Annotated in this window: 41 protein-coding genes (1 of these 41 running past the window's edge); 30 read left to right on the top strand and 11 right to left on the bottom strand. The window is 41.8% G+C overall.

Translation table 11 applies throughout. From position 1 onward, the window contains the following. From lepA to recO, 6 genes are all read left to right on the top strand, one after another. Positions 1 to 1,024, top strand: partial view of a translation elongation factor 4 gene (gene lepA, locus ACYQ2C_RS01845; protein ID WP_460099751.1) — the 3' portion only. Its footprint begins 776 nt before the window's first position; 1,024 of the gene's 1,800 nt are visible here — the last part of the coding sequence; the start codon falls outside the window, past its left edge; the stop codon is at positions 1,022 to 1,024. 132 nt (positions 1,025 to 1,156) lie between these two features. Further along, a complete protein-coding gene (gene lepB, locus ACYQ2C_RS01840; protein ID WP_460099754.1) occupies positions 1,157 to 1,999 on the top strand; it encodes a signal peptidase I in 843 nt (280 codons plus the stop codon). Positions 2,000 to 2,070: 71 nt separating this feature from the next. Next, positions 2,071 to 2,508, top strand: a complete 438-nt coding sequence (locus tag ACYQ2C_RS01835) for a DUF4845 domain-containing protein (protein WP_460048640.1) — start codon at positions 2,071 to 2,073, stop codon at positions 2,506 to 2,508. Beyond that, positions 2,501 to 3,181, top strand: coding sequence for a ribonuclease III (rnc, locus tag ACYQ2C_RS01830; RefSeq protein WP_460048639.1), 681 nt, complete (start codon positions 2,501 to 2,503; stop codon positions 3,179 to 3,181). The genes ACYQ2C_RS01835 and rnc overlap by 8 nt, the downstream gene beginning before the upstream one ends. Next, the gene (gene era / locus ACYQ2C_RS01825) at positions 3,178 to 4,098 is read left to right on the top strand and encodes a GTPase Era (RefSeq protein ID WP_460048637.1); all 921 of its coding nucleotides are present in this window, start codon (positions 3,178 to 3,180) and stop codon (positions 4,096 to 4,098) included. Before rnc ends, era begins: the two co-directional genes overlap by 4 nt. Before the next feature lie 18 nt (positions 4,099 to 4,116). Further along, entirely contained in the window at positions 4,117 to 4,881 is a 765-nt protein-coding gene (gene recO, locus ACYQ2C_RS01820) for a DNA repair protein RecO (protein WP_460099759.1), read from the top strand. Here the strand turns inward: recO and ACYQ2C_RS01815 are convergent, their stop codons facing one another. Continuing rightward, positions 4,882 to 7,848 carry a response regulator gene (locus ACYQ2C_RS01815; protein ID WP_460115620.1) on the bottom strand — a complete coding sequence of 989 codons (2,967 nt, stop codon included), beginning with the start codon at positions 7,846 to 7,848 and terminating at the stop codon, positions 4,882 to 4,884. Between the two features lie 341 nt (positions 7,849 to 8,189). Between ACYQ2C_RS01815 and cysM the strand changes: the two genes are divergently transcribed. The 4 genes from cysM (at position 8,190) to mazG (ending at position 14,022) form a co-directional block, all read left to right on the top strand. Continuing rightward, complete coding sequence (gene cysM / locus ACYQ2C_RS01810) at positions 8,190 to 9,083, top strand: cysteine synthase CysM (protein ID WP_460048935.1); 894 nt, start codon at positions 8,190 to 8,192, stop codon at positions 9,081 to 9,083. 68 nt (positions 9,084 to 9,151) lie between these two features. Next, positions 9,152 to 10,528, top strand: a complete 1,377-nt coding sequence (gene rlmD, locus ACYQ2C_RS01805; protein WP_460115619.1) for a 23S rRNA (uracil(1939)-C(5))-methyltransferase RlmD — start codon at positions 9,152 to 9,154, stop codon at positions 10,526 to 10,528. Between the two features lie 179 nt (positions 10,529 to 10,707). Then, positions 10,708 to 12,960 carry a GTP diphosphokinase gene (relA, locus tag ACYQ2C_RS01800; RefSeq protein WP_460099768.1) on the top strand — a complete coding sequence of 751 codons (2,253 nt, stop codon included), beginning with the start codon at positions 10,708 to 10,710 and terminating at the stop codon, positions 12,958 to 12,960. A 228-nt stretch (positions 12,961 to 13,188) separates the two neighbouring features. Continuing rightward, positions 13,189 to 14,022: a nucleoside triphosphate pyrophosphohydrolase gene (mazG, locus tag ACYQ2C_RS01795; protein ID WP_460099770.1), complete on the top strand. Its 834-nt coding sequence runs from the start codon at positions 13,189 to 13,191 to the stop codon at positions 14,020 to 14,022. A gap of 185 nt (positions 14,023 to 14,207) precedes the next feature. Here the strand turns inward: mazG and ACYQ2C_RS01790 are convergent, their stop codons facing one another. Then, complete coding sequence (locus tag ACYQ2C_RS01790; RefSeq protein WP_460099772.1) at positions 14,208 to 14,972, bottom strand: SDR family NAD(P)-dependent oxidoreductase; 765 nt, start codon at positions 14,970 to 14,972, stop codon at positions 14,208 to 14,210. Positions 14,973 to 15,087: 115 nt separating this feature from the next. Here ACYQ2C_RS01790 and ACYQ2C_RS01785 point away from each other — a divergent pair, with 115 nt between their 5' ends. The 9 genes from ACYQ2C_RS01785 (at position 15,088) to ACYQ2C_RS01745 (ending at position 26,108) form a co-directional block, all read left to right on the top strand. Beyond that, positions 15,088 to 15,996 (top strand): LysR family transcriptional regulator, encoded by a 909-nt coding sequence (locus tag ACYQ2C_RS01785; protein ID WP_460099775.1) that lies wholly within the window; start codon positions 15,088 to 15,090, stop codon positions 15,994 to 15,996. Positions 15,997 to 16,403: 407 nt separating this feature from the next. Then, on the top strand, positions 16,404 to 17,057 hold the full coding sequence (gene adk, locus ACYQ2C_RS01780; RefSeq protein ID WP_460048626.1) for an adenylate kinase: 654 nt from the start codon (positions 16,404 to 16,406) through the stop codon (positions 17,055 to 17,057). Between the two features lie 328 nt (positions 17,058 to 17,385). After that, positions 17,386 to 18,075 (top strand): tRNA (adenosine(37)-N6)-threonylcarbamoyltransferase complex dimerization subunit type 1 TsaB, encoded by a 690-nt coding sequence (gene tsaB / locus ACYQ2C_RS01775; RefSeq protein ID WP_460099778.1) that lies wholly within the window; start codon positions 17,386 to 17,388, stop codon positions 18,073 to 18,075. 64 nt (positions 18,076 to 18,139) lie between these two features. Next, positions 18,140 to 18,934, top strand: a complete 795-nt coding sequence (locus ACYQ2C_RS01770; protein ID WP_460099781.1) for an undecaprenyl-diphosphate phosphatase — start codon at positions 18,140 to 18,142, stop codon at positions 18,932 to 18,934. A gap of 279 nt (positions 18,935 to 19,213) precedes the next feature. Further along, positions 19,214 to 20,314, top strand: a complete 1,101-nt coding sequence (locus ACYQ2C_RS01765) for a cyclic nucleotide-binding domain-containing protein (RefSeq protein WP_460048622.1) — start codon at positions 19,214 to 19,216, stop codon at positions 20,312 to 20,314. A gap of 171 nt (positions 20,315 to 20,485) precedes the next feature. After that, positions 20,486 to 21,634, top strand: coding sequence for a tRNA-queuosine alpha-mannosyltransferase domain-containing protein (locus ACYQ2C_RS01760; protein WP_460099785.1), 1,149 nt, complete (start codon positions 20,486 to 20,488; stop codon positions 21,632 to 21,634). 127 nt (positions 21,635 to 21,761) lie between these two features. Next, positions 21,762 to 22,769 (top strand): tryptophan--tRNA ligase, encoded by a 1,008-nt coding sequence (locus ACYQ2C_RS01755; protein WP_460099788.1) that lies wholly within the window; start codon positions 21,762 to 21,764, stop codon positions 22,767 to 22,769. Positions 22,770 to 23,864: 1,095 nt separating this feature from the next. Beyond that, positions 23,865 to 24,725 carry an alpha/beta fold hydrolase gene (locus ACYQ2C_RS01750; protein ID WP_460048618.1) on the top strand — a complete coding sequence of 287 codons (861 nt, stop codon included), beginning with the start codon at positions 23,865 to 23,867 and terminating at the stop codon, positions 24,723 to 24,725. A 498-nt stretch (positions 24,726 to 25,223) separates the two neighbouring features. Further along, positions 25,224 to 26,108, top strand: coding sequence for a DUF4892 domain-containing protein (locus ACYQ2C_RS01745; protein WP_460099792.1), 885 nt, complete (start codon positions 25,224 to 25,226; stop codon positions 26,106 to 26,108). Between the two features lie 62 nt (positions 26,109 to 26,170). Here ACYQ2C_RS01745 and folE read toward each other — a convergent pair whose 3' ends face one another. Beyond that, entirely contained in the window at positions 26,171 to 26,737 is a 567-nt protein-coding gene (gene folE / locus ACYQ2C_RS01740; RefSeq protein ID WP_460048933.1) for a GTP cyclohydrolase I FolE, read from the bottom strand. A gap of 227 nt (positions 26,738 to 26,964) precedes the next feature. Between folE and prmB the strand changes: the two genes are divergently transcribed. From prmB to ACYQ2C_RS01725, 3 genes are all read left to right on the top strand, one after another. Next, entirely contained in the window at positions 26,965 to 27,888 is a 924-nt protein-coding gene (gene prmB / locus ACYQ2C_RS01735; RefSeq protein WP_460099794.1) for a 50S ribosomal protein L3 N(5)-glutamine methyltransferase, read from the top strand. Positions 27,889 to 27,933: 45 nt separating this feature from the next. Then, entirely contained in the window at positions 27,934 to 29,025 is a 1,092-nt protein-coding gene (gene aroC, locus ACYQ2C_RS01730; RefSeq protein WP_460048615.1) for a chorismate synthase, read from the top strand. Between the two features lie 284 nt (positions 29,026 to 29,309). Next, on the top strand, positions 29,310 to 29,837 hold the full coding sequence (locus tag ACYQ2C_RS01725) for a hypothetical protein (protein ID WP_460099797.1): 528 nt from the start codon (positions 29,310 to 29,312) through the stop codon (positions 29,835 to 29,837). 80 nt (positions 29,838 to 29,917) lie between these two features. Here ACYQ2C_RS01725 and ACYQ2C_RS01720 read toward each other — a convergent pair whose 3' ends face one another. From ACYQ2C_RS01720 to ACYQ2C_RS01705, 4 genes are all read right to left on the bottom strand, one after another. Further along, complete coding sequence (locus ACYQ2C_RS01720; RefSeq protein ID WP_460099800.1) at positions 29,918 to 30,451, bottom strand: DUF2271 domain-containing protein; 534 nt, start codon at positions 30,449 to 30,451, stop codon at positions 29,918 to 29,920. Positions 30,452 to 30,483: 32 nt separating this feature from the next. Then, the gene (locus ACYQ2C_RS01715; protein ID WP_460099803.1) at positions 30,484 to 31,128 is read right to left on the bottom strand and encodes a PepSY-associated TM helix domain-containing protein; all 645 of its coding nucleotides are present in this window, start codon (positions 31,126 to 31,128) and stop codon (positions 30,484 to 30,486) included. Between the two features lie 674 nt (positions 31,129 to 31,802). After that, positions 31,803 to 32,939 (bottom strand): nucleoside hydrolase, encoded by a 1,137-nt coding sequence (locus tag ACYQ2C_RS01710; RefSeq protein ID WP_460052588.1) that lies wholly within the window; start codon positions 32,937 to 32,939, stop codon positions 31,803 to 31,805. Between the two features lie 307 nt (positions 32,940 to 33,246). After that, positions 33,247 to 35,529: a TonB-dependent receptor gene (locus ACYQ2C_RS01705; RefSeq protein WP_460052590.1), complete on the bottom strand. Its 2,283-nt coding sequence runs from the start codon at positions 35,527 to 35,529 to the stop codon at positions 33,247 to 33,249. A 2,487-nt stretch (positions 35,530 to 38,016) separates the two neighbouring features. Between ACYQ2C_RS01705 and ACYQ2C_RS01700 the strand changes: the two genes are divergently transcribed. Both ACYQ2C_RS01700 and ACYQ2C_RS01695 read left to right on the top strand, forming a co-directional pair. After that, entirely contained in the window at positions 38,017 to 39,633 is a 1,617-nt protein-coding gene (locus ACYQ2C_RS01700) for a vanadium-dependent haloperoxidase (protein WP_460099807.1), read from the top strand. Positions 39,634 to 39,815: 182 nt separating this feature from the next. Continuing rightward, the gene (locus ACYQ2C_RS01695) at positions 39,816 to 40,316 is read left to right on the top strand and encodes a hypothetical protein (RefSeq protein WP_460099810.1); all 501 of its coding nucleotides are present in this window, start codon (positions 39,816 to 39,818) and stop codon (positions 40,314 to 40,316) included. Positions 40,317 to 40,617: 301 nt separating this feature from the next. Here the strand turns inward: ACYQ2C_RS01695 and chrA are convergent, their stop codons facing one another. The 3 genes from chrA to ACYQ2C_RS01680 form a co-directional block, all read right to left on the bottom strand. Then, positions 40,618 to 41,778, bottom strand: coding sequence for a chromate efflux transporter (gene chrA / locus ACYQ2C_RS01690; protein ID WP_460099813.1), 1,161 nt, complete (start codon positions 41,776 to 41,778; stop codon positions 40,618 to 40,620). A gap of 784 nt (positions 41,779 to 42,562) precedes the next feature. Next, positions 42,563 to 45,016 carry a TonB-dependent siderophore receptor gene (locus ACYQ2C_RS01685; RefSeq protein ID WP_460099815.1) on the bottom strand — a complete coding sequence of 818 codons (2,454 nt, stop codon included), beginning with the start codon at positions 45,014 to 45,016 and terminating at the stop codon, positions 42,563 to 42,565. Positions 45,017 to 45,880: 864 nt separating this feature from the next. Further along, positions 45,881 to 47,242, bottom strand: a complete 1,362-nt coding sequence (locus ACYQ2C_RS01680) for a nucleobase:cation symporter-2 family protein (RefSeq protein ID WP_460099818.1) — start codon at positions 47,240 to 47,242, stop codon at positions 45,881 to 45,883. A 2,098-nt stretch (positions 47,243 to 49,340) separates the two neighbouring features. On the opposite strand from ACYQ2C_RS01680, the gene ACYQ2C_RS01675 reads away from it, so the two are divergent. From ACYQ2C_RS01675 to ACYQ2C_RS01655, 5 genes are all read left to right on the top strand, one after another. Then, positions 49,341 to 50,276 carry a hypothetical protein gene (locus tag ACYQ2C_RS01675; RefSeq protein ID WP_460051944.1) on the top strand — a complete coding sequence of 312 codons (936 nt, stop codon included), beginning with the start codon at positions 49,341 to 49,343 and terminating at the stop codon, positions 50,274 to 50,276. Between the two features lie 115 nt (positions 50,277 to 50,391). Next, the gene (locus ACYQ2C_RS01670; protein WP_460099822.1) at positions 50,392 to 51,264 is read left to right on the top strand and encodes an HAD-IIB family hydrolase; all 873 of its coding nucleotides are present in this window, start codon (positions 50,392 to 50,394) and stop codon (positions 51,262 to 51,264) included. A 17-nt stretch (positions 51,265 to 51,281) separates the two neighbouring features. Then, the gene (locus ACYQ2C_RS01665; RefSeq protein ID WP_460051947.1) at positions 51,282 to 52,505 is read left to right on the top strand and encodes a glycosyltransferase family protein; all 1,224 of its coding nucleotides are present in this window, start codon (positions 51,282 to 51,284) and stop codon (positions 52,503 to 52,505) included. Positions 52,506 to 52,827: 322 nt separating this feature from the next. Then, positions 52,828 to 54,573, top strand: coding sequence for a sugar phosphorylase (locus ACYQ2C_RS01660; protein WP_460099825.1), 1,746 nt, complete (start codon positions 52,828 to 52,830; stop codon positions 54,571 to 54,573). A gap of 242 nt (positions 54,574 to 54,815) precedes the next feature. Then, positions 54,816 to 55,502 (top strand): hypothetical protein, encoded by a 687-nt coding sequence (locus tag ACYQ2C_RS01655; RefSeq protein WP_460051950.1) that lies wholly within the window; start codon positions 54,816 to 54,818, stop codon positions 55,500 to 55,502. A 152-nt stretch (positions 55,503 to 55,654) separates the two neighbouring features. On the opposite strand, the gene ACYQ2C_RS01650 is transcribed toward ACYQ2C_RS01655, so the two are convergent. Continuing rightward, positions 55,655 to 56,416, bottom strand: coding sequence for an SDR family NAD(P)-dependent oxidoreductase (locus ACYQ2C_RS01650; RefSeq protein WP_460099829.1), 762 nt, complete (start codon positions 56,414 to 56,416; stop codon positions 55,655 to 55,657). Positions 56,417 to 56,518: 102 nt separating this feature from the next. On the opposite strand from ACYQ2C_RS01650, the gene ACYQ2C_RS01645 reads away from it, so the two are divergent. Further along, positions 56,519 to 57,400: a LysR family transcriptional regulator gene (locus tag ACYQ2C_RS01645; RefSeq protein ID WP_460099832.1), complete on the top strand. Its 882-nt coding sequence runs from the start codon at positions 56,519 to 56,521 to the stop codon at positions 57,398 to 57,400. Positions 57,401 to 57,671 lie beyond the last annotated feature (271 nt).

The following is a 57,671-nucleotide window of genomic DNA, read 5'->3' as shown; positions in this document are numbered from 1 at the left end:
TTTTGTGGTCGCGGGAATCAAAGATATTCATGGCGCACCTGTTGGCGATACCCTAACTCACAGTCAAACCAGCGATACACCCGCGTTACCCGGTTTTAAAAAGGTAAAGCCACAGGTTTACGCGGGCATGTTCCCAATCACATCGGACGAATATGAATCGTTCCGCGATGCACTTTCTAAACTAACACTTAACGATGCTTCATTGTTTTTTGAACCTGAAAGTTCCGACGCTTTAGGCTTCGGTTTCCGTTGTGGTTTCCTTGGCATGTTGCACATGGAGATCGTTCAAGAGCGTCTTGAGCGTGAATACGATCTTGATTTGATCACCACGGCTCCTACCGTTATTTATCAAGTTGAAAAGAACGACGGTGAAGTTGTTTACGTAGATAATCCTTCGAAGTTACCTGATAACAGTTATATCAAGGAAATGCGTGAACCAATTTGCGAAGCCAATATCTTAGTTCCTAATGAGCATTTGGGTAGTGTAATCACTCTTTGCATTGAAAAGCGTGGTGTTCAAAAAGACCTACAATTTGTGGGTGGTCAGGTCGCTGTGCGTTATGAGCTACCCATGAACGAAGTTGTGATGGACTTCTTTGACCGCTTGAAGTCGGTCAGTCGTGGTTTTGCAAGCCTCGATTACAGCTTTAGCCGTTTTGAACCCGCGAATCTAGTGCGTCTAGATATTCTTATCAACTCTGAAAAAGTTGATGCCCTGGCGATTATTGTTCATCGCGACAACGCCCAATACAAAGGTCGAGCGTTGGCCGACAAAATGAAAGAGCTTATTCCAAGACAGATGTTTGACGTGGCCATTCAGGCTGCAATTGGTGGTCAAGTTATTGCGCGTACCACAGTAAAAGCTCTGCGTAAGAACGTGACTGCTAAATGTTACGGTGGTGACGTGACGCGTAAAAAGAAACTGCTTGAAAAGCAAAAGGCCGGTAAAAAACGCATGAAACAGGTTGGTAGCGTTGAGATTCCTCAAGAGGCCTTCTTGGCGGTTTTGAAAGTAGATTCTTAAAAACACGTTCTTAAAAATAGAGTGCTGCGCAACAAGTTGCTGAAATTAAACAGTAAATTGTTATTTGGGTTATTTGAGTGAGGTCGGATCAACAATGGCCTCCAATATGGAAATCAAAAAAGTTAGCTTGTTATGGATTTTATTAATTTTCCTCTTATATTAATGGTGCTGGTAACAGTCACCGGTTTACTGTGGCTTTTTGACATCATTGCCTTAGCGCCAAAGCGCAAGCTGCAAGTGGCTGCGGTTGATGATCAGTTCAAGAGCTCCAATCTAGAAGACGAAAACATAAAGCAGCAGCATTCTTTGGCGATTTCCGCTGTAAAAAAAGAACCCGTTCTAATTGAGTATTCCAAATCCTTTTTCCCGGTTCTAGCGCTTGTATTTGTGCTTCGGTCGTTTTTGTACGAACCCTTTCAAATACCTTCAGAATCCATGGTTCCAACCCTTGAGGTTGGCGATTTTATCTTAGTGAACAAATACACCTACGGCATTCGTATGCCAGTGTTTCGCAATAAGTTAATCTCTATTAATGAGCCTAAACGCGGCGATGTTATGGTGTTCTTTAAGCCTGGTGAGCAGGTTTATTACATCAAACGAGTCATAGGCTTACCTGGCGACAAAATAGCAATGAAGAACAATGTTCTTTACGTTAATGGCAAACGCCAAGCATTAGAGTTCGTTGAGACCACGTCAGATGAACACTTTGACTACCGCGTTTATGAAGAAAATCTAGAGGGTTTTGCTCATAAAATGCGCAATATCTCTTCGGGTCGTATTGCCTTCCAAGATAGAGAATGGACGGTTGAAGAGGGTCATTATTTTATGATGGGTGACAACCGTGATAACAGTAGTGATAGCCGAGTTTGGGGTACAGTGCCAGCGGAAAACATTGTCGGTAAAGCCGAGTATATTTGGATGCACTGGGAATCCTTTGGAATACCCTCGTTTTCAAATGTGGGAAGTATTCAATAGTTTTACTCGGAAATCGGTATAATCACATCCAAATTGATAAGAAAAACAATCTTGATAATTTAGGATCTACTATGGCTGTTGTTTTCCGTAATCTTCAAAAACAACCTTGTGGCAAAAATAGCCAGCTGGGTTTGGGTATGGCTGGTTGGCTGGTGGTTATTCTGCTGATTGGCCTAGCTGCATCGCAAGTTTTTAAATTAGCACCAAGTTATATCGATAATTACACCATTCGATCAGAACTGAAAAAGCTCGCCTTAGCGCCTGGTGGAGTAGAGTCTTTGAGTCTGCAAGAAATTCGCTCTTCAATTAATAACAGTTTTTTAGTGAATGGTATTCGTGGCGATATTCCTCAAGCGCTGGACGTTAAAAAATCAGATGGTCGCACCATAATCAACATCAATTATGAAAAAAGAATCAAGATGTTCTATAACATAGATGCGGTGATGACATTCAATAACCAGCTAGATAGTAAATTTCCTAATAAGTGCTGTGACCCTATCGGTGAATAATCCCATATTGTTAGAACGCCTACAGAACCGTATCGGCTATCATTTTCAAAAATCTGCATTACTTACCCAAGCATTAACGCACAGAAGCTTCGGCGCAAACAATAATGAGCGGCTGGAGTTTTTGGGTGATTCATTGTTGGGCATGTACATTGGTGAGTACCTTTTTCACAAGTTTCCAGAAGCTACAGAAGGACAGCTCACCCAACTTAGAACGTCACTGGTAAAAGGCGAGACACTTGCCGACATTGGTCGTGAATTAGAGTTGGGTGATTGCTTAATTATGGGCGAGGGTGAACTAAAAAGTGGCGGTTTCAAACGTGATTCAATTTTAGCGAACGCTGTTGAATCCATCATTGCTGGTATTTACTTAGAATCTGGATTAGATATCAGTCGTAACTGCGTACTGTTGTGGTTTAAAACTCGGTTAGAGTTACTTCAGCTAGAATTGGTATTAAAAGATCCCAAAACACAGCTACAAGAGCTTTTGCAGTCTCAAGGTAAACCCCTGCCAAAATACTCCATAGAGTCTTTTGAGGGTGAGGCACACAGTCAAGTAATTACAGTAAGTTGTACGATAATAGGTCGCGATGAACCTTTTATCGCATCGGCTAAAAACAAGAAATTAGCCGAGAAGAAAGCGGCACAAATGGCTTTAGTTGAGTTGCAGTCATGACTACAGATGTTTCTGAAAATAACGGCAAAACCTACTGTGGGTATGTAGCGATTGTTGGTCGTCCGAATGTAGGCAAATCTACCTTACTGAATCATTTGCTTGGCCAAAAGCTCAGCATTACATCCCGTAAACCCCAAACAACGCGCCATAACATGCTCGGAATAAAAACTGAGAATAATGTACAGGCTATTTTTGTTGATACTCCTGGGATTCATTTAGGTCACTCCAAAGCTTTAAATCGCTTCATGAATAAATCGGCGACCAATGCTTTTAAAGACGTTGATTTAATTATTTTTGTTGTTGATAAGCTTCAATGGACCGAAGAAGACGAATGGGTTGCGACCCAAATCGCCAGCAGCGGTACGCCAATTATTATTGCCGTTAATAAAATTGATCAAATTGAAGATAAAGAAACTCTGTTACCGCATTTGTCGATGTTGACAGAAACCTTATCTCCCGATCATATTATTCCCATCTCGGCATTGCGATCGAGTAATCTTGATCGCTTAGAAAAACTTATTCAGTCGTATTTACCCGAAAGTGAGTTTTTCTTCCCAGAAGATCAAATTACTGATCGTAGCAGTCGTTTTATTGCCGCGGAAATTGTTCGCGAAAAAATTACTCGTCAATTAGGTGATGAATTACCCTATCAAATGACCGTTGAAATTGAAGAGTTTTCTCACAATGGTTCTTTGTTAACGATCAGCGCCTTGATTCTTGTTGAACGCAAAGGTCAAAAGAAGATATTAATTGGCGATGGTGGCAGTCGAATAAAACTCATTGGTAGTGAAGCTCGTGTAGATCTGCAAAATTTGTTCGACGTACAAGTTATGTTGAATTTATGGGTCAAGGTTAAATCGGGCTGGTCCGATGATGAACGTGCGTTAAGAAGCTTGGGGTATCACGATTTTGAGTAAAGCGATTGTGGCGCTCAGATGGCTGTTAATTTTTTAAATCCTGCCTTTATTTTACGAACTCAAAAATACCGAGAAACCGGACTCATACTGGATTTTTTTTGCCCTAACTATGGAAAGGTTTCTGCGGTCGCCAAAAAAGCGTTAAGCTTTAAAGGTTATCTTTCTTTGTATCAGCCCTTTATGCCGTTGAGTATTTCTTGGCAAGGGCAGTCTGAATTGAAACAATTGATTTCAATTGAATCCAGCGGAAATTCAGTTCACCTTAAAGGGCTTATTTTTTACAGTGCCTGTTATCTCAACGAATTATTATTAAAACTATTACCTGTTGCTGAAAACTCCATTGAATTGTTTGGTCAGTATCTTCTTACCATAAATACTCTTGGACAAAACCCTTCACGTTCTGAGGAAGAAATTGTACTCAGAAGTTTTGAGTCGGCATTGATAAAACATCTTGGGTACGAGATTGGTTTTACGACCACCGATCACTCCGAATGTATTTTCAATATTGATACAAATTACGTACTTTTGCCCGAGCGTGGTTTTATTACGGAAGACGATTTTCTATCAGAAAGTACTTTCAGAAATCGACAAGCTGGGGGCCAGTCTCTATTGTTTTCGGGCCCTCATCTTGTCGAGCTATCTAAATTCGGTCTGCAAAGAGAAGGTACCAGAAAAACCGCGAAAATTATTAATCGAATAATGATCGATTATCTTCTTGGTGATAAGCCTTTAAACAGTCGAAAAATCTACGGGCAAATGCTCGGTCGATTACAAAATAAGTAATTATTCTTCAAACATTACATCTAAGTCGTATTCTTCTTGCCAATCGATAAGTTCGTCGATGGCGAATAATAATGATTTAGAAAATTCGGGTACTTGTTCGGTTTCTCCATTCACTAAAGCCTTATCAAATTCGGTGCTGATATGTTTTAGTTTGTGTACGCCGGTGTAGCTCGTGCCGCCCCGAAGTTTATGCACAATCTCTTGCAGTGCGTCATAATCTTCTGATTCTAATGCTTTTAAAATGGCCGATTTATTATCGTCTAAAGAATTTAATAATAGTGCCAACATATCTTTGGCGAGACGTGTGTTGTTGTTACATAAAGCAATGCACTGATCTATGTCGACGGGCTTTTCGAGTACTTTTTTGCCCAGATTTTTTGTTACGGGTAATGGCTCTTGAGCTGAGATTTTCTCGGCGGATTTTAATTTAGAAACTTCAACGGGAATAATGCCGTCATCGCCAACGTTTTGTTTTGCTATGCGCTTGGTAGCATCTGTTATGGGGGTAACTGTGCCTGTTTTTAGTGGTTCTTGGACTTTTAAATCGGCGTGTTGACACCAGCGTTGAATTACGTGCGAAAGCTGTTCTTGAGTAATAGGTTTACTTAAATAATCGTCCAGTCCAGCTAGTAATAATTCAGATTTGCGATCATTCACCGCATGTGCCGTTAATGCAACAATGGGTGTTCGTTGTCCACTTGGTTGTTTTTCTCTGATTTTTTGCGTTGCGGTAATGCCATCAATTTTAGGCATTTGTATGTCCATAAAAATCAGGTCAAAATTTTTGCTGCCGCAAGCATCAATAGCATCTTGTCCTGTATCGGCTGTGCTTACATCTACTCCCATGTTGGTTAGGAATTCTTTCACCAACATAAGGTTCGCAGGGTTATCATCAACAGCTAATATTTTGAGTTTTCTACCTTGTTTTAAAAAATCGGCAGCAGGTTTTATTACGGAGTGTTTATTGATATTTAAATGGTCGCACATGATTTTGTAAAGGCGATCTTTAATGAGCGGTTTATTTACAAACACCACCGAATTATGGATTTGAATATTGGATAATTCTTTTTGATGATTGGGTGTGGTAACCAAAATCGATTTGCATCGGAACTGATGGTTAACTTGATATAGAGTCTGCTCAAGTTTTTTCAGGCGTTTAACTTTGGACGAATCTACCGGAATATCAATAATAAGCAGCTGTTGGACGCGGTTTTGGCTTTGTAATTTATCGAGGGTTTGAATAATGTTTGCAGCTTTAGAAACCTCAGTTAAATTAATTTTCCAGTCGCTGAATATTTGCCGAAGTTGAAGAGATAAAGCTTCATTTTCGGTGCACAAGGTTACCGAGATTCCATTTAACGCTTTTTTAGGTGAGTCTGACTCATCTTGACCTTCATTTAACGGAATAGAGAAATACAGAACAGGTTTTGAAGCATCGTTGCTGTAACCTAAACTGCCGCCAAGGGCGTTAATTAAACCTTTTGATATGGCAAGTCCTAAACCGTTTTCATTACTGCGTGTAGAGCCTGCATCTAACTTAGAGAATGCACGTAATGCTGACTCGGTATCTAGATTTAATGGATTTTCGAAGCCTGCAATTTCAAATAGATAACCATAAACGTCAGTTCCCATGGTTCGATTATCTAAGGCTGTATCGTGGGACACCTTTAAAAAAATACCCGATGAACTGGAATGCTCAATAGCACTATTGAGAAGATTTGTCAGAATTTGCTTAATTCTTAAGGGATCGCTAATAACGCGCATTGGTAATTTGGTGTCTAACCAATAATTTAATTCTTTTCCTGCTGCAAATGCCGTAGGCGCTAAAATTTGCAAAGTTTCTTCGATAACCTTATCAAGTCGGGTGGGAATGTAATCCAGTTTAACGGTGCCCGCTTCAATATGAGAGATGTCTAAAATATCGTTGATGATGGTTAATAAACCTTGAGCAGAAGACTCAATGGTGCGTAAGTATTCGAGCTGTGATTCGCTCACATCGCTTTTTAACATCAGTTGAGTAAAGCCAATAATACCGTTGAGCGGAGTTCTGAATTCGTGGCTGGCATTGGCCAAAAACTCTGATTTTACTTCGTTCGCTTCCAAGGCTTTTTTGCGCGCAATATCCAATTCAATATTCTGAATTTCAATGGTTTCCATGGTCTCTTGCAGTTCTGCAAGTGAGCTTTCTAAATTGTTAACCAGCTCGGTCTTCGCGTGTGCCGCCGATTCTGAAATTGCGTTTAAGTCTTCAGCTAAGGGTGCTAAGGCATTATTCGGCTGTAAATGAATGCAATACTGATAATCGCCGTGAATAATGGCTTGAATTTTTTCTTCAATACTTTCTAAATCGGGTTTTAATTTACTGACTCTATTTTGCAAGAACAGAGCAATTAAGGCCGGCGAGATTAAGCAAATGATTAAAATCGCTAAGATCATTTCAATGTATAAATAACGCGAGGCACTGGTGTCAAAAGCGATGTCGGTCCAGCCGATAATTTCGCCCTGATTTCTCGAAAAAATGGGATGCGATATTCTGAGAATACTGGACTGTATGGGCGCACTGTTGACCGAGCGTGTCAGCCATTCTTCGGTAGGAAATTTTTCTAAGTATCGCGGCCCTATGTGGGTAATAATATTTTTATCGATGTCTAAAATTCGAATACTTCTAACTTGTTCGTGTTGAATGATGGCAGCTAGAGCGTGTTGCAATCGGTCAGCGAGTCTTCGATCAACGTAAGGACTGCTCAACTCGGCACTGATTGATGCTAGGTTCTGCGCTTGATCTTTTGCCGTTTTACTCGTTTCGTAAAAGTAAAAGGTCGCCAAGGTGACACCCAAAACCAACGCGGTGAAAAAGATGGGTATCAGGGTGAGTTTTCTCAATAAATTTTGGACTTGTCTGAAGTACATATAGCTACGGGTAAGTTTTTTTCTGGAATGAGGTGATTGTAAACCAAACTTGACCATGATTTATTTCATTCCTTTCAAATCTTTAGCTATTAGATTTTCTTTTACTTTTGAGTCCGTTTTTTAGCACTAATAGAGCGTTGAGTTGGTTGATTATTGCTCTTTAATCGGTCGATATTTTTATAAATTAGCAAAAGCTTTCACCAAGACTTTATACCACCATAAAGCAGTACATCAGCTGTATAAATACAGTGATGCTCTCGCTTGATTGGTTCGAAAATTTTCAAAAGCCCTGATCTGATCTTTTTGATAGAATGGCTATTTTAGGATTTTATAATTTACGCATTCTTGCGTATTCAAAATTAGCTTAGAAAGCAGTTCTGTTTGGGTGCCAGTTAATGATTCATTTTCCGACGATCGAAACCTGTATTGGTCATACACCGCTGGTGAAATTACAGCGGTTACCGGGCAATACATCTAATACCATTTTGGTAAAGCTTGAGGGAAATAACCCTGCGGGTTCTGTTAAAGATCGACCTGCGCTCTCGATGATTTCTAGAGCAATTGCGCGTGGGGACATCAAACCCGGCGATACGCTTATCGAAGCTACCAGCGGTAATACCGGTATTGCCCTTGCTATGGCGGCGGCAATTAAAGGTATTAACATTATCCTAATTATGCCCGATAACGCCACCCAAGAGCGTAAAGATGCAATGACCGCCTATGGCGCCGAGTTGATCCTTGTTACCAAAGAGCAGGGTATGGAAGGTGCTCGCGACCTAGCCTTGGCAATGCAAGCGGAGGGTAAAGGCAAGGTGCTCGATCAGTTTGGTAACTCCGACAATCCCTTGGCTCACTACGAAGGTACTGGCCCTGAAATCTGGACTCAAACCCAGGGAACCATCACGCATTTTGTGAGTTCCATGGGTACCACTGGAACCATCATGGGCACCTCTCGGTATTTAAAAGAGCAGAATCCAGCCGTAGAAATAATTGGTTTGCAGCCCGAAGAGGGCGCGGCTATTCCGGGTATTCGTCGGTGGCCGAAAGAGTATCTTCCCACTATCTTTGATGAGACCCGTGTCGATCGCATCATCAATATGGGCCAGATTGAAGCTGAGCAAACCATGCGTGCTTTGGCTCGTCAGGAAGGAATTTTCTGCGGTGTTTCCTCCGGCGGTGCGGTTGCTGGTGCACTGCGTATCAGTCAGGAAGTTGAGAACGCGGTTATTGTTGCAATCATCTGCGATCGCGGTGATCGGTATTTGTCTTCCGGTGTTTTTAAGCAAGACTAATAAGAAGCATTGTCGAGACGTTAGGCCGTCTGACGTCAATTTTGTGTTACACGTTATGAGTATTCTCCTTGGCAAGAATTTTTCAGCCGTCAAAATCTAACAAGGCCAAATTGCCCAAAAAAACTGAGCTTTTGGTGGAAGGTCTTACCAACGAAGGTCGCGGCATTGCCTATTTTGAGGGTAAGACCGTATTCATTCGCGGCGCTTATCTGGGCGAGCGAGCGAGAGTTCGATTTGTTCGAGCCGATCGCAATGTTCTGCACGCCGAGACCGAATCCATTTTAGAACTGTCACCCGAACGTGTTGAGCCCTTCTGCCAGCACTTTGGCCAGTGTGGTGGTTGCGATTGGCAATATCTTTCTCAAGATCGACAAATCGAGTTAAAGCAACAACTGGTTTTGGAGTCACTGGCGAAATTCGCGCGCTGTGAACCCAGCCAAGTTCTACCACCTTTAATGCAGTCTGAGCGCGGCTATCGCTACCGAGCCAAATTGGCAGCTTGGAATAATGCGTCTGGCGAACGAGTCTTGGGCTTTCGCGAGAGCGAAGGTAAGTCGGTTGTTGCTATCGAATGTTGTCCTGTGCTTAGTCTTGGCAATCAACGCAGCCAGACTCTGCTGCAACAATGGCTGGCTAGCAATAAGATCATCTACCGTATCGACCAAGTTGATCTTCTTGAAACAAAAGAACGTTGTGCCGTGGTGTTGACACTCAATGCCAATGTTGATGAATCAATACTTAAGCGTTTGCACGAACTTCTGAATCAAGAAAGCCATTTAGTCGATATCTGGCTTAGTCGAAAGTCCAAAATCACGTATTTTAATCCTGTTATCTCAGCAGAGGGTGACCCAGATACATCGCCTTCTTATCTGCTGAGCCTTGATCATCTCGAATTATCGCTCGACTTTTCGCCAACAGACTTTATTCAGGCGAATCAATCTCTTAACTCAAAAATGGTGCATCAAGCGGTAAATCTACTCGCTTCTTATGTTCCAAATCCCAAGATCGCTCATGTGCTTGATCTATTTTGTGGCATTGGTAACTTTTCTTTAGCGTTAGCGCGTATCTTTGGGGCGGTTACCGGAGTGGAATTATCAGACTCCATGGTGGAGAAGGCGCGGGCCAATGCCATCAAGTCTGGTATAGAAAATGCGTCTTTTGTCGCGGAAAATTTACAAGATAATCAAGCTCAGCGAGCTTGGGTTTCGACTGATATTCAGGGGGTTTTACTCGACCCGCCCAGATCGGGGGCAAAAGAAATTCTGCCACTGATCGAGAAACTCAAAGTCCCGGTGTTGGTCTACGTGTCCTGTAATCCAGTGACGTTTGTTCGTGATGCAGCTTATTTACTCGATCACAGCTACAAACTCGACAAATTTGGGTTGATTGATATGTTCACACATACTCATCACAGCGAAGTTATGGCCAGTTTTGTGTTGGCTTGAACTTTAGTGAATTCGACACAAATATAACGAACGATAGAAGCACGAAAACTATAATAAAAGCGTGGTTAGCAAGGGAAATAAAACCGGCGTGTTGGTTTGGGTTAGAGCGCTCACGCGCTACAACACAAACTGCGTATCGTCTAGGACATGCAGTCCATTTTTGATTGAAAAGGCTACACATGGTTAAAGTTCGCGCCGATTTGCCCTTGAATGAAGGGGGTGAACTCGATATTAAATCTTGGGTTGATCATATAGATCACACCATCGCTCTGGGCGACCTCGGCCGAGGTAAGCTCATTCAAGCTATTCACACTGTAAAACATGCCGATGACAATGGCCCGGAAGATCATCCGTGGCGCCAGTCTTGTCTGTCGGTTGGTGTCGAAATGGTTGAAATTCTCTCTGACCTTAAACTCGATTCATCATCGCTTATCGCCGCAATGCTGTATCGCGCTGTTCGTGAACAAAAGGTCAATTTAGATGCCATCGAAGACGACTTCGGGAAAGAGGTCGTTAAACTGATTCGTGGTGTGATCGGTATGGCGGCCATTACCGGTATGCGCAATGACACCGGTGGCGAAGTCTTTGGTCGTCAATCGAAAGAACAAACCGAAAAGGTGCGTAAGATGCTGGTTGCCATCGTAGATGATGTGCGTGTTGCACTCATCAAGCTGGCCGAGCGAACCATCGTTATTCGTACCTTAAAGAATGCTCCTCAAGACAAGCGAATGAGAGTTGCGCGCGAGGTTTCTGAAGTCTACGCGCCGCTGGCACACAGGCTGGGTATCGGTCACATCAAGTGGGAGCTAGAGGATTTAGCCTTCCGCTATCTTCACGCGGCTGAATACAAGCGTATCGCTAAATTGTTGGACGAAAAACGCCTGGATCGGCAAGGTTTTATTGATCGCGTTATTGAGACTCTTGAGACCGAGTTGGGTGCTGCAAAAATTAAAGCCAAGGTCATGGGTCGAGCCAAACACATCTACAGTATTTGGCGAAAAATGCGACGCAAAGAAATTGGCTTCTCACAGGTTTATGATATTCGCGCCGTGCGTATCTTGGTGCCGACCGTGCGCGACTGCTACGCGGTATTGGGCATTGTTCACTCGCTTTGGCGCAACATTCCCAATGAGTTTGACGACTACATCGCATCACCAAAAGAGAACGGTTATCGCTCGTTGCACACCGCTGTGATTGGGCCGCAACAAAAGGTCTTAGAAGTACAGATTCGAACCGATTCTATGCACGAAGAAGCAGAATTTGGTGTATGTGCTCACTGGCTCTATAAAGGTGCCGACCGTGATACCAAGAGCGACAGCTACGAGGCGAAGATCGCATGGTTGCGCCAAGTTCTGGAATGGCACGATGAGGTTGGCGGCGGTAATCCGCTGGAAGATCACCTCAGCCATGGTATTGAGCAAGATCGTATTTATGTCTTCACACCCGAAGGTCACATTATCGATTTGCCACAGGGTGCAACGCCGCTGGATTTTGCTTATCAAATCCATACCGATATTGGTCACCGCTGTTCGGGCGCTAAGGTTAACGGCCGAATTGTGCCGCTCAATTATCAGCTGAAAACATCTGATCAAGTTGAAGTGCTTACCGGAAAACGCGAGTCACCCAGCCGTGATTGGTTGTCGCCAGACCTTGGCTATTTGCGCACTTCTCGTGCCCGTGGCCGAGTACAGCAGTGGTTTAAAATGCAGGCGCGCGATCAAAATATCGCCGACGGCCGTGTTATGTTGGATCGAGAGTTTCGTCGCATGGCGATTCAGGATTTGGATTTTGAGCGTCTTGCGCAGAATATGAATCTAAACTCGCTGGAAGATTTATACGCAGCGGTGGGGGCTAGTGATCTTGGTGTACATCAAGTTCTTAATGCTGCACAAAAACTGTCTGGAATTCAGCAGCCCGACGTACCGGTGTTGTCGCTAACCTCAAAAGCGTCTTCAGATGTTGGCAAAGATCTGTACATTGATGGTGTTGGTAACCTACTCACAACTATCGCTGCGTGTTGTCATCCTGTTCCGGGTGACGCCATTGTTGGTTACATTACCAAGAGTCGTGGTGTGGCGGTGCACAGACAAGATTGCGAAAACATCTTGTATCTCAGCGGTGAAGAACCCGAGCGCATCATCAAGGTTGATTGGGGTGAAGCACCACAGCAGATGTACTCTGTGGACATCATCTTGGAAGCCTTCGACCGTCACGGATTGCTGCGTGATATTACGGTGTTGTTGGATAACTTAAGAATCAACGTCAGTGCCATGCGAACCTTGTCTGACAAGAACTCAAACACGGTGGATATGGAAATTACCATTGAGATTCGAAGCTTCGAAGAGTTAAGTCGAGTATTGGCACGTGTTAATCAGTTACCCAACATTGCCTCTGCGCGACGTAAAATCGCCAAAGATTCGACAACACACTAGCGTTTCTGCAATTCATCAGAACTTCTTTACCAAGTTCTCGCATCTCAACCTATTCGAGCTTTTACTCCACAGGAAAGCTCGAATAGGTTCTCACTTTTACCTCTGTTCGTTATTTTGCAACGGCTTAAAGGTCACTCGATACCAGCAAGGCTGATTTAGTCACGGATTCTTCAATGTTGTAGGATATGGCTATTTCACAAACTCCGCGCATTTAATTTGGGAATCAACATGCACAATATTGATGATTTAAAGTATTTGATGGCTAGGTTGAGAGATCCAGATTCAGGCTGCCCTTGGGATTTAAAGCAAGATTTTCATACCATCACCAACTCCACCATAGAAGAAGCTTACGAAGTTGCCGACACTATCGAGCGCGGCGACCTCAAGCATCTTTCGGAAGAGCTGGGTGATCTGCTGTTTCAGGTGATCTTCTACAGTCAGCTCGCTAAAGAGCGAGATCTGTTCGATTTCGATGTCATCGTCGATAACATAGTTACCAAGCTGGTTCGACGTCATCCGCACGTATTTCCCGATGGGAATCTGCAGGGTTCAATAGATCCCCAGGACAAGTCTGACAGCGCTGTAAAAACCAATTGGGAGCAAATCAAAGCCGATGAGCGCAAGCAAAAAGGCCAAGGCGGAATTCTGGACGACGTACCCGTGGGGTTACCGTCGTTAACGCGTGCCGAAAAGCTGCAAAAAAGAGTGGCAAGAGCCGGATGGGATTGGCGCTCGCTTCAAGGTGTGCTCGATAAGATCGATGAAGAGGTCGCAGAAATCAAAGAAGCCATTCACGTCGCCGGAAGCGAGCAGGCCGCCAAGGTCGATCCCCACGTGCGCGAAGAGTTGGGTGATTTGATGTTTATGACTGTTAATCTATCGCGTTATCTAGGGATCGATGCCGAGGGTTGCCTACGTGAAAACAATCACAAATTCGAGCGGCGAGTTAAAGGTATGGAGTCGGTATTGTTAGAATCTGGCATCGCGTTTAATGATGCCAGTGACGAGCAACTGGATGCCGCTTGGGAAGCCGTGAAGCTCGCCGAGAAATCTCGACGATAGGAACCTCTGATTAACTCATCCATGATTTAATCAGAGGACAGAAATTGACAATGCGATTTCCAATTTCTTCACAATTTCAATCACTTACCCTTCTTGAAATTGGCGATACATCCTTGTGTCGCGAGAAACTCTAGGTTAATCAGAGTTCCTGTAGATTTCGATAATAAGGTTGGTATTGTTCAGCGTTAAAGATGAATTCCGCCAGAGACTTCGATTCTCTGGCCGTTAATCCAGCCGCTCTCTTTACTTAACAAAGTACTTATCACACCACCAATGTCATCCGCTTGGCCAACTCTGCCCAGCGCTGTTTGGCCAGCGATGTGTTCATTAAGCGGTTGGTTGTCTCTAACCAGCCCGTCACCAAAATCGGTTTCAATAGCGCCGGGCGCCACGGTATTAACGCGAATTTTTCTGTCTTTAAGCTCCAGCGCTAGATAGCGCGTAAACACTTCAATAGCGCTTTTCATCATGGCGTAAGCGCTGAATCCGGGTAGTGCGAAGCGCGTTAACCCCGAAGAAATATTGATGATGCGACCTTCGTCTTCAATAAGATCAAGCAGTGTTTTGGTGAGAAAATAGGGCGCCTTGGCATGTATAGAGACCATTCGGTCAAAATCCACTTCGGTCAATTGTTCAATGGGCTTGTTTATGCCAACGCCCGCGTTATTGACCAAAAAATCGAAGCTCGAACGCTTAAATTCTGCATTCAATACCGAGCGCAAAGACTGCTCAAAATCTGTAAATGAAGCAGTGTTTTCAACGTTCAAAGGTAATGCTACCGCTTTAACATCGGTCCAATTCTTCACCGTGTTGATAACGTCTTGGGCGGCTTGTGCATTGGTATGGTAGGTGAACACCACGTTAATACCTTTCTCGGCAAGTGCCGTGACCATGCTTCTTCCTAAACCTCTGCTGCCGCCGGTAATCACCGCTATTTTTTGAGTTTTCATTAACTGATCTCCAACAAAAGAAGTATTTATCGATAGGCGCTCAGATTAAGCACTTGTGTTGTTCGGATAAACACACTAAAAAGATATGTACTGTTTGCTTTTAGAGAACAATCTTGTGGATAAATTTTTAGCAATGCAGCGTTTTGTGGTGGTTGCGCAAACGCGCAGTTTTACCCAAGCTGCGGACATTTTGGGGTTGCCCAAGTCGAGTATTTCGTCTGCGATTAGGCTGTTGGAGAAGTCACTCAATACGCGATTATTTCATCGCAGTACACGCAACGTAACGCTTACCGAAGACGGCAGTCAGTACCTGCATAAAGTCAAAGATATTCTTGCCGAAGTGGACGCGCTCGAAAGTCATTTTCAGGCGCAAAGTGGTGAACTCGGTGGCACCTTAAAGGTGGATATGCCGAGTCGATTTGCTTCAACCGTGGTATTGCCCAATCTTCCAGACTGGTTTTCGCGTTATCCCAGTACACAAATAAAAATCAGCTGTGCCGACTACCGCGTTAATCTGGTGAAAGAAGGTTTCGACTGCGTAATTCGTGGTGGAAATCTTATCGATAGTGATCTCGTGGCACGACCTATTGCTACCTATCGATTCGTCAATTGCATAAGTCCTAGTTATCGAGAAACCTACGGTGAACCCCGTTCTCTTGACGAGTTGAGTCGGCATTATCTGATCGATTACTCGCCCGACATGACATCAACGCGCTCCGAATTCGAATACGTCATTGATGGGCAAGTTAATTACCTTACCATGCCAAATCGCATAACCGTGGCTGGTACCGATGCCTACTTAAGCGCCTGCCTCGCTGGTTTAGGCATCGCTCAATTTCCCGAAGTAGGCGTGCGTGAATTTCTCGAAAATGGCGAGTTGTTGCAGGTGTTAGATAGATACGGAGCGCAGGATATGCCTTTGTCGTTTGTGTATCCATCAAGGCGATTATTGTCGGTGCGAACGCAAAAGTTTATGGACTGGGTACAGGAGTGTGTTGATAATTTGCTCAAAAGCAAACGGTAGTTTTAATAAGTATTGGAAACCCTGATTGAATCACGGATGAGTTAATCAGAGGCTCCTATTGTTTATCTGTAAACGCGATTGATTAAATCCTTTGGCTCTTTAAATACCGTCTTTTTAGACAGTATGAAGCTAATTGAAGAGTAATTAATTCGATAAAAGCTAATTAGAACGCCAAATTTCGTTAAATTTCAAAAAACTGTTCGCAAAATTCAGCAATTGTAATTAAGTCAAAATCGCGACGATTTTAGACCAACTTTTGAAGGTAGACCATTTGGTAACTTGAGATAAAGCTTGTGCGCGTGTAAGGTACCGGCCAAAAGCGATCGGCATCACATCCTGTGTGTCAAAAATTCGCAGCAGAATTCTATTACGACATTTATAAAAAATCAGAGATTACAGGAGCTACTATGCGGATCATTCTTCTCGGCGCGCCAGGTGCCGGTAAAGGCACTCAAGCCCAACTGATCATGGAAGAGTTTTCTATCCCTCAGATTTCTACCGGTGACATGCTGCGAGCTGCAGTTAAGGCTGAATCTCCACTTGGTTTACAAGTTAAAGACATCATGGCTTCCGGCGGTCTGGTTTCTGATGAAATCATCATCAGCTTGGTTAAAGAGCGTATTACCCAAGAAGACTGTGCAAACGGCTTTTTGTTCGACGGTTTTCCACGCACCATTCCACAAGCAGAAGCCTTGCTTGACGGTGGCGTTACCATCGATCACGTGATGGAAATTCACGTTGACGACGAAGAGATCGTATCTCGCTTAAGTGGTCGTCGTGTTCACGAAGGTTCTGGCCGTGTTTATCACGTGGTTTACAACCCACCTAAAACCGAAGGCTTAGACGACGAAACCGGTGAGCCTTTGATTCAACGCGCCGATGACACCGAAGAAACCGTTCGTAAACGTTTGTCTGTTTACCATGAGCAAACCGAGCCTTTGGTTGCCTTCTACAGCAATCTAGAAGCACAAGGTGATGATCCTGCACCTGTTTTCACGCGCGTTGAAGGCGTTGGTGATGTTGCTGAAATCAAACAAAAAGTGTTTGCGGCGTTGAAATAAGTCACCGCTGGTAATACTGGTTCTACAAAAAACGCCCTAGTGGCGTTTTTTGCGTTTTATGGCCTTAAATTCACAATAGCCTGCAAATTCACGGCAGTAGGAATCTTGGAATGTTATTGCGTTAGCTGTGCGTGTGTTTTTTGTAGGTTTGAACGCATATCTGTGAGTATGGAAGCCATTCAGGGTTTTTGAATAGCTTTAATCGATTAGATTTTCTACAAAAAGTGCTTCTAGGTTTGGGTTTTAGGTTGTTCGGTACAATTCAAATTGCCTAACCGAGCTTAGGTCGCTAATCTAAGACCTTTACCAATCAAAGCGTTATATCCCCTTGAAAATTCTCAGTCTCGAATCCTCAGGTGAATCTTGCAGTGTCGCTCTGTGCAATGAAGACCGTCTGTACTCTCAAATCCGAACCGAAGCTCGCCAACACGCGAAGTTATTTTTGCCATTAATCGATGAAGTTCTTGCAGAATCAGGGCTCGCCCTTACTGATCTCGATGCTATTGCATTTGGACAAGGCCCCGGTTCTTTTACCGGTGTGCGAATTTGCATGAGCGTTGTGCAAGGTTTGGCCTTTGGCGCGCAGTTGCCGGTCATTCCGGTTTCTACTTTAGCGGCAACGGCAGCGGCGTATTTTGCAAAAAACTCATCGGTGACTTCCACGGTCAGTGTTGGTCTTGATGCACGAATGTCAGAGGTGTACCTGGGTAAATATCAGTTACATAACGGCGTGGTGGTAGCGAAGCAAAACGAAGCGGTTTTAGGTTTTGACTCGGCTATTGAATTGATTGAGCGTGAAGAAATTTTAGTGGGTTCAGCTTGGGCTTTAGATGCATTCTCCCAGTTGCGGGAAGATGCTCCAGAGTGTCAGCCGGACGTTTTCGCCAGTGCCTTAGACATACTAGCGGTTGCCAAAGGTAAGTTTGTAGACGGTGAGTTACAAGATATTGGCTCCGTTGAACCTGTTTATTTGCGTGATGAGGTTGCTTGGGAAAAACGAGTCCGTATTCGCAACTAAGTTGTAATGTATGGTTGTAATGTGTGGTTGAAATCAATGCTACTGGCTAAGGAAGTATTAACCCATGGACTTAATTCAAATCATTCTGTTGGCACTGATTCAGGGTATCACCGAATTTCTGCCGATCTCTAGCTCGGCGCATCTCATTCTTCCCAAAGAGGTTTTGGGTTGGCCCGACCAAGGTTTAGCGTTTGATGTTGCTGTTCATTTTGGTTCGCTCATCGCGGTGCTTGCCTACTTTAGAAAAGATGTCGGTAACATGATTGGCGCTTGGTGTACGCAGTTTGGTTCAAACGGCCAAACTGATGACAGTCGCCTAGCGTGGATGATCATCATCGCTACCACTCCCGCCGGTCTGTTTGGTTTGTTATTTAACGACTACATTGAAACCAATTTCCGTTCGGGATTGGTCATTGCGGTAACTACGTTGGTCTTTGGTGTCGCTTTATATTTTGCCGATCGCCGCACTGAGCTTCATAAAAATATCTACCAAGTCGGAATTTTTACCGCTCTAGTTATTGGTCTTGCGCAAGCAATGGCGTTAATTCCCGGAACTTCTCGCTCAGGAATTACCATTACCGCCGCGTTGTTCTTGGGCTTTACGCGGGTAGATGCGGCGCGATTCTCGTTTTTTATGTCGATTCCCATCATTGTTTTGGGGGCGCTGTTCAAAACCATCGAGCTGCTCGAATCCGGTTCTGTGGAGTGGCTAGATTTAGGCATTGGTACCGTGTTGTCGGGCATCAGTGCGTATCTTTGCATTCATTACTTCTTAGCATTTATCGAACGTATTGGCATGTTGCCGTTCGTAATCTATCGAATGGTGCTGGGTGGATTCTTGCTTTGGATGTTCTTGTGACATTACCCGGTTAGCTGACAATCTTTGACGCATATTTACATTCAAGGCACAGCTTGGCCGGAATGAGTCACTCATTTCTGAACGTTTGTTATTTTTTAATACTTATTAGTTATAAATTTACTGTTTTTGATAAAAATAAATTAGGTCTTTGTTCACTAATTTCCAAAAACTTGAATAGCCTCACTTTAGTACAATCGAGTCTATCAATTCTATTTTTTGTCATTTGACTACAATTCCCCGTACACATGTGATATCAAAAATTGTAGAGGAACATCGTCGATGGCAGTAACGCCTGAGCAATTGAGTACATTTCATCCGTTTTCTACCTTGGATCGAAAATACCTAGAAGCAATTTGCGACAAGAGCCAAATTGATAAATACACAAAGGGAAAAATTGTATTCAAACGCGGTAAGGATTTGCCGAGCCTTTATTATCTGGTAGATGGCGAGGTGAAATTAGTTGACGCTAATTTCCAAAGTCGTCATATCGATCTTAATCACGAAGAAGCTAGATACGCACTTAACGAACTAAATCCCAGTAAAGAATCTGCGGTAGCCGCCAGTGACGTGGTTATTCTAGAACTGAACCGACATGTCGTTGATGCTGTTCTGACTAAGTCTGAGTCACAGAATAACCAAGAAACCGTAGCCGCCGCTGCTGCGGTGAGTTCTTCAGAAACTTCTGGATTTGTTACTTCAGAAATCAACTACCTAGATGCCTATGTTTTTCCGCAATCTCCGGAGCTTGATACCGAGCGCAACGATTGGATGAGCCAATTGCTTGAGTCACCATTATTTACATCGATTCCGGCATCTAACATCCAAAAATTGTTCAGTCAGTTTGAAGAGATTGAGGTTGAAGCGGGACAGTCTATCTTTGAAGCTAACGATCCGGGCGATTATTTCTACGTTATAGCCTCTGGTTCTGTGCAAGTAATTCCTTTGAGCGGCGGTAATACTATCCAGTTGAGCGAAGGTAGTTACTTTGGTGAAGAAGCTCTAGTGGGCGATACCACTCGCAATGCCAGCGTAAAAATGCAAACTAAAGGCAGCTTGATGCGTTTGTCCAAAGAAGATTTCGTTGAACTCTTGCAAAATCCTCTGTTTAAGTACATCGAGCGCGATCAAATTGATGATTTTGGCCCACAAGTGCAATTGCTTGATGTGCGTTTGCCGATCGAGCATCGCCATGTTTGTGTACGCGGCAGCCGCAACATTGCCTTGGGTAAACTGCGCGATAATATTCAATCTTTAGATCCCGGTTACACCTATGTCGTTACCGACGATGGCGGTAGCCGCAGTAAGGTAGCGGTGCAGTTACTACTGCAAACTGGCTTAAGTGCTGTGATCTTAAATCACTCTGAGCAGTGTTATTCATAACGCTGCTCAATTAGGACTTTTTTAAAGAACCTTTTTAAAGAAGCCTTTGTCTTTTAGGCAGAGGCTTCTGCTCCTACCTTTCATCCTTTCTTTATTTTTTACCTGCACCTGTGTTTTCGATAGGATTCTTCGCAAATTTCTATCAATATTTGTCCTATCAACAAATGTCTTATGAAAAACGTACTTTTACTGTCGGCCTATCACAGCGCCAGCCACAAATATTGGGCCGATGGCTTGGTGAACTATTTTTCCGATTGGAACTGGTCCCAAGAGACTTTGGCGGGGCGTTTTTTTAACTGGCGAGTACGAGGTAACAGTTTAACTTGGGGTTTGGGTGATTATCCGAGCTTGTCTGAGCCCTACGATCTTATTGTCGCAACCTCAATGGTTGATTTATCCGCGTTACGCGGATTTCGGCCTAACTTGGCAACTATTCCAACGGTTGTTTATTTTCACGAAAATCAGTTCGCCTATCCCGATAATCAGTTGCAGCAAGGTTTGGTAGAGGTCCAAATGACTTCTATATACAGCGCACTTTGCGCCAATGGCATTGTGTTTAACTCGTCGTTTAATGAAAAAACCTTTTTCCATGGCGCCAAAGCATTACTCAAAAAGCTCCCCGATGGTGTTCCAGCGGGATTAATTGAGCAGCTAAAACAAAAAAGCACGGTAATTCCTGTTCCTGTTGGCGAGCGACCTTCGACGATGGGTGAAGGTGACGCTAAGAGCGAGGTATTAAACGGTTTGCCATTGCAGGTTGTTTGGAACCATCGTTGGGAATGGGATAAAGGTCCAGACCGCTTTCTGTTATTGTTGCAATGGTTGGATGATCAGGGGCGAATGGGTGATTTTAAGTTCCATGTACTTGGCGCAAGTTTTCGCCACAGCCCTAAAGAATTCAAACAGATTAAAGCGTTGCTTGAGGGAAGCAACGCACTTGGGCGCTGGGGTTACATCGAGGATTTTGCAGAGTATCAGAGAGTCTTGTCGCAATCGCAACTAGTTCTATCAACGGCCATTCACGACTTTCAGGGCCTCGCGATGATCGAAGCCGCACGCGTAGGTTGTATTCCCATTGCGCCTGCACGCATGGCTTATCCACAGTGGTTTGCGCGAGAATGCCTGTATCCAAGTAATATCGACGATCCCATTCAAGAAGCTCGTCAACTTGGCGAAAAACTCGTTTCTTTGCTATCGACGGAATCAGAAAAAACGTTTGTTCAATTAAGGCAACAAACGCAAGATTCGTTGTGTATGCAATTGAGTTGGGCTGATTTAGGGCCGCTGTACCGGAAGTTTTTCGAAAAGATTTCTCGTTAGCGCGTAAACCAATCAGCTAAGCAATGCCATCTAAGTTCAAACTCGTTATTATTGGCAGATGAAAAGGCCTTAATTGGCGTAAATTTGAACAGCTGCGAAGCAATAACGCAAGAGTTAACACCTAACAATGACAAAACAACGAATTCTTACTGGTATTACCACCACAGGTACACCACATCTCGGCAACTACGTAGGTGCAATACGGCCGGCAATTGAAGCCAGTAAAAGTGATGACAATCTATCGTTTTATTTTTTGGCCGATTATCACGCCTTAATTAAATGTGGTGATCCTGATCTTGTGCATTCGTCTACCGCTGAGATTGCGGCAACCTGGCTGGCTTGTGGTTTAGACCCAGAAAAAGCGGTGTTTTATCGGCAATCCGATATTCCCGAAATTCCAGAGCTTTGTTGGTTGTTAACCTGTTTAACGGCGAAGGGGCTCATGAATCGCGCGCACGCTTATAAAGCTGCGGTAGCCGAAAACGAAGAAGCGGGTGAAGATCCTGATTTTGGCATTAATATGGGTTTGTACAGTTACCCCATTTTAATGGCCGCAGATATTTTAATTTTTAATGCTCATAAAGTTCCGGTTGGTAAAGACCAAATTCAACACGTAGAAATGGCTCGTGATATTGCCGGTCGATTTAACCATCATTACGGCGAAAAATTTGTACTGCCAGAAGCTCAGGTCGACGAACACGTTGCGGTTTTACAAGGTTTAGACGGTCGTAAAATGAGTAAAAGTTACGGCAATACCATTCCGTTATTTTTACCGCCTAAAAAATTGCAAAAACACATTAATAAAATTAAAACCAATTTGCTTGAGCCCGGTGAACCTAAAGATCCAGAAACTTCTACGGTTTTCCAAGTGTGGCAAGCATTTGCCAATGCTGAGCAATTGCAATACATGCGTGCTCAATTTGCCGAAGGCATTGCGTGGGGCGAAGCTAAAAAACAATTGTGTGCATTAATTGATGAAGAAATTGCTCCCGCTCGTGAAAAATACGAAGAATTAATGGCAAAACCGCAAGAAGTTGAAAAAATCTTGCTGCAAGGCGCTGAAAGAGCCCGAGAATTCGCCAAACCATTAGTGCAAGAGTTACGACACGCTGTTGGTATTCGTAAATTAGGTTAATTATTTAAATTGCTGTAGAAACCTCTGAATTAATTCAGGGGTTATTCTAAAACATGAAATGCTTTTTATGGCTACAGCTCGTGTTATTTGTAAATACTGTGAATTATTTTAAATAACGCTAAAAAGCATGGTTTCATTGATGGTCACAGTCATTGTCTGATCAAAAATATTTTTACAGCATCAAATATAGGAACCTCTGATTAACTCATCCATGATTTAATCAGAGGACAGAAATTGAAAATGTGATTTCCAATTTCTTCACAATTTCAATCACTTACCGTTCTTGAAATTGGCGACACATCCTTGTGTCGCGAGAAACTCTAGGTTAATCAGAGTTTCCTATATTTTTTTGGTATTGAAATCTTAAAACGTATTTTTAATTGTTAAAGAGGACTTTTTCTCGTATATGGAAGCGCTTATCGGACTGTTAACATTACCATTCATTATTATTGGTTTATTATTTTGGTGGTTGCCTATTATTTTTATACTGTTTTCTGGCAAGGTTACATTTGCCGAAAAATTAGCATGGATTCTATTAACCTTATTTGTATCTTGGTTTGCGTGGATCTTCTTTATGCTACTGGCTCCCATTAAACCTAAACGACCTGATTATTATTAAACTGGTTGAATTACATAATTTAGCAACCTCTGATTAATCCCGTCGTGATTTAATCAGCGGGCAGACATTGAAGATGCGATTTCACTGTTTTCGCAATTTCAATTACTTGCGGTTCTTGAAGTTGGTGACACAAGTGTGTGCCACTGGAAACTCTAGGTTAATGAGGGTTTCTTTTCCGTGAGGTATTAAAGGTACTCAATACCCTTATGTTGCAATACTCTGGTGTTTTTTGTGCCTAATTCTTGCCGTAATTTGCATTGTATCTCGTCGACGACTGAACAATAATAGCGAATTGCTGATGGCTATCTATCTGATTTTCTCAGAGGTAAGCGTTGTAAAAGCGATTGCTAATTTCTACATGATTTCAATAACTTAACGTTAATGAAATTGGCAACACCGGCGAGTGTTGTGGGCGACTCTAGGCTTCTTTACTGAGTTCCCAATCGATTATTGTTACGAGCGTACCGAGGTTTAACTTGCATCACTACACAGAACAAGAATTTGACTTGGGCCATATAAAATTACAGGCGCGGGTTTGGGGGCGAGAAAAATCTCATAAAGTAATTGCGTTACACGGCTGGCTGGATAACTGTGCGAGCTTTAATCGCATCGCGCCTTTAATGGATGCTCACGTCGTAGCGCTAGATCTTGCCGGTCATGGTCTTAGCGATCACCGAAAACATCTTGCACCCTATAATTTATGGGAAGACATTGCCGAAGTATTTGCCGTTGCTGATGCGTTGCAATGGCAAGAGTTTTCGCTATTAGGTCATTCCCGTGGTGCTATGGTAGCAACCTTAGCTGCTGGTACCTTTCCAAAGCGAATTAAAGCACTCTCTTTAATTGACGGTATTTGGCCTGAGCCAGTTAATGAAGAAGATGCACCACGTCAGCTCGCCCAGAGCGTTGCTCAGGTTTTAAATCCTCGCCGTAAACGCGCAACCGTGTATCCAAGTTGGGATGCAGCCATAGAAGCACGCATGAATTCTATATTTCCCATTGCTCGCGAAAGTTCAGAACTGCTCGCCGAAAGAGGTGTCTTAGCCCACGAGGGCGGTTATATTTGGCGAGCCGATCCCAATTTACAATTACCTTCGGCGATTAAGCTTACCCGTAATCAGCAACACGCATTTGTTCATAAAATTGAAGCGCAATGCAATTTAATATTAGCGGAAAACGGCATTAGTCATCATGTTAAAAACCTGCGTGAAGAACTTAATCATTTCCCCAAAATTAGCGTAACTCTCTTAGACGGCAGCCACCATTTACATATGGAAACTCGTGTTAATGAGGTGGCCGATGCGGTCAATCAATTGTTTTCACAACTGCACTCGTGAGTAAATATTTACCTGTATGAGCGCAATGGATATGGAAGCTAATCAGTTTGGATTGGTTTTCATGTTTTTCTATAAGCTCATTAACAATAAGCCTAATAAATTAAAGGAAACTTTGATTAACCTAGAGTTTCTTGCTACACAAGGATGTGTCGCCAATTTCAAGAGCAGTAAGTGATTGAAATTGTGAAGAAATTGGAAATCGTATTGCCAATTTCTGACCTCTGATTAAATCAGGGGCGAGTTAGTTAGAGGTTTCTAAAGGTTTAAGCTCTATTACTCGTACAATTTTCCCGTTTTTCATTTCAACAATTTGGCCGATGAATATCAATGTATAACGGGTGTTTTTCTGGTTGAATATTAGTCATCATCAAGTTCAGACCGAATAATCTTAAGCTGTCATTGACTAATTATCTTGAGCGGTTATTGTCTTTTCCTAAAATACACTCGCGTTTCTAACAAATAATGGCTAAAAATAATTTAATGCAAGTTCTCGTGAAAATGGCAGGTCGATTGAAATCCCTAAAAATTATTGCTTTTGGACTACTGTTAAGCGGCCCTGTCTGCGTAAATGCCTTAGAGTTAACCAACTTTCGAGGAGCAACCTTGGTTGCTGATCAAACCTCCGATGGCGACTACTCCGTACCTTTAGGGCCTATGCGCAATATCAATGGCAATTGGCAGCCAGAAAGCGAGCGTCTAGTGCAAGGCGTTATGTCTCGATCGTTATTGGAGTTACCGCGCAATCACTCGCTTACCGAGGTTATGCAACAATACTTCTCGCAGCTACAGCGCCAGGACGCGACACCACTGTATGTCTGCCAAGGCCATACTTGTGGCAGCAGTGCTAGTTGGGCCAATGAGTTTTTTAATGATCGACGCCTTTATGGTTTAGATCAGTACCAGGAGCTATTGGTCTTTCAACAGTTAGATTCGGAAGGAGCAACTCTCGCAACGGTATACGGTGTGACTCGGGGTAACCAGCGCAGCTATGTGTTGGTTGATGTAGTCAGCGTTGATTTTAATAGCGCTATCAATCAAGAGCCGGATGCCAAAACTGTGGAAGTTATCTTAAAAGGGCAGCGATACTTATCATTGCCGGTACAGTTGCAGGGTGGAAAGTGGCAGATGAGTGATGCATTAACAGCATCCATTACGCAAACCTTGAAAACCTCACCGAGCTTGAAATTGGCGTTGGTTGTGGTTGATCATCGCGACGAAAAACTGGCTACGAATTTAGCCAAATCCAGCGACATTGCTGAACAAATTAAAACGCAAATTATATCTCAACAGATTGATACGGCCCGAATTGAAGTGCATGGCTTGGGCAGTTTGGTACCGGCGGGAGAGAGCACCGTGAGTGCTTGGTTGATTGGTACACGCTAAGGTATTTGCCACCATACAGACAAACTACCGCTTATGTCTGTATGGTATTAATGGATCTAAAACTAACAATTTCCAATTAATGCTAAAAACTCAGAACGTGTCGCTGGATTTTCACGAAAATCCCCCAGCATAGACGACGTTTTCATTACAGAGTTTTGTTTTTCAACACCGCGCATCATCATGCACATGTGTTTGGCTTCAATCACTACCGCAACACCGCTGGCTTTGGTAACGCTCTGAATAGTTTGTGCAATCTGCGTTGTCAGCTGCTCTTGAATTTGTAAGCGGCGCGCAAACATATCGACAATTCTGGCGACCTTCGATAACCCCAGTACTTTACCGGTGGGAATATAAGCAACATGAGCGCGGCCAATAAACGGCAGCAGATGATGTTCACACAGTGAATACAGCTCAATATTTTGCACTAACACCATTTCTTGAGAATCAGAAGGAAACAAGGCGCCATTGATTACTTCTTCAAGTGTTTGGTTGTATCCGCGAGTTAGGTAAGCGAACGCTTTAGCCGCTCGATCTGGTGTATCTTGCAAACCAGGACGGTCTAAATCTTCACCAATGGCAGAAATAATTTCCGCGAAATGTTCTCTCATAGCTTCTTTCCTAAAATGAATATTAGCGCGCTAAAAAGGGTTGCATACCCTACGCCATGACGGCTCGCGGGTAAAGCATTCTGGATTCGCGAGCACTAACTTTGTTCTCAAATTACAAGAATAGACGTTAAAAACGATTTATAACGATAATTCACGAACTACAAGACTCTTACGTAACGCAATGCGGCTTTGGTTTAATGCGTTATACCCGTTAGAATAGCGCCCATTCGAGAGGAGAGAACGAATTCGTGAATCAAGATAACCCCCAAATTTGGCAAGAAGCCGTTACCGATCTTGAAACCTTGTTGGATTTTATTCGGTTTGGTGCAACACAAATGTCGAAATCCGACATCTATTTTGGTCACGGTACCGACAACGCCTGGGACGAAGCCGTCTTTTTGGTGCTAGAAGTCGTGAATCTTCCCTATGATCTCTTACCTCAACTCTATTCCAGTAAACTAACTACTACAGAGCGCCAGAGCATTTTAGAGCTGTTTCAACGTCGCATAGCCGAGCGCAAGCCTGCGCCTTATCTTGTTGGCCGAAGCTGGTTTTCTGGAATGCCCTTTTTGGTGAATGATCAGGTCTTGGTACCACGTTCGCCGTTTGCAGAACTCATTTCACGACGTTTCCGTCCTTGGTTGCAAAAATCGCCTGAGCGAATTTTAGACCTTTGCACCGGCAGTGGTTGCATTGGTATTGCTACCGCCGTCGCCTTTCCAGAAGCGGAAGTTTTACTCAGTGATATCTCTGCTGAAGCCGTCGATATTGCTTGGCAGAATATCGCTTACCACGATTTAGAAGACCGAGTTTCGGCCATCGAGTCTGACTTATTTACAGCATTGCCCGGCGAACAATTTGATCTCATCGTCTGTAATCCACCGTATGTTGATCAAGAAGATTTTGAATCCATGCCGCAGGAATATCACCACGAGCCGCAAATCGCCTTAACTTCTGGCTTTGATGGCCTGGATTTTACGCGTCGCTTATTAAAAGAGGCCTGCAATCATTTAACCGATAACGGTCTATTATTTTGCGAAGTGGGCAACAGTTGCTTTGCTCTAGATGCTGCCTTCCCTGAATTTAATTTTACTTGGATTGAGTTTGAAAACGGTGGTCACGGCATTTTTGTGATTACCGCCGAAGAATTAAAAAGCTATTTTCAAGCGTAAATAAATATTATTGAATAAATACCGAATACAGTAACGAGAGTCATCATGTCAGGTAACACCTTTGGAAAATTATTTACTGTCACTACCTTTGGTGAAAGTCACGGTATAGCGTTGGGTGCAATCGTTGATGGTTGCCCACCGGGTTTAGAAATTTGCGAAGCCGACTTACAAATCGATTTGGATCGACGTAAACCCGGTCAATCTAAATTCACTACGCAACGTAAAGAAGACGACATTGTTGAGATTTTATCCGGTGTATTTGAAGGTAAAACCACAGGCACACCGATTGGTTTATTAATTAAAAATACCGACCAACGCTCAAAAGATTATTCTAACATTAAAGATTTATTTCGACCTGCCCACGCCGATTACACCTACATGCAAAAATACGGTGTGCGCGATTATCGCGGCGGCGGTCGTTCTTCGGCACGCGAAACCGCCGTGCGTGTTGCGGCTGGCAGCATTGCCAAAAAATATTTAAAAGTCTTTCATGGTATCGACATTCGAGGTTATTTGAGTCAGCTTGGCCCGGTAAAAATCGAAAGTGTCGATTGGGATGAGATTGAAAATAATCCTTTTTTCTGCCCAGATGCCAGCAAAGTACCTGAGATGGAAGCCTTTATGAAAGGCTTAAAAGGCGATTCGATTGGAGCCAAAATTACCGTGGTTGCCAAAGGCGTTAAACCGGGTTTAGGTGAACCTATTTTTGATCGCTTAGACGCCGATATTGCCCATGCGATGATGGGCATTAATGCTGTTAAAGGCGTAGAAATTGGTGCTGGTTTCGACAGTGTTGAGCAATTAGGAACTCAACATCGCGATGAAATTACCAAAGACGGATTCTTATCGAACAATGCCGGTGGTGTGTTAGGTGGAATTTCTACCGGGCAAGACATCGTGGTAAATCTTGCTCTTAAACCTACTTCGAGCTTATCCATTCCAGGACGCAGTGTTGACGTGCACGGTAACGAAGTCGAAGTTGTTACCAAAGGTCGTCACGATCCATGCGTTGGTATTCGCGCTACACCAATCGCCGAAGCCATGCTCGCCATTACCTTGCTCGACCATCTACTGCGTGATCGCGGACAAAATGGTGGCGTTAATCATTCGGTAGCGCTTATCAATCCACAAGCGTAAAGAAAACCGTAAATTCAAAAACCGGCGTGAGCCGGTTTTTTTGTTGCAGAAATCCTAGACTCAGTTGATCGGGGTTTTGAATCGTAAAATTGTGAAGAAACCGAACACCACTGTATTTCTGCTTGATTCACGTATTCTTGTGTTAACTTCATGACATGCGATGGTGGTAAGACCTAAAACTTTTTTACTACTTTTATGCGATAAAAGCATCAGGGATAACATTGTTTATGGATGCACTAAAGCTCTAAACTTCTTAATTTATTATCAACGGTCTAGGGATTAACATGCATATTATTATAGGAATTATTACAGCACTCGCTGGATTAGTTTGGGCTCTATACAGACTGCAAAATGCAGGCGTAGACCTTAATTCGTTTAATCCATTTTATTGGTTAAGACGCCGTAAATGGTCTAAACAACTTGGAATAAAACCCTTACATAACTTAGATAGCCCCTTCGAAGCGGCGGCCTTACTCGTTGTTGGTGTTGCAACCTATGATGAAGAAGTCACTCGCGAATTAAAAGTCGATGTTATCAATTTATTTATGCAAGAGTTTTCAATTTCCGATGCAAAAGCCTCAGAACTGTTTTCTGCCTCGCGCTATTTATTGCAAGATACCAGTAATTTAGAAGCAGATATTAAAAATATTCTGGCACCCAACAAAGAAAAATTCACGCAGTCGCAAAAAGACTCTTTGTTTAGCATGATAGAAAAGGCTTCAAGTTTTGAAGGTGAGGCCAATGAAAAACAGCAGAAAATTATTGCTGCTATTGAGAAGGAATTTTCTCAAGATAAATTGCAAAAATGGTAATGCCGCAAAATTTTGATTGATGACTTTTTGTGAAAATAATGTGAGGCTCTGATTAATCCAGAGATTCCTAGACAAGGTGATTAAGGTTTTAAGCTCAAGATAACTTCACCTAATTCGCTTTCTCCCTGTGCTTTTGCAGTCGCGGCATTTTTGATGGGCCATTGAAAAGGAATGTCGAGTAGTTCTCGTCCACCGACTTCACGGGCGGCTTCAATGCGAAGACGATAGTTACCAGGAGTTAGATTTTTTAATTTTTTATCATCGGCTATAAAGTTGAGGTTGTATTTACCGGGCCCTTTCGTTGCGGCGGTAATGGCATCCACTGGCATATCCAACGAGCGACCAGACTTGCGCCACCATTGCCGTAGATCTTTTAACCATTTACTGCCTTCTTTGTCTCGCATTTTGGCGTTGTACCACACTTGTACGTCAGTAACCGATTTATCGTCTTGGTTTTCTATCCAGATAGCAACATAGGGATTGTGATATTCGGCAACGTTTAATTCTGGAATTTTGATGCTGATATTTAACTCGGATGAGTACGTAGAATGTGCGAACGAAAAAATATTAACGGCAAATAGTAAGGTGTAAATACTTCGAAAACGAAATGCCATAATAAACCTTATTTGGAAATTTTTTATGTGAATTAATGAATGGTAATTAGAATTAACACCACTGGAATAACAAAACCCAAAGTTACCAACGGCCATGTACTTGGACGTTGTTTTGCGTAGCGAACTAAAAGCCATAAGCCGCTTAACGAAAAAATAATACAAAGACTGGCAAATATATCTAAAAACCAGCTCCAAGCTGACCCGGTGTTACGGCCTTTGTGTAAATCATTTAAAAAAGAAATGGTGCCTCGATGGGTTCTTTCATAAATAAATTCACCGGTTTCTAAATCAATACTGAGCCAAGCATCACCACCGGGTCTGGGTAAACCTAAGTAAACTTCGGTCGCGTCCCACTCAGCATCTTTAAGTGGAATATCCAGCTGGTAATTTCTTTCTAGCCATTTTCTAACCCTAAGCGGTAGCGGATTAAGTTTTCCGTCGTGTGTTTCGAGTAACGCATCGAGCAGTGATGGCGTTAATTCTGACTCAATGGTAATGATTTCTGGTTTTGCAGAAACAAGACGGGCGTTATTCAAGGTTATACCGGTAACTGCAAAGAGCAACATTCCTATCAGACAAAAAGCGGAACTAATCCAGTGCCATTGGCGCAAGGTTCCAAGTGAAATCCAATAGTTGGATTTTTTAGATGCCGAGTCTTGTTTAACTTGCGTATGCATACAATGCGGCACTACCCATATTGATAGATGTTTGTTATTTGAATTTACAAAAAAATAAAAGGTTAAATTAACTCTAGGAACCTCTGATTAACTCGTCCACAATTTCAATCACTTACAGTTCTTGAAATTGGCGACACATCCTTGTGTCGCGAGAAACTCTAGGTTAATCAGAGCTTCCTCTACGAGAGTTGAGCAACGCTTCTTTTGAGCTACAAATTTTGACGGTTATATTTTGATAACGATTTCTATATGATAATTATTATCAATAACAAAATCTACAGTTTTAAGCCTGCAAAGTGTTAATTTTGTTTAGTAGATTAAGGAAGAAATGTGGAAATAGGTCAGATGTTGATAGCCACAGGTTAGATTCTAGAAAACGCTTGCAAAGTAATCTAGGAGTTTCTGCTTAGATCATGGCTGAGCCAATCGAAAATTTCTGTGCAAAAACAGAAAAGAGACTCTTTTTTGTATCTCTGCCTATAAAGATAAATATTGCGAAATATAGGCAATGATATGCGAGGTATTGTTGTTTCTAAAGGGGATTAGATAATAAATCTTAAAAAACAGCAGCGGATTTTTTATCGGTTAAATAACCTACCGTTTTCTAAATGGCCGACACATCCCTGTGTCGCTACAAATTCTGGATTTATTAGAATTTATAAGAAGATTGGAAATTATTTTTGGGGAAGTGGTTTGTTCATTAACTCAATCATGAGTTTTTCTAATCTTTTTACATCAACCGATAAAACCACGGTTTCTTTTTTTGCACCCAAATCTGGTTGATAACCTTCCGCCCAGGAAAGAGTATCACCGTAAGATGGGCCAAAGTCGGTTGCGACATCTACGTATAATTGTGCAGATTCATCAATTAAACTTGGATCTAACCAAACCGCCGAGGCAATTTCGTCCCACAAAGGAAAATTAGGCTCACGTGTGCGAACAACGTCGGTCATTGGGTTTTTACGTTTTGACATTGCTTTTAGCAACTGAGGCGTTAATTGCGTTTCTGTTGATGGATCAACGGGAACCATAACAATTTTTTTCCAAGGTGCACGCAAGGCTATGCTCGCGGCTTCTGGGTCCCAGCGGAAGTTAAATTCTCGTCTTGGTGAGTTCACGAATTCTCGGGCAAACTCTTTAGCTGGTTGATTATCCAAAACCTGTTTTGGATTTAAACTGCCGCCCATATAAATTAATTCTTTTGCTAGAGATGCAAATTCGGGATCAAGGCTTTGCGCTAGAGCAATATTCGTCATTGGGCCTGTGGCGATAATGCTTATTTGTCCGGGAAATTCGCGAACTTTGCGAATTAAAAAGTTTGCGGCAATTTCATTGGCTGCTTTTGTGGTTGGATTTCCTTCCGGTAAATCGGGTACTTCATTCCATGCGTGATAGGTTGGTAGTACCTGCTCGGTATCTTCTGCCCAAGCCTTTTGCCAAGCACCTTTCCAAATTAATTCACCGTAGCGTTCTTCCCAAAGTTCTGTGGATTTTTCACTGTTTAATAACGGAAAAATCGCGCCGGGAATAACGGGTATATCACTTCGGTTGGCTAATTCTAACCAGCGTAATGCTTGCGCTACGTTAGCGTCGCGCCAGCGATTACCACTAACGATGGTCATTCCAAGGACATCGGTATTATCGTCTTGAATAATCATCCATTGGGCTATAGCAAAACCATCGTCGTCGAGAATAACTTTTCTTTTTTCGTCAGCGAATGTTTGCGCACAAAGACTAATACCTATGGCGATGGTACAAATTTTAGAGATAACAGTAGCGGCCGCTAGGTGAGCGGAAAAAAATTTACGCATGGGTATTTCCTATGTGAGTGGATTAGCCATCCTTAGCCGAGACTATCTAGAATTTCTGATTAACGCTTCCGTGATTTAATCAAAGAAAAGGCATTGAAAATATAATTTTTAATGTCTTCGCAATTTTAATGGTTTACGGTTTATGAAATTGGCAACACATCCTTGTGTCGCTAGAAGCTTTTGGTGAATCTGAATTCACTTTAGTTTCTGCAATTCCTTTTATTCTTTACTGGTAAGGTATGCTTTGAAAATATTTTTGCTTAGCAGGTGCTTCGCTGAATTTAATCAAAACATCTTATCTCAACGCTTAGAAAGACGCTTTAAATTGCGCACCAATCACTCGTGGATCATTCACAAAGCCGGTGCGGTTATTAAAGTCGATGGCGCCTGTTACGCGGGTTTCGTCGGTACAGTTACGGCAGAATAATGCGGCATCGTATTTACCACCGCCCCAGTTGTAGCCCAAGCGTAAACCGGTTTCAAATAAGCCTTCGCTTTCGAACTCTTCCGATTCGTACAAGAAGAAATTCACTTCGCTGGTATAAGCAAAATCAGCAAATGCGTAAACTTGAGAGCCATCGGTTAATGGATATTCATAACGTACGGTTGCGTTACCAATCCACTCTGCGGCTTGTGGAAGTGGATTGCCATCAATGCTGAAGGTCTCTTCACCGTTTGGACCTATCACTAGCGGATCATTAATATTACATAGGCGGCCATCAGCATCAGACCCACAACCAGAAACCGATAAAGATGGATCGTTGATTTCGGTATCGTTGTAGCTACCACCTATTGTCACGAATAGGTTTTCGGTAATGTATGCTTCAAAATCTAACTCAAAACCTTGGCCGGTAGTTTCATCGGCATTAATTAACGCGGTTTGATTAGAGGTACCACCAACAGCCGTTAATTGTTGATCGCTAACTTCGTAGTAATAAACGTTAAAGTTTAAACGGGCACGACGATCAAAGAGTTCGGTTTTGATACCGGTTTCGTAGGACAAAATGGTTTCTGAATCAGCGAAGGTAATTTCATCACCGGTAGAAGAGAGTGAACCAAAGCTAGGGGCTCTAAAACCGGTAGCAATACGTGCATAAAGCGCAACATCATCGTTTAGGGAATAGTGCGCGCTTAAATCCCAAGTTACTTCAGATTCGTCGCCACCGGCCTTAAATTCGGCAGGTGAATTAATCGACTGAGTAAAGTCTTTATCGTCGTAGGTGTAACGCAGGCCGCCGCTCAATTGTAAATCGTCGCTAACGTCGTAGGTTAAAGAACCAAAAATTGCCCACGCGGTGTTTTCTTGATTACTTTGCTGAAGGGTGCGATCACCACCGAATAAGGTGTCGTAAGTGAATGAGTTATCGGTTACATCTTCGTAGAAATAGAAGACACCCGCTTGCCAGTTTAAAGCTGTGGGTAAAGTAGATTCGATACGCAACTCTTGCGTAATTTGCTCGTGGTCGTCTAATCCGCCAGCAGTTTCAACCGAGAAAGGAATAAATCCTGGGCCAAAAGGTGGCGCGAACGAAGCACCAAAACCGGCATCAACGTCACCACGGGTAAAGTAGTGGGTTACGCTTTCATAACCGGTAATAGAATGCAGCGTGTAATTTTCGTTTAAATCCCATTGCAAGCGAGCACTACCACCAACGCTGGTGTAAGACTGGGTATTTTCACCGTCAATAGAAATTTCTTCAGGATCAAAACCCGGTACTAAATCATTGTCGCCTTTTTCGATAATGTTTGCGCGGAATAAACGAGCAGTACCGTCGTCGATATTGCGTACATGCAGATTAAATAACGCGCTAAAGTCGCCTTCGCTGGGTTCATATAAAAGCTGGAAGCGAGCGGCGCTGTCATCGTAACCACCGAATGCATCGCTGTTGCGAACGGTATTGCCGTTGGCATCTTGAATTACGTTATCGACGAAATCGTCACGATGTTGGTAAAGCGCGGAGAAGCGGGCAGCCCATTCATCGTTAATTGGCAGGTTAAATGCGCCCTCAACATTGGATGTGTTGTAAGTTGCCGTTGATAAATTGACGTAACCTTCGCTAGAACCAATGACCGGCTTTGCAGAATTAAATTTAACCACACCGGCGGGAGTGTTGCGTCCAAATAATGTACCTTGTGGGCCGCGTAAAACTTCTACGTTGGCAAGGTCAAAAATTGGGAAACCTTTTAACGCAGGGTTTTCAAGAACGATATCATCATAAACCAGTGACACAGGCTGTGATGCGAAACTTGAGAAATCGGTATTACCGTAACCGCGAATATAAAAGCGCGGAAAGGTTCGACCATTGGAAGATTCGACGTTTAAACTGGGTACTTTGCTGGCCAAGATTCTTACATCGCCACCGCTGGTACCAATTGCTTCCAGATATTCATTACCCAACACAGAAACGGAAACCGGTACATCGGTAATGTCTGCTTCACGTCGTTCGGCGGTTACCGTAATGGTTTCTAAAACACCGCGCGTTTGCGCCGCGGATTCTTGCGCAAATGCATCGTTACAGATAACAGAGCCAAGTGCCAAGGCTGTAACAGAAATGCGGTGAATGTGTTGAGACAAAAGATTTTTCCTCACGGATAACTCCTAAATAATGTTGAGCAGTATGATAAAAGCTCAAGTCATGCGTAATTAATGAGCGTTATAACCACGGTAGATAATTCGATAGAGTGGTGCACAAGATCCAACCTAAGTGAGTTTAACAACGTCACTCGAATGGCAATAGTTATGCCTAAAGTAAGTGCTAAGAAAAAATAACGGCAAGGATTGTAAACTGTGGGATTGAACAGGTAAAACAAGAAATTAAATTATTGTTCGTATAAATATGCACAATAGCTGACCACATGGTTAATAAATTATCACATTAATGCGTCAAGTTGGTATTTTTTATTCATAACTGTATTTTTTGAATCGATCGCTCAAAAATTAGGCGTGAAAATATTATCGCAACTCGGCAAGTCGCGACTGCATTTTCGAGGAAATTGCCTAATTCTGTAAAAAATACCGTAAATTAAGGAGTATTCGTTCAGTAGCAGGGCTTCTTAACGATTAGGTTTTTGCACAAATTTCAGTATTGTTAATTAATAATGACAAAAACTTAATATTTGCTCAAATTTCGACAGGCGGTTAGCTGTTGTTCTATTGATGAACAAGATCAAAAAAGTTGACCAAAATGACAAATTGCTTGGCGGTTAATTTATGCACTGATTTATCAGTAATTACTGATGTTGCAGACAATTTAAACACGAGCATCAAGGGCAGTTTTTTATTTTTGTACGATAAATGCTGATCTAATTATGATGTGAATGAATTACTTACATTTATCAGTAGTATCAATCAGAGTTTTTTATATCAATGCTACGCTGATAATTAATTTGTGTTTATTAGACTATTACTCGCTATTATATTTTTGAAGTTTAGTATTAAAACAACTGACGCAATATCGGGAATATTATTGAGAAGAAATTAGAAGTCGTATTTTAAATGTCTATTTTCTGATTCAATCATGGAAAAATTACTGTTTGATTCCCGTAATTTAGTTCGGTGAAGTCCGTATTCTCCCGCTAGATTATTTTTATGGTATGTAAAAATAATCACTGCAAAATATAGGAAACTCTGATTAACCTAGAGTTTCTCGCGACACAAGGATGTGTCGCCAATTTCAAGAACGGTAAGTGATTGAAATTGTGAAGAAATTGGAAATCACATTTTCAATTTCTGTCCTCTGATTAAATCATGGATGAGTTAATCAGAGGTTCCTATATTCGGTAATTTTATTCATAGCACTGTCGACAACTTCGGTTTATATCTGTCTAGAGTGAAATTAACAGTCATCCGAAACGTTGGCAGCGATTTATTTTTTAGAGTCATTAGTATATTGGCTGTGAAGTTAAGTGTTTCGTTTAATCTATTGTTCAATTTAGCGGTTGTTAAATTAGTGGCTTTTTAAAAACCCGCAATCCAATTGGTTACTGCTTCAATCAGTGTGCACACATTAAAGCAGTAATTTCCAGCTTTTGGTTTAGGTCAGTTGTTTATCATTATGGATGTTGAGGATAGGGCGTTGGTTGTAGGAAGCTCTGAATTAATTGACATTTCTTTTATTTTTACAGCTTTGTATATTTCATTTGAATTGAGCATTTCTTAAAAAATAAATATTTTGGTCGTTTGATCAAGTATTTGAAATGCTATACCCTTACAAATGTTGCTGCATTTTCAACCGATTCACCGACTAGACCTAGATTCTTTTAGTCATGTTCCTCTCTATTGATGAGCGCCAAGATTATCGGTTTTTTGCTTGGACAGAGAGTTGGCTATTTTTTTATCAATTTTTGATAATTGTGTTGCTGATGAAGCTCCATAATTCTTGTCTGAACTTTCAACGTTTTTCCCGTATACACATTTTTTTAGATATTAGTTAAACAACAAGTGATATTTGAAAAATGTAGGCTGTTCAATTTTTTGTTCAAATTGATTGTTTTTTAGTCTTTTTCAGGTTTTAACATTTAAATATTTCGGGGTTTTTCCGACGCATTTCGGGCCCAAAAGCTTTCCAAAAGCAAAAAATTGTTAACCACTTCTAGCTTTTTTCATCTCAAAGAAGTGTTTGCTCTCTTAACTCTCTGTTAACTTTTTCTTAATACTTTTTTCTTATCTTTAATCTTAAATTAGTTTTTTAATTTAGAGCGTTCTAATTTCCTATCTTCTTATTTTTCCACTCAAATTACATATATTTACAATTGTAATGATTTTCACCTTTCTTAGATCATCCGAATCTTTAATATCAAAGAGCTATCGGTCAAATAGATTTTTTTAAAATTTTATTCAGCTTGGCTTCCTGAAATCCCGTGATAGCATTTGTTTCGTTGAAATTTACTGACTCTATCTTTCAACTGCGGTTATCAAGATGATCATGTTTAAGCCAGCTCGAAATCGCATATCGACGCACGGTTTTTAGAACGTGTTAATGACTAAGCTCGAAATTTACAAAGTTACGTAAAGAACTACGTAGCGCCGTTTAAGAATCAATTCAATCATCTATGTAAGGGAAGAATTATGATGAAGATGAAAAAACTATCAGCGATTTTAATCGCGTCGTCTTTGGGTATGGCCGCCGGCTCTGTATTCGCAGAAGAATCTGCCACTGGCAGTCAATCAAAATCTCAATCTGTTGGCTACATCGGTAAACTAAGTAAGTCTACCATCCAAGCCGGTAACCTATGGCGCTTGCAAGCAGTTGGTTATGACGATTTTTATTCTTCTGTTGATAACCTATCTGAGCGCGTTAAATTCTGGCACACCGTTGCACTTGACACCGTAGCTCTTGACCACACTCCTCCGTCTCAAGACGAACCAGCTCCAGCTAACCAAGGTGGTCCAACCCGCACCAGTCGTGCATTAGCCATGGTACAAGTTGCTGTTTTTGATGCATTAAACGCAATTGAAGACGAATACAATTCATACGCTGCAACCGATCTAGTTGCTCCTGCAAACGCATCTCCTGATGCAGCAGTTGCTTTCGCAGCATTCCGCACTCTTAAGCGTTTATACCCAGCTCAAGAAGCCCGTCTAACGGAAATTAAAGACGAAGAAGTTACTCGTATCAAATCATTCACCAGCCAAGCTAGCTATAACGCGGGTAAAGACGTAGGTATTGCTGCATTTAAAGCAATGCGCGACCTTCGTGCTGGCGACCGTTCTGGCCGTGCAGAAGCAGACTTCGGTGAAGGCGGACGTGTAGCCGGTGGCGCAAACGTTACTTATTTCGGTACCAAAGTAAACGGCGGTACTCGTAACATTGGTGAATGGCAACCAGATCCAAACACTCCTCCAACTGCGGGTGAATTTAACCTTGCTCTAGGTGCTTACTGGGGTAACGTTAAGCCATTCTTCATGGCCGCTGGCGATCAATTCCGTATTGCTCCACCTCCAGCATTAGACGGTGAAGAGTACGCAAAAGCTTACGCAGGCGTTGCAGCTATTGGTGGTGCTCCTACCAATACCAATACCGTTAGCACTGGTACCGACGAAACTCGCTTCATTGGTAACTACTGGGGCTACGATGGCGTACCTTTAATTGGTGTACCACCACGTATTTACAACCAAATCGCAATCCAAATCGCTAAAGCAGAAGGTCTTACTGATCCTCTAGAACTTGCACGTACTCTTGCTATGGTTAACATCGGCATGGCTGATGTTGGTATTGCTGCATGGGACAGTAAATTCTTCTACAACTTGTGGCGCCCAGTTACTGGTATTCGCAGCGAAGACTTGAACCCAGATACCGTTAAAGACATTACTTGGGATCCAGTTGGTGTTTCTGTAATTAACACCGAAGAACCTGTTCGTCCTACTCCTCCATTCCCAGCTTACCCAAGTGGTCACGCTGCATTCGGTGGTGTAACGTTCGAAATTCTTCGTGATTTGTTAGGCGATGACACTCCATTTACTTTCGTTTCTGACGAATACAATGGTTTAGGTTTCGACCCATTCCACCCAGACGTTCCACGTCCATTCGTACCCGTTCGTTTTGAGCGTTTAACTGACGCCCAAGAACAAAACGGTATCAGCCGTGTATACAACGGTGTGCACTGGAGCTTTGACGATACCGCTGGTCAAGGTCAAGGTACCGCTATTGGTCGTTATTTACTTGAAGACATTTCTGCATTCAAGCTTAAGTAATGACCGAATAGACTGTGTTTGTCGATAATATGTTAGTCGATAAATAGTCTTATCGTACCGGCCCTACTTAAGTAAGTGGGGCCGGTTTTGTATTGGCGTATTGTTGAGCCAAAAAAGGATATCTGAGCAAGTTTCTAGTTTGTTGAGATATAGGGACATCCAAATAACAAAGGCACCAAATTATGAAATTCTTAAGACTCTTTATTTTATTATTCGTAGCAACCGGTTTTACAGCTCATTCAGTTATTGCCGAAGAGACTGTTAATACGGTTGAGCGCAAGCAAATTGTTGAACTGTTACCAGAAGACTTTAAACCAGCATTTACCAAAGAAACCGTTATTAAGCTTAACGCCATCGTTCATCGTTCATTTGAAGCGATCAATGATTACGACGAGAGCGTAAAAGCCGCGCGTGGTGCGTTGATTGAGGCAATGAAGCCTGATGCATCCAGCGACACCAAAGCAATGGCCATGAAAAAATTGGCTCATATCAGTGAGTTAAACAAACAATCTAAAGCTGCATTGTCTGACATGAAGGCCGCAGAAACCGAATTGCGTAACAGTGACGAAGAATATAACTCAGCAATTTTGGCCGGTATGGTTGATTTTGTTGAAGACGTAGAGCGTGAAATTTCTGCTCAGTACACTAAGTTACAAGCCATGATGCTAGAATCGAAGAGCTAGCATCACTCGCACTTAAGCGTATTTTATCGTTGCAGGTAATTTCAACTCTTAAGTTGGCCACATAACCTTCTAGAGGATAACGACTTTAGAGGGTTATTTTTTGCTCGTACCTTTCTGCAAATTTGCGACTCTAACGTAATCTTCAACGGTATTAACATTCCAGTTTCCAGCTAGTTTCATCTTGAAGAAATCAGTGCTTTTTGTAAGGGTTTTAATCTGATTTCCAAGTATCTATTCGATATCTTACTCACACCAACTATTCCCCGAAACTCCTGCACACATCTGTTGTAATTCAGCTTTTCTAAAGTACGTTTAATGCTATTTTTATGCTAGAGCACCCAAGCACTAAATAAATCGGCGATAAGCGAAGTATGGTAAGCAATGTAAAACCGAAGATTGCGATTGCTAGATCGACTTTGTTGACAATAGCCTGTGTAAATATGGGATCGTAGAGCGCAGCCGCTAGTATGCCTACCACCGATGCGTTTATTCCAGCAATAATTTTATGGCTGGAGGAATAGCCAGCTAGGGTCTTCCATAAAGGTAATACGGCAATTACTAGAATAAAGCCCGGTAAAAAAATAAAAACTACAGCGATTACCGCAGTAACCAATGACGGATATTGGCTGGGTATAAGTGCGCCAAGATACGCCGAGAACGTAAACAAGGGGCCAGGAATCGCTTGCGCTGCGCCGTAACCAGCAATAAAGGCGGTTTCGTCAATTGCTCCGTTAGCAACGGTAGCGTTTTCTAGCAGCGGTAACACAACGTGACCACCACCAAAAACCAAAGCGCCGGCGTTATAAAATGTTTGTGCTGTAAAATACAGCGAGTTATCAAAATTCAGTAACGTAAAAATCGCTAGTAACGTGAAGAATAATAGAGCGAAACTTATTCCTATCTTTGTGCTATGGGCGACGCAAATCGAGTGTTGAGTATGAAAATTATCGCTGGTATTTGGGGAAAAAAAACAATAACCCGCACCAGCGGCAATAATGATGACGATAATTTGTGTCCAATAAAACGGCCAGATTAATAATGCGCACAGCGATAAGAGGGCAATTATTTGTGTACCTCGCTGCGCACATAATTTTTTACTCATGCTAAGTACTGCGTCGGCAACCACCACCAAGGCGACAATTTTTAAACCGGATATTAGTGCCTCGCCCCAGGCAGAGTTGGAATCTGGTAGCCAAAAAGCCAGCGCAAACATGATCAGCGCAGAAGGTAGCGTGAATGCTATAAATGCTAAGACTGCGCCTAAAGCCCCCAGCCGATGTAAGCCAATAGAAAATCCCAGCTGACTGCTTGCAGGTCCCGGCAAAAATTGGCAAATGGCGAGTAATTGAGAAAATTGACTATTACTTAACCATGCTTTTTTTTCGACAAATTCCCGGTGAAAGTAGCCTATATGAGCGGCAGGGCCACCGAATGAGCTGCATCCGAGTTTAAGAAATGTCATAAACAGCTGTGTAGCTTGTGAAAATGTTTTCGACTTATTTTTGGCTGTCATTGCTCTTACTATGAGTGTGAGAATTGTGAGTATGAAGTGATATTTTAAAGTGGGAAACGCTGATTAACCTAGAGTTTACTACAATATAGGGATGTGTCATGGAAATGTGTCGCCAATTTCAAGAACGATAAGTGATTGAAATTGTGAAGAAATTGGCAATAGCATGGTCAATTTCTGCCCTCTGATTAAATCATGGCGAAGTTAATCAGAAATTTCTATAGGTGATTTTATGGTAACCGTTTATGAGGCAGGCTTTATGTGAGCCTTGCCAAAAATACGTTTTATAACGAGTATTTTATTTCACAATTATCGAAATACTGTGTTTAAAAGCTAATGTTTAAAAACGTAAGCATAAACGCCTAATAACACAGATGAGCAGGAGTTATCTTACTAGGTGGAATTTTCTAGATTGAATAAAAAAAAGCCCTCAGTAGAGGGCTGCAGGAGAGATCACGAACGTGGCAACAGTTTTTGGAGAAAACTATATGCTTCATATCTATAACGTTCTTCCGGGGTTTATCCCCCAAAATATTTTTGCAAATTTACGTAATTTTTTAAAACAAATTGCAGAATAAATTACGGAAAATAGAACGTTATTAAGTAAAAAAGTTATTACAGCTATTGTTCATCTATTAACTAGATTCTGCCTGCAGTTCCTTGGTTATTAGAAACTTTAACCTAGGGTATTGCAGGCAAATCCTTGTTATTAAAGCACTACTATTAACAGAGCCTCTTAGAATTTAAATGCAACACTGGCTTGATAGTGACGCGGTAATTCTGGCAATACAATTTGGCTTCCGAATAAATTCGGGAAGTTTGCACGGAAATATTCTTCGTCGGTCAAGTTTTTACCGGTAATACTGAAGGTGAATTTTTCATTTTCATAAAAAATACCCGCATTAACCAAGGTGTATGCCGGTAGCTCTACGGCTTGAGAGAAACCTGAGAAGGTTTCGTCAGCGCGAATAATGCTTGAGTTAATGGCAAAACCATTACCAAAGTCATAGGTACCGGTTAGTGTGTAGATATTTTCTGGAACACCCGCTTTACGTGCCGTTGGTGAAGTGGCAATACCATTCACAACGCCGCCGTAAATAAGAGAAGGGTCAATGCCGTCTGGTAAATCCTCTGCACCAAAGAAACTAAAGCGACCACCGTTGGCTTCTGCATCTAAGTTGGTGACTTCAATTTTTGAATAGCCAGCGGTTAATACCAGAGCTTCGTTCACCACCCAGCGAATTTCCGCTTCAATACCTTCGGTTAAATCCGCAGAGTTAGTAACGATTGCTTGCGCGTTAAAGTCGGTACGTTCTTGCTCGTAATAAGCTAAGGCGAAATACAAGCTATCGTTTAAGAAGCTGCCCTTAAGACCGTATTCTTCCAAGGTGGAAGAGTCTACCGATGCACCACTGGCAACGTTGGCGGTATTAATTTCCGCGCCTTGGCCGGCAATAACGGTGGTTTGCTCAGAGAAGGTTACGTAAGGAATTAAACCGATTGGAGTTTCGTAGCTTAAGCTAACGTTCCAAGAAACGGCGTCTTCTTCGTTCTCGGCGCTGATTGGTGCAGTGATATCGTCAACCGTGTAATTTACAGGATCTGCAAACGGGCTTATCAAGAATTGGCCATCGGCTGATACGAATCCAAAACCAGAGGTTGGGTTATTCAATAATAATTTATCAACCGGTGTGCGGCTCTCGATATCAATAAAGTCGTAGCGTACGCCAAGAACTGCACTTAAACCGAAATCAAAGGTGAAATCTACCAGTGCTGCTAAGCCGTAGTCTGCGTAGCTGCCTTCGTAGTATTCGGTATAATCATCATCAATTCTTGTAGCAAGTAAACGACGATCTAGCGCAGTTGATGGACCGGTTAAATCACGGCGATCGAAGAATTCGTTGGTAAAGTCGTCACCGTGTTTAAAGTCGGTATAACGAATAGACGGAGATAACTGTACAGAGGTTGTTAACGAATCGGTTTCAAAGGCTTTGGCAAAAACCAATTTATCTTCAATTACAAATGAGTCGTGGAATTGTGAAAAACCGTAGGCGTTTTCGTTGAGGTTATCGTAAGCATCGTAGAACAATTGGTTTTTAATTTCCCAACCGTTGGCGGCATTATAAATAACATCAAAATACAGAGTAATGGCTTCGTTTTCGAGAGTATCGTCTGGTGCAACCAATACGTTGCTGCGATCCAATTGCGCAGTACCAACGTTTTGCAAAGCCAAATCAGGGCTTAACTGATCTGCAGTAATTGTGCTCGCATTAAAAATGAATTGGCTTACTGTAGCAGCGTTGTATTCTTGGTGAGAAATACTGCCGTCACCGTTGGTATCCAGCGATGTTGGTGAGCCGGTTATGTAGGTGCCGTTATCAATAAGGTCTTGAGTTAAACGGTTCCAGCCTGCAACCTGATTACCTTCGTAATCGTGGTACATGCCGCCCCATTGCAAACGTAGGTTTTCGTTTACGTCCATATCAAAAGACGCTTGTAAAATGGTTTGGTCAGTGGCGGTGTTGTCGTAGAAGCTGCCTGAGTTTTCCACTTCGCCGTATACGTAGTAACCGATGTTATCGGTTAACGGGCCGCCAACTTCTGCGCTAATTACGCTCTTGTCCCAGGTTCCGGTTGTGTAGCTGATTTCGCCTTCTGGCTGCTCTAAAAATTGGCCGCCATCAGCGCGGGATGATTTAGGGTTAAAGTTTAAGTAACCACCAATTTTAGCCGGGCCAAAAATTGGAGAGGCAGGGCCGCGGACGATATCAACACGGCTTGATGCACCAATCGGAGTAGGGTAGTTGCCAGGGTTGTCGAGACGTTTAACGCCACGGAAATAGGTTTCGCCCGGTGTACCACGTACGTCCAAAGAACCTGCTACACCAAAGAATGACTGTGTGAAAGTACCTGGTGCGAACGCAACTAATTCGTCGATATCGGTAACGTTAAAGCGTTCTAGCTGCTCAGCACTGACAGTTGATGCAGAGCGCGGGGTTTTTAACAACGATTTGCCGAAGCCGAATACTTCGACATCTTCACCCGGTAAGCTGCCAAGCGATCCTTGAACAATAACTTCTTCAATTTCGCCATTGGTTTGCGCAATAACTACCGATGAGCACAAGGTCGTTGCGGTAGCCAAAGCAACCGCCGCCGCAATTGGCATTGGTCGAAAGACTGATTTTTTCATGTTTCCCCCTAAAAGCGTTCGAACCTATTCCCGGTTCTTCAAGGCCTTTTGCGATGATTAATATTTCCTAAGGTGGTGCTTTTTGCTGTTCGCATTTTATGCGCGTAGATCTGCATGGGATTTGTCTGTCTACGAGCTTTAAATCGCAGTAAATAAAGCCAGTGGTAACGCTGTATTCTCATTAACCCAATGTTCAGTAAGCATAAAGAATGCCACTTAATTGTCTATCTGGTCAGGTATTTTGAGTATTCTCAAACCCTTTAATTTAGGGCGTTACAAGCAATATTTATTAGCCAGCGATGAAAATAATAATGCTTGATCAAGAATTTGGTGCACCAAACTTAAGTTTATAATCGACCGAAAAATTTATTCCTGAACGAACTTAGTGCAGGTTTCCTCAACAATGCGCGGTATTTCTATTCAGCTTTTAAGGGCGAGCTAAGAGATCTTTTTGCCGAAAGAATTTCCCACTCCAAGTGATAGGTTGTTGATTAAAAATAGTTGAAAACCGCTGATAGATGATACGAGGTTAGCTATTTGAGACGATATTTCTGAAATGAACGCGCAGACTCGCAAAGGTGACGGCGACCTCATTGAGCAGCGCAGCCGGCAGGGGGAATTTCTTGTTCTGTGGCAAAAGCTTACGGTTAATCAATAGGAACCTCTGATTAACTCATCCATGATTTAATCAGAGCACAGAAATTGAAAATGCGATTTCCAATTTCTTCACAATTTCAATCACTTACGGTTCTTGAAATTGGCGACACATCCTTGTGTCGCTGGAAACTCTAGGTTAATCAGAGTTTCCAATATTAATTGAGAAAACGTAAGCTGGGTGGCTTTAATTTGGCGGTTATTGTTCGTTTATAAAGAGTTATTTTCACTCGCGTTTTCTATCGTTTCCTGTGTGTTTTCGGGCACGCATAAACTTAAAAATATGGCACTGATTCCGGCGACGGCGACCGGTGAAGAAAACAATACAGAGATAAATTTCGGTGCCTGTTCGAGCAGGTTTGGCACCATCAGTGAACCTAACCCCAAACCTAATGAAACAGCGGCAATTAACGATTGCTTGCGGTCTAGATGGTTTTGCCTTAGCACATCAATACCGGCAATGGTAACCGTCGCGAACATAATCAAGGTGGCACCGCCTAGAACCGGTTTTGGAATCTGTTGTAAAACCGAGCCGATGACTGGGAATAATCCTAATAAGACCAAAATTCCCGCGACGTACAAACCGATATGTCTGCTGGCAATACCGGTGAGTCTAATGACCGCGTTATTTTGACCGAAAGTCGTGTTTGGAAAAGTATTAAAAACCGCAGCGATGGAAGAGTTAATGCCATCGGCCAATATGCCGCCTTTAATGCGGCGCAGGTAATCGTTGCCCTTAATAGGCAGGCCGCAGAAATGCGAATTGGCGGTAAGGTCGCCGGAGGTTTCTATGGCAGTTAAAAGATAGATAACGGCAATGGGTATAAACAATTGCCAATCGAAATCGAACCCATATTTGAGCGGCACAGGAATCGCGACCACGGCGGTCTTTTGAAAAGGCTGTAATTCAAAAACTCCCAAAGCATAACCAACAACAGATCCAACCAGCATTCCGATCAAAATAGAACTGAGTCTTAGCCAATAATTTGAGCTGAGGTTTAAGAGAAAAATCGTCAGTAGTACGCAAAATCCGACTAACAAGTATTCGGGCTTACCAAAGTCCTTGGCACCGAATCCGCCGCCTAAATCGGTAATACCTACCTTAATGAGAGAAACTCCAATGGTGATAATGACGATACCGCTTACAAGCGGCGTGATTATTTTTTTGAAGGTGTTAATAAATTGGCTCAGTGCAATTTCGATAAAAGCACCCACAAAGCACATGCCAAACAGTAAAGACAAAATATCAGAACTGTTGCCGCCTTGGTTTTTTACACTAAATCCCGCCGTAATTAACGCACCTAAAAAGGCGAAACTGGTGCCTTGAACCGCAATTAATCGAGAGCCGACGGGACCAAAACCCTTAGCCTGAATAAAGGTGGCAATACCAGATACAAACAGTGCCATACTCAGTAAATACGGGATTTCGTTTTCCAATCCTAACGTTGAGCCAATAACCAGCGTGGGGGTGATGATGCCCACAAAGCTGGCTAATACATGTTGAAATCCCGCTGTGAGTGATTGCAATACCGGTGGTTTTGAGTCGACAGGAAATAATATGTCTTTGTTCATAAGTGTAGACAGTCAAGAAAATTAAAAATATTCGGTTTCAAATTGGTGCTTAAAAAACATCAACTGTGTAGTAATGGTGCAGATTGGTGTGAGTTTGTTGTTGCGACAGAACCGAGGATTCTTTCTCAGTTAATAACTTAAATATTTAGGAGTTAATTCGTCGAAACAAACAAAAATCTTGGCGCCAACAGACTGAGAGTGTTCGATTTATTCTTTTTTTGCAAGTTTGTCTTGGTGTTGCGCTAAATGCCTAAATTGAGGTAACGGATTTACGGCATGCGAATTTTAACTTTCGCCTGTTCTAAGCTGGTGCTTTTCTGGTGTGTGTTGCCTCAAAATAGCGCCTCGACCCTAGACATCCTAATGAGATCGAAAAAGATAAGGCCATGGGCAAATATATGAGCCAATACTTATCTGGAGATTTGGGCATTCGCACAAATTTTGTAGCGGTTCTTCATCCCTTATTTATTTTCGTGATTGAAAAGTAAAGTGCAGTTTTATGGTGCTGTTGAATAATTTTTAAGTTCTTGGGTGCCCATTTTAAAGCATTTACGCTTTCTGAGGATTTTTCTGGACGGGTTGAGTTTGTTTGATCGATAACCAATTGGTTTGAAGATATTTATCTAATTGCGACATTTATGTCTTTTATCGATTCTTCTGAATGGAAATGAGTGATATATCCAATAAATAAAACCGTCAAAGAGTATTGGCACACTACCTGCTCTTACAACTGTGCCCTAGGAGATTTCTCGTAGGGTATTCTCTCATGAAGCTTGCTCTTAAGGGGCTGTGCACTGGCCCCGTTTTTTACATGAGCTGTTTTAGCTAAATTAGAGGTGTTAATGGAATACGCAATTTTATTGACGTAGAACATTAAAATTCTAATGCATTCAGATGTAACAAAGATAAAAACACGGATTAGAATTAAAAATAGAATTTAAATGCGTGTGCGGTTGAGGCCTGTTCGATTAAAACGTGATCGGTTAAATTTCGTTGCAGCTAAGAATCCGCTGTAGTTAAAAACAGCACAATTAAAGCAGTTGAAAATAGCACAATTAAAAAGGGTCGCTGATTTTTAAAAAAAATTCATTGTTGCAAATTGATACGATCTTATGCCTATTTATTTAGGTTACTTTATGTAGGTTATGTTTGTTTTCTTCAAACATCTATATGTAAGCAAATCAATCAAATATATTCCTTTCTCTATTGGCAGTACGTCAATTAATTCTTAAAGTTAATTTTTTACGAACAATAACTTTAACACCGAGTTTTTTCATAACACAAAATGTTATTAAACCGTCAAATATTGGCCATTAAACATTTATGCGGGTTGATACTTATTAAAAATTCTGCACTACCGACCTCATTATTCATTCTGTAAAAAATTTATCCATTTATTCTTTTATAAAAATTATTTTAAAATTCGTAAATTGATCTATTGAAAGTTGTTCGAATATTCGCCATTCATTATTAATCAACAGCATATGTACACTGTTTTGTAGTTTCTACTGCTGTGTTGCTGATGACCTATCATTGTTAACTCATCTAAAAATACCGATTAAAAGCCAGATTCGTTAATCGAGTATCCTAAAAAGTTTTACATTTGTTCTAAGTTTGTTATTTAAACTAATAATTTAAGTCTAAACTTTAATTACTTACGGAAAACCTTGATTAGCTCATCGACAATTGCAATCACTTTTGGCGCTTGAAATTACTGATACATCTTTATAGTGCCGGAATCGTTTTTATAGCGCCGGAATCGTTGAGTGATCCAGAATTTCCTATAAATTATTACATCTTGCGATGTCTATTTGTTCGAATAGTTGTTTTGTTAGGCAGTTATGGCGAGTTGGATAATAAAATCTGTAATTGAGCCCATCAAATTTTAATATGGGATCAAAATGTAATAAAACGTCATTACTACAAAGGTCTCCAGTTAACACATCCCTGAATTAATTAGAGCTTCCTGTGATGACTCAATGCATAAGTGTAATTATTAGGCACAAAATCTGCTGAGTGTTTTTTCAAATCAGAGAGTTTTGATGGTTGATATTCAATATCTACCGGTTTTCTTTCTATCAGAATAAAAGGATTCACCGTGAGTGAATGTATTGATACTAAATTAGAATGTATTGTAAACGACTACATATCACGCTGTAGTTTACCCAGCACTTATCTGCATACGTTTAAGAAATGGTTTTTGCCCCTCCTTGAAAAAATAAATGCACAATTGGAATTTAATAAGGGACCGCTTGTGCTGGGCGTTAATGGCTGCCAGGGCTCGGGCAAAACAACCTTATCAAATTTAATATCTGAGGTGTTCAATAAGTTTTATGGAAAATCCTCGGTCTCAATGTCCATTGACGACTTTTACCTTACTCAGCAAGAGCGTAAAAATTTATCCGATTCTGTTCATTCTTTATTGATGACCAGAGGTGTACCGGGAACCCATGATATCAAATTAGCGACGTCGGTTATTGAACAATTAAAACAAGGGCATGGTAACGTTGAAATACCACGTTTTGATAAGTCAATTGATGATCGCGCCGAAAAAGATGCTTGGAGTATCGTCTCTGCACCCATCGATTTGATTGTTATAGAAGGGTGGTGCCTGGGCTCTCCCTTTCAAGAAGAAACCGAATTGTATGCGCCAGTTAATGACTTAGAAGAATTTGAAGACCGTTCTATGACATGGCGAGAATACGTTAATGAAAAACTCAGTCATGAATACAGGCAATTTTTTAATGGGATTGATTTTTGGGTCATGTTGAAGGCGCCTTCCTTTGAATGCGTATATGAATGGCGTTTGGAGCAGGAGCAAAAACTGAAAAAGAGCCTTGAAGTTAATGTTGATAAAAGAAGCATAGAAACCAAAGAAAAACTACTGGCATTGATGAGCCCGCAGCAAATAAAAAGATTTATACAGTATTACCAAAGAATTACCGAAAATACGTTGAGGTTGTTACCTCAAAAATGCGATGTAGTGTTTGAGCTAAATTCTGAACGCTCAATTATTACCGCTTCCGGATGTTAGAGAAATTCGGCATAAAAATGGTTTTCATACTCAAATTTAAAATATTATGTTCTTATGTGTGAAAATATGTTTAGATTGAAATTATTAAAAATATTATTAATTGTGCGGGCTTGTTGTGAGAGACATAATATTTTTTACCGATATGGATGGAACCTTACTGGATCATTACACTTACAGTTATGAACCAGTAATACCAACACTTCAACAATTGCGCAATAATGGTATTCCCGTTATTGCTAATACCAGTAAGACCTTCCTTGAGCTGTTAGACATTCGCAGTCATCTCGGTAATACAGATCCATTCATATTCGAAAACGGCGCTGCTATAGCACTGCCTTCGTGCCAATTTTCTGAGTCAGATATAGCTTCCAATTTATTACCACGCTTACCGATTAAAAATATTTCCAAAGAAAGCGAGTATTTTATTGTTTCTTTTGTTGAATCCAGAGAACACTGGATTCATGTTATTAATTCCATATCCGCTCCTTTTGTTAACAATTTTTTGAGCTTTTCACAGGTTAGTGTCGAAAAAATATCTGAACTCACCGGTTTAAATTACGATCAAGCCACCCTGTCATCCCAACGTACGTTTGGTGAGCCAGTATATTGGCAGGGTGATGAGAGCCAATATCAAGCTTTTTGTGATGCTGTGCGAAAAGCTGGCGCTACGGTGTTAAAGGGTGGTCGCTTCACACATATTTGCGGTGAAGCTAATAAAGGCCAAGCGCTTATTTGGTTGGCACAGTTATACGCACAAAAATACCAAAAACTATATTTAACAATTGGTTTGGGTGATGGCGATAACGATATTGCTATGCTTGAGAGTGTGAATTTTCCCGTCATAATTTCATCGCCTGTGCACAATCCCCCCATCGTTGGAAAAACCCAAAATCATTTAAGCGATGTATACATCACAAAAGCCCAAGGACCAGAGGGCTGGGCCGAGGCGAGTGCATTTGTATTAGCCGATATTGAAGAGCATTTTTAATTACATGAGGTTTGTCCATGGCTGATTTCCATCAAAATGGTATTATCACCACGCTACATAATTTGGCCGAGCGCCCACTGGGAGAGATGGAGCGAGAGTTATTAAAATACAGTAAACAGCGCCCTCTAGGACTTATTCTGCCGTGCTTATATTCCGAGTTAGAAGGTCCTGCAATGCCAAATATTTTGGCCGAACTAAAACAGGTACCTTATTTAAATCAAATTATTATTGGTCTAGATCGAGCAGACAAAGATCAATACATCAGAGCATTAAATTTTTTCAAAGATTTACCACAAGACTTCCGAATATTATGGAACGATGGCCCGCGTCTACAAGCAATCGACAATGATTTGCGTGAGCTTGGTTTGGCACCAAAAGAAAAAGGTAAAGGCTGTAATGTTTGGTATTGCATGGGCTACACATTGGCAACCAATAAAGCAGAATCGGTTGCTTTGCACGATTGCGATATTGTCACCTACACGCGAGAGCTTTTAGCTCGGCTTATTTATCCGGTTGCCAATCCCAGATTTAACTACGAGTTTTGCAAAGGCTATTACGCACGGGTTTCCTCGGATAAAATCAATGGTAGAGTGTGTCGACTATTGGTAACGCCGTTATTAAGAGCGTTAAAGAAAGTCATTGGGCCAATGGAATATCTTGAATATATGGACAGTTATCGATATTCCTTGGCAGGTGAGTTCTCATTTCGTCGCGATGTACTTACAGACTTGCGTATTCCCAGTGACTGGGGACTTGAAATAGGTGTGCTCTCTGAAATGCATCGCAACTATGCAAACAACCGCCTGTGCCAAGTGGATATAGCCGACAACTACGATCACAAACATCAAGATCTATCACTTAACGATAAGACCAATGGTCTGTCTCGTATGTCTATTGATATCGCCAAAGCGTTATTTAGAAAACTGGCAACTCAAGGTATTGTGTTCACACCAGAAACATTCCGTTCCATTAAAGCGACGTATTACAGAATTGCTTTAGATTTTGTTGAAACCTACCACAATGATGCAATTATGAACGGATTACAGCATGATTTGCACGAAGAAGAAAAATCGGTGGAGATGTTTTCTAAAAATATTATTGAGGCCGGTCAAGTGTTTTTAGAAAATACCTATGCAACACCGTTTATACCGAGCTGGAACCGAGTGGTTAGCGCTATGCCGGAAATTTTTGAGCGCATTCAAGATGCCGTAGAAGAAGATCATCGAGAATTTTTTGGTTAAGATTTTCTTTTAGAAAAGCCTGAATAATACCGATTTTTTGTAAACTCAAGTAGATTCGAAAATTTCAATTACTTACAGTTCTTGCATTTGGCGACACATTCTCGTGTCGCGAGAAACTATCGGTTAATCAGAGTTTCCTACACGTTTATCATAACTGGGTGCAGGGTTATATCCTGTCTTTTCATCGGAAATACACCATGCATGGTTATTTCCAATTTCTGTGCTTGTCGAATGTGCCGTTTTGAGGTATATCGATAACAAACCTTCGTTGAGTTTGCGCGCACAGTTGCAGTAACAGCTGTCAAAGGAGCTGATTTCGTTTATGAGTGACGTAGAAAACCATTTGCGACAAAAAGTCATCCGCCACCTCGAATTTATCTATTCGCAGGTTGAGATCGATTTAAGTTACGAGGCTCTCGCCGACGCTCTTCTTAAGATTATGCGATTGGATCAATCGTGTTGCGACCCTGTGGCCCATACCAATCACTGGAGCCAAAAAGATACGATTTTAATTACCTATGGAGACAGTCTTAAACGAGAAGGTGAACGTCCGTTAAATACGCTCAATGAGTTCTTGCTAAAATATTGCCAAGATTTTTTATCAAGCGTTCATATTTTGCCTTTTTTCCCGTATTCATCCGACGACGGTTTCGCTGTAATCGACTTTTCAACGGTGAATGAGAGTTTGGGTGACTGGACTGACATTGAGAACATTGTCGAACATTTCAAGGTAATGGCCGATTTGGTAATTAATCATTGCTCCAGTCGTAGCCTGTGGTTCGAAAATTTTAAACTGGGTAGAGACCCAGGCAAAGACTATTTTATTGAAGTAGATCCCAAAGAAGATATAGAAGGCATTGTGCGGCCCAGAACTAGCCCACTACTTCGTGAAACTCAAACAAATGAAGGCATCAAACATGTATGGTGTACCTTCAGCCATGATCAAGTTGATTTAAACTTTGAAAATATACAGGTATTAAAAGAGTTTGTTTCGATTGTGCGTTTGTACCTAGATTATGGTGTGCGAATTTTTCGTTTAGATGCCGTCGCTTTTTTGTGGAAAAAATTAGGTACAAGTTGCATTAATTTAGAAGAAACTCATGAAGTAATTCGTTTATTCAGAACTTTAATTGAGCACTCTTGCGAACATGCGGTTATTATCACCGAGACTAATATCCCTAATCGAGAAAATTTAACGTATTTTGGTAATGCCAACGAAGCGCACTGTATTTATAATTTTTCTTTACCTCCGTTACTGGTAAACACTCTGATTACTGGCAATTGTAAATATTTAAAACAGTGGATGATGAGCATGCCGCCGGCGCAAAATGGTACGGCGTATTTTAATTTTATCGCCTCTCACGACGGAATTGGTCTTAGGCCTGCCGAAGGTCTACTCAAGGATGAGGAATTAAATACCTTAATAAATACTATGCAGACCTTTGGGGGGCGAGTTTCTTGGCGCTCGGTTAATGGCTCGGTTCACAAAGCTTACGAAATAAATATTGCGTTGATTGATGCGTTACAAGGTACCACCAAGGGTCCCGATAAATGGGGAATCGATCGCTTTGTGTGCGCACATGCCATTATGCTTTCTCTTGAAGGTATACCAGGAATATACATACACAGTCTGCTGGGTACAGGCAATGATTACGAGAAGCTCAAACACACTAATCATAATCGTTCAATCAACCGTCACCAATGGGACTACGATGCATTGGTAGATCATCTGAGCAATGAGTGGTCGCAACATGCGCAGATTTTCCAACGGCTTAAAGCATTAATTCAGTTGCGAGGAAAACAGCCCGCGTTTCATCCGAATGCAACCCAGTTTACGTTGCATTTTGGTGAACAATTATTCGGCTTTTGGCGCCAGAGCATAGATAGACGACAAAGCATATTTTGTATCAGTAATATAAGCGATGAGGTAATGACCTTATCACTGTCTGACATTAACTTAATTGGTACCGATGAGTGGAAAGATTTAATCAGTAATCAGGTATTTCATTCTATTGAGGAACAAATTCAAGTTCAGCCTTATCAAACGTTGTGGATAACAAACCTGTGATGAACGTTGGTATTGAAAACTTAAAAGCCCTTGTATTTAAAGACGATTAGATAACGGGATTGCGGATCTAATTAAACTTAGATTAAATTGTGTAAAACCACATGACTCAGCAAATAATCATATTTGTAGCAATATTTTTTTCATTAGTCGTTTCCTTGACTGGATTGTGGTTTATTATTCAGCGAAAACAGGACAAATCGTCTCAACAAGTTGGCCTGTCTATTTTGCAGATGCTTCAAAGTATGTTAGCTCATGTACAACGTCATCGAGGTTTGAGCTTTGGAGCATCAAAAGGTGTGATCGCCCTAACTCCCGAAATTGCCGAACTTAAACACAGAATCAGTGAAGACATCGGATCGCTCGAGAAAAGCCGTTCATTGCTGATCTCCAGCGAACGGTGGGTCAGAATTACCGAGCAGTGGGCAAAAATCAGCGCGCAACAATATGAAACTAATGGTGGAAATATTTTGGCGCAGCATAATTCGCTCGCCAAAATGATTTTACTGATAATATCGGATACGGTTTCAATTTATAAACTTACTCAGTTACGCTCGGTAGATTCTGGAGCATCAATTACCTATTTATGGCAGGAGCTTTTAACAACTGCTGAATTATTAGGCCAAGCTCGTGCATTGGGAACAGGTATCGCAGCAGCTGGTTATAGTGAACCAATAGAGCGAGCTAAATTAACGTCTCTGGTAAAAGAAATAGAAGGCAATAGCGATCAATTATGGGTTCACATATCGGATCACGAAGGATTGCAAGATCATATAAATCGCTTTTTATTATGCATCGAAGAAAACATAAACATACACAAACCCAGTGTAAGCCCAGAAGACTTCTTTCGATTGGGTTCGCATGCAATTGACGGACTGTACGATTATTATAAAAATGAATTGATGATATTACGCGAAAAGTATTTGGCGTAAATTTAGGATTATCGATGTATTTTTACAAAAAAATCTGATCGTTAGAGTCGTCTAAGGTTTCTTTGTCACAAACTTGCGTACCTCTTGTGGCTACCAGATAAGCCTTAATAAAATTAAGGCTTGAGTCATTGTTTAGAAAATAAAAACTTGAGCTAAAGCCTTACGCCACCAATGGTAAAACCACCATCAATTATAATGTCTTGGCCCGTAACAAACGCTGCGTCATCTGACAATAACCATGCAACGGTTCCACAAATATCTTCTGGTGTTCCGTTTCGCTTCAGGGCGGATTGGTTTGCTAATTTACTGGATAATTCTGGGTCGAGCACTTCTTCAGCCATTGGCGTTAAAATAATACCAGGACTGATTGAATTTATTCGAATATTACTGGGGCCTTGCTCTATTGCAAGCACCTTTATCAAGCTTAATAGGGCACCTTTCGTTGCTGCATAAGCTCCAGTTCCAGGCATCACGGCAGATGCTGTCCATGATGCATTTACGACTATAGAGCCTGTGCTCATCATTGGTATCGCCTGTTGTATCGTAGCGAGTGTTCCTTTTAAGTTGGTGCTTATGAGTTGATCCAGTTGCGTAAAGGAAGCATTTAGTGTCGGTGTAAACTCCCCAAGAATTCCAGCGTTGGCAAAAACTCCGTCAAGATGACCAAAATTATTCTGTATTTTTTTCATTGAATGGGTGAGCGATTCGTGACTACTAATATCACAGCTTAAGACAGAGGCTTTTGTGCCGAAGGCTTGCACTTCAATAGCAACTTGTTCTAGAGGCTCTTGCTGCCTACCTAGTAAAGCGAGTTGTGCACCTTCAGCTGCTAATCTGAGCGCTGTAGCTTTACCCATACCAGAGCCTGCCCCGGTGATAAGAATATTTTTATTGCGAAATCGTGAATTGATCATAATACCCTCGGTTTTAAACGTTTAGAGAGCATTTATGATAATTAATCTTTTTGAGTTTATAATTAGACTAAAATTTTAATCACTTTAAAGTATGGCTATCAAATGGATCTTTTCCAAGCTATGAAATCCTTCGTGACTACGGTAAATGTTGGCTCTATGAGTTCTGCTGCGTCGGAGCTTAAGTTAACACCGGCAATGATTGGACAGCATATAGCGTCTCTAGAGGCTCGCCTTGGTACTCGCTTGTTGAATAGAACCACCCGGCGGCAGAGCTTAACTGACTTTGGAAAAACCTACTTTGAACAGTGCAGAGATATTCTTGAACGTGTTGCTCTTGCCGATTTAGAAGCAGAAGCTCATTCGTCAGAAGCGCAAGGTTTACTGAGAGTTACTGCACCTGTCACCTTTGGTGTTAGTTTGTTAGTACCGACGCTAAAAAAATTCAGGCAATCGTCACCGCTGGTTAAAATTGAGTTGATTTTAACGGATCAGAATTTGGACATTGTTGAAAACGGAATTGACGTGGCGTTTCGAGTTGGATTAATTCCTGATAGTCGAATTATTCAGAGAATGTTAATGCCGTACAAAATGGTTGTATGTGCTTCTGCTGAATATGTAACTCAACGCGGAATGCCACATGAACCCACTGAATTAGTAGAGCACGAATTGATTGGTTTTACGAAAACGACAGATACATTACTTACATTTTTTAATCATGATCGATTGGTAGAAGTAAAACCCCTTAGCATGATTTCTATGAATAGTGGATATGCGTTACTAAGTGCAGCTAAATCAGGTTTAGGTATTATTATTCAACCAGAAATGCTGCTGAAAAACGATCTTGAATCCGGTGCCCTTGTTCGTATTTTACCCGATTGGCATCTAGGGGAGCGTCAGTTGTCGATGATCTATTATCGTCATAAAAACATGACGCCTAAAGTAAGAAATTTTTTAGATTTTTCAATAAAAGAATTTCATGCCTAATGTGCGATTCCTCTATAGCGTATTGTACTTTCTTGTACTGAAAAAAATTGTGCAAATAGAAGCAAGGAAGAATCTTTAAAAGGTGCGTAGAAATTATAACGAATTCCTACACCACACCAAATTAAATCCTTGAAACTAACGATATTTTGGCGTTTATCGAACACGAAGAGAATTGGCTTTCGGTAAAATTTATTTTTAAGGAAACTCTGATTAACCTAGAGTTTCTCGCGACACAAGGATGTGTCGCCAATTTCAAGAACGGTAAGTGATT

The organism is Sessilibacter sp. MAH3, from assembly GCF_054658275.1.
The sequence above is the reverse complement of the archived record's forward strand: the minus strand, read 5'-3'. Positions and strand labels throughout refer to the sequence as shown.

Excerpts from the sequence above, each read along its gene's own strand:
- lepB (WP_460099754.1), top strand. The coding sequence starts at position 1,157 with ATGGATTTTATTAATTTTCCTCTTATATTAATGGTGCTGGTAACAGTC.
- ACYQ2C_RS01835 (WP_460048640.1), top strand. The coding sequence starts at position 2,071 with ATGGCTGTTGTTTTCCGTAATCTTCAAAAACAACCTTGTGGCAAAAAT.
- era (WP_460048637.1), top strand. The coding sequence starts at position 3,178 with ATGACTACAGATGTTTCTGAAAATAACGGCAAAACCTACTGTGGGTAT.
- recO (WP_460099759.1), top strand. The coding sequence starts at position 4,117 with ATGGCTGTTAATTTTTTAAATCCTGCCTTTATTTTACGAACTCAAAAA.
- ACYQ2C_RS01815 (WP_460115620.1), bottom strand. The coding sequence starts at position 7,848 with ATGGTCAAGTTTGGTTTACAATCACCTCATTCCAGAAAAAAACTTACC.
- relA (WP_460099768.1), top strand. The coding sequence starts at position 10,708 with ATGGTTAAAGTTCGCGCCGATTTGCCCTTGAATGAAGGGGGTGAACTC.
- mazG (WP_460099770.1), top strand. The coding sequence starts at position 13,189 with ATGCACAATATTGATGATTTAAAGTATTTGATGGCTAGGTTGAGAGAT.
- ACYQ2C_RS01790 (WP_460099772.1), bottom strand. The coding sequence starts at position 14,972 with ATGAAAACTCAAAAAATAGCGGTGATTACCGGCGGCAGCAGAGGTTTA.
- adk (WP_460048626.1), top strand. The coding sequence starts at position 16,404 with ATGCGGATCATTCTTCTCGGCGCGCCAGGTGCCGGTAAAGGCACTCAA.
- ACYQ2C_RS01770 (WP_460099781.1), top strand. The coding sequence starts at position 18,140 with ATGGACTTAATTCAAATCATTCTGTTGGCACTGATTCAGGGTATCACC.
- ACYQ2C_RS01765 (WP_460048622.1), top strand. The coding sequence starts at position 19,214 with ATGGCAGTAACGCCTGAGCAATTGAGTACATTTCATCCGTTTTCTACC.
- ACYQ2C_RS01760 (WP_460099785.1), top strand. The coding sequence starts at position 20,486 with ATGAAAAACGTACTTTTACTGTCGGCCTATCACAGCGCCAGCCACAAA.
- ACYQ2C_RS01755 (WP_460099788.1), top strand. The coding sequence starts at position 21,762 with ATGACAAAACAACGAATTCTTACTGGTATTACCACCACAGGTACACCA.
- ACYQ2C_RS01745 (WP_460099792.1), top strand. The coding sequence starts at position 25,224 with ATGGCAGGTCGATTGAAATCCCTAAAAATTATTGCTTTTGGACTACTG.
- aroC (WP_460048615.1), top strand. The coding sequence starts at position 27,934 with ATGTCAGGTAACACCTTTGGAAAATTATTTACTGTCACTACCTTTGGT.
- ACYQ2C_RS01725 (WP_460099797.1), top strand. The coding sequence starts at position 29,310 with ATGCATATTATTATAGGAATTATTACAGCACTCGCTGGATTAGTTTGG.
- ACYQ2C_RS01720 (WP_460099800.1), bottom strand. The coding sequence starts at position 30,451 with ATGGCATTTCGTTTTCGAAGTATTTACACCTTACTATTTGCCGTTAAT.
- ACYQ2C_RS01715 (WP_460099803.1), bottom strand. The coding sequence starts at position 31,128 with ATGCATACGCAAGTTAAACAAGACTCGGCATCTAAAAAATCCAACTAT.
- ACYQ2C_RS01710 (WP_460052588.1), bottom strand. The coding sequence starts at position 32,939 with ATGCGTAAATTTTTTTCCGCTCACCTAGCGGCCGCTACTGTTATCTCT.
- ACYQ2C_RS01700 (WP_460099807.1), top strand. The coding sequence starts at position 38,017 with ATGAAAAAACTATCAGCGATTTTAATCGCGTCGTCTTTGGGTATGGCC.
- ACYQ2C_RS01695 (WP_460099810.1), top strand. The coding sequence starts at position 39,816 with ATGAAATTCTTAAGACTCTTTATTTTATTATTCGTAGCAACCGGTTTT.
- chrA (WP_460099813.1), bottom strand. The coding sequence starts at position 41,778 with ATGACATTTCTTAAACTCGGATGCAGCTCATTCGGTGGCCCTGCCGCT.
- ACYQ2C_RS01685 (WP_460099815.1), bottom strand. The coding sequence starts at position 45,016 with ATGAAAAAATCAGTCTTTCGACCAATGCCAATTGCGGCGGCGGTTGCT.
- ACYQ2C_RS01680 (WP_460099818.1), bottom strand. The coding sequence starts at position 47,242 with ATGAACAAAGACATATTATTTCCTGTCGACTCAAAACCACCGGTATTG.
- ACYQ2C_RS01665 (WP_460051947.1), top strand. The coding sequence starts at position 51,282 with ATGGCTGATTTCCATCAAAATGGTATTATCACCACGCTACATAATTTG.
- ACYQ2C_RS01660 (WP_460099825.1), top strand. The coding sequence starts at position 52,828 with ATGAGTGACGTAGAAAACCATTTGCGACAAAAAGTCATCCGCCACCTC.
- ACYQ2C_RS01655 (WP_460051950.1), top strand. The coding sequence starts at position 54,816 with ATGTTAGCTCATGTACAACGTCATCGAGGTTTGAGCTTTGGAGCATCA.
- ACYQ2C_RS01650 (WP_460099829.1), bottom strand. The coding sequence starts at position 56,416 with ATGATCAATTCACGATTTCGCAATAAAAATATTCTTATCACCGGGGCA.
- ACYQ2C_RS01645 (WP_460099832.1), top strand. The coding sequence starts at position 56,519 with ATGGATCTTTTCCAAGCTATGAAATCCTTCGTGACTACGGTAAATGTT.